The sequence below is a fragment of the Comamonas sp. HJ-2 genome (assembly GCF_053615495.1).
The window spans coordinates 55375-113045 of the sequence record NZ_JBSIFD010000019.1 but is presented as its reverse complement, the minus strand read 5'-3'; the positions used below and the strand labels follow the sequence as shown (position 1 = coordinate 113045).

49 protein-coding genes and 3 pseudogenes (2 of these 52 only partly in view) are annotated in these 57671 nt (G+C 58.6%); 19 read left to right on the top strand and 33 right to left on the bottom strand.

All coding sequences use genetic code 11. From position 1 onward, the window contains the following. On the top strand, positions 1-262 hold the end of the coding sequence (locus tag ACWGXF_RS16535) for a LysR family transcriptional regulator (RefSeq protein WP_039050992.1). It extends 629 nt beyond the left edge of the window; 262 of the gene's 891 nt are visible here — the last part of the coding sequence; its start codon lies off the left edge, out of view; its stop codon occupies positions 260-262. Positions 263-572: 310 nt separating this feature from the next. Here the strand turns inward: ACWGXF_RS16535 and ACWGXF_RS16530 are convergent, their stop codons facing one another. The 3 genes from ACWGXF_RS16530 to ACWGXF_RS16520 form a co-directional block, all read right to left on the bottom strand. Further along, the gene (locus tag ACWGXF_RS16530) at positions 573-2174 is read right to left on the bottom strand and encodes a bifunctional aspartate transaminase/aspartate 4-decarboxylase (RefSeq protein WP_012838371.1); all 1602 of its coding nucleotides are present in this window, start codon (positions 2172-2174) and stop codon (positions 573-575) included. A gap of 44 nt (positions 2175-2218) precedes the next feature. Further along, a complete protein-coding gene (gene aspT, locus ACWGXF_RS16525; protein ID WP_229227039.1) occupies positions 2219-3904 on the bottom strand; it encodes an aspartate-alanine antiporter in 1686 nt (561 codons plus the stop codon). 350 nt (positions 3905-4254) lie between these two features. Beyond that, positions 4255-5241: a DNA-binding protein gene (locus tag ACWGXF_RS16520; protein ID WP_452102131.1), complete on the bottom strand. Its 987-nt coding sequence runs from the start codon at positions 5239-5241 to the stop codon at positions 4255-4257. A 392-nt stretch (positions 5242-5633) separates the two neighbouring features. On the opposite strand from ACWGXF_RS16520, the gene ACWGXF_RS16515 reads away from it, so the two are divergent. Beyond that, positions 5634-6740, top strand: a complete 1107-nt coding sequence (locus ACWGXF_RS16515) for a site-specific integrase (protein ID WP_202789152.1) — start codon at positions 5634-5636, stop codon at positions 6738-6740. Here the strand turns inward: ACWGXF_RS16515 and ACWGXF_RS16510 are convergent. Next, positions 6710-7630: an alpha/beta hydrolase gene (locus tag ACWGXF_RS16510; RefSeq protein ID WP_202789153.1), complete on the bottom strand. Its 921-nt coding sequence runs from the start codon at positions 7628-7630 to the stop codon at positions 6710-6712. The two genes, ACWGXF_RS16515 and ACWGXF_RS16510, sit on opposite strands and share 31 nt — an antisense overlap. A gap of 187 nt (positions 7631-7817) precedes the next feature. Between ACWGXF_RS16510 and ACWGXF_RS16505 the strand changes: the two genes are divergently transcribed. Next, positions 7818-8918, top strand: coding sequence for an outer membrane protein transport protein (locus tag ACWGXF_RS16505; RefSeq protein ID WP_256630563.1), 1101 nt, complete (start codon positions 7818-7820; stop codon positions 8916-8918). Positions 8919-8971: 53 nt separating this feature from the next. Here ACWGXF_RS16505 and ACWGXF_RS16500 read toward each other — a convergent pair whose 3' ends face one another. From ACWGXF_RS16500 to scpA, 6 genes are all read right to left on the bottom strand, one after another. Beyond that, positions 8972-9436, bottom strand: coding sequence for a VOC family protein (locus ACWGXF_RS16500; RefSeq protein ID WP_012838377.1), 465 nt, complete (start codon positions 9434-9436; stop codon positions 8972-8974). A 69-nt stretch (positions 9437-9505) separates the two neighbouring features. Then, on the bottom strand, positions 9506-10318 hold the full coding sequence (locus ACWGXF_RS16495; protein WP_452102130.1) for a YdcF family protein: 813 nt from the start codon (positions 10316-10318) through the stop codon (positions 9506-9508). A 151-nt stretch (positions 10319-10469) separates the two neighbouring features. Then, complete coding sequence (locus ACWGXF_RS16490; RefSeq protein WP_256630564.1) at positions 10470-12518, bottom strand: acetyl-CoA carboxylase biotin carboxylase subunit; 2049 nt, start codon at positions 12516-12518, stop codon at positions 10470-10472. Between the two features lie 27 nt (positions 12519-12545). Next, on the bottom strand, positions 12546-14081 hold the full coding sequence (locus ACWGXF_RS16485; protein ID WP_003065036.1) for an acyl-CoA carboxylase subunit beta: 1536 nt from the start codon (positions 14079-14081) through the stop codon (positions 12546-12548). 80 nt (positions 14082-14161) lie between these two features. Continuing rightward, entirely contained in the window at positions 14162-15166 is a 1005-nt protein-coding gene (meaB, locus tag ACWGXF_RS16480) for a methylmalonyl Co-A mutase-associated GTPase MeaB (RefSeq protein WP_256630565.1), read from the bottom strand. A 37-nt stretch (positions 15167-15203) separates the two neighbouring features. Then, a complete protein-coding gene (gene scpA / locus ACWGXF_RS16475) occupies positions 15204-17378 on the bottom strand; it encodes a methylmalonyl-CoA mutase (protein WP_054075895.1) in 2175 nt (724 codons plus the stop codon). A gap of 122 nt (positions 17379-17500) precedes the next feature. On the opposite strand from scpA, the gene ACWGXF_RS16470 reads away from it, so the two are divergent. The 3 genes from ACWGXF_RS16470 to ACWGXF_RS16460 all read left to right on the top strand — a co-directional run bounded on the left by ACWGXF_RS16470 (position 17501) and on the right by ACWGXF_RS16460 (position 21816). Next, positions 17501-18136 (top strand): GntR family transcriptional regulator, encoded by a 636-nt coding sequence (locus ACWGXF_RS16470; RefSeq protein WP_003065031.1) that lies wholly within the window; start codon positions 17501-17503, stop codon positions 18134-18136. A 120-nt stretch (positions 18137-18256) separates the two neighbouring features. Then, positions 18257-19801: an MHYT domain-containing protein gene (locus ACWGXF_RS16465; protein ID WP_452102129.1), complete on the top strand. Its 1545-nt coding sequence runs from the start codon at positions 18257-18259 to the stop codon at positions 19799-19801. Positions 19802-19866: 65 nt separating this feature from the next. Beyond that, positions 19867-21816, top strand: coding sequence for an AMP-dependent synthetase/ligase (locus tag ACWGXF_RS16460; RefSeq protein WP_229227054.1), 1950 nt, complete (start codon positions 19867-19869; stop codon positions 21814-21816). A gap of 93 nt (positions 21817-21909) precedes the next feature. Here ACWGXF_RS16460 and ACWGXF_RS16455 read toward each other — a convergent pair whose 3' ends face one another. Beyond that, a complete protein-coding gene (locus ACWGXF_RS16455; RefSeq protein ID WP_452102128.1) occupies positions 21910-22584 on the bottom strand; it encodes an alpha/beta fold hydrolase in 675 nt (224 codons plus the stop codon). Positions 22585-22927: 343 nt separating this feature from the next. Continuing rightward, positions 22928-23465: pseudogene (locus ACWGXF_RS16450) on the bottom strand (integrase core domain-containing protein); the annotation flags it as partial. Positions 23466-23483: 18 nt separating this feature from the next. Here ACWGXF_RS16450 and ACWGXF_RS16445 point away from each other — a divergent pair. Both ACWGXF_RS16445 and ACWGXF_RS16440 read left to right on the top strand, forming a co-directional pair. Beyond that, positions 23484-23789 carry a hypothetical protein gene (locus ACWGXF_RS16445; protein WP_256630567.1) on the top strand — a complete coding sequence of 102 codons (306 nt, stop codon included), beginning with the start codon at positions 23484-23486 and terminating at the stop codon, positions 23787-23789. 281 nt (positions 23790-24070) lie between these two features. After that, a complete protein-coding gene (locus ACWGXF_RS16440; RefSeq protein WP_452102127.1) occupies positions 24071-25642 on the top strand; it encodes a sensor domain-containing diguanylate cyclase in 1572 nt (523 codons plus the stop codon). 74 nt (positions 25643-25716) lie between these two features. Here the strand turns inward: ACWGXF_RS16440 and ACWGXF_RS16435 are convergent, their stop codons facing one another. The 8 genes from ACWGXF_RS16435 to ACWGXF_RS16400 form a co-directional block, all read right to left on the bottom strand. Then, on the bottom strand, positions 25717-26115 hold the full coding sequence (locus ACWGXF_RS16435) for a hypothetical protein (protein ID WP_256630569.1): 399 nt from the start codon (positions 26113-26115) through the stop codon (positions 25717-25719). 506 nt (positions 26116-26621) lie between these two features. Further along, complete coding sequence (locus ACWGXF_RS16430; RefSeq protein WP_452102126.1) at positions 26622-26891, bottom strand: head-tail connector protein; 270 nt, start codon at positions 26889-26891, stop codon at positions 26622-26624. Between the two features lie 177 nt (positions 26892-27068). Further along, positions 27069-28568 carry a terminase large subunit gene (locus tag ACWGXF_RS16425; RefSeq protein WP_452102125.1) on the bottom strand — a complete coding sequence of 500 codons (1500 nt, stop codon included), beginning with the start codon at positions 28566-28568 and terminating at the stop codon, positions 27069-27071. Then, positions 28565-29038: a TerS protein gene (locus ACWGXF_RS16420; RefSeq protein ID WP_452102124.1), complete on the bottom strand. Its 474-nt coding sequence runs from the start codon at positions 29036-29038 to the stop codon at positions 28565-28567. Before ACWGXF_RS16420 ends, ACWGXF_RS16425 begins: the two co-directional genes overlap by 4 nt. 54 nt (positions 29039-29092) lie before the next feature. After that, positions 29093-29488: an HNH endonuclease gene (locus tag ACWGXF_RS16415; protein ID WP_452102123.1), complete on the bottom strand. Its 396-nt coding sequence runs from the start codon at positions 29486-29488 to the stop codon at positions 29093-29095. Further along, positions 29481-30656, bottom strand: coding sequence for a phage portal protein (locus tag ACWGXF_RS16410; RefSeq protein ID WP_452102122.1), 1176 nt, complete (start codon positions 30654-30656; stop codon positions 29481-29483). Before ACWGXF_RS16410 ends, ACWGXF_RS16415 begins: the two co-directional genes overlap by 8 nt. Further along, on the bottom strand, positions 30653-31180 hold the full coding sequence (locus ACWGXF_RS16405) for an HK97 family phage prohead protease (protein WP_059441040.1): 528 nt from the start codon (positions 31178-31180) through the stop codon (positions 30653-30655). The genes ACWGXF_RS16410 and ACWGXF_RS16405 overlap by 4 nt, the downstream gene beginning before the upstream one ends. 13 nt (positions 31181-31193) lie before the next feature. After that, the gene (locus ACWGXF_RS16400) at positions 31194-32417 is read right to left on the bottom strand and encodes a phage major capsid protein (protein WP_452102121.1); all 1224 of its coding nucleotides are present in this window, start codon (positions 32415-32417) and stop codon (positions 31194-31196) included. A gap of 173 nt (positions 32418-32590) precedes the next feature. Here ACWGXF_RS16400 and ACWGXF_RS16395 point away from each other — a divergent pair, with 173 nt between their 5' ends. Beyond that, positions 32591-32929: a hypothetical protein gene (locus ACWGXF_RS16395; protein ID WP_452102120.1), complete on the top strand. Its 339-nt coding sequence runs from the start codon at positions 32591-32593 to the stop codon at positions 32927-32929. A gap of 73 nt (positions 32930-33002) precedes the next feature. On the opposite strand, the gene ACWGXF_RS16390 is transcribed toward ACWGXF_RS16395, so the two are convergent. From ACWGXF_RS16390 to ACWGXF_RS16375, 4 genes are all read right to left on the bottom strand, one after another. Further along, complete coding sequence (locus ACWGXF_RS16390) at positions 33003-35075, bottom strand: phage NrS-1 polymerase family protein (RefSeq protein WP_452102119.1); 2073 nt, start codon at positions 35073-35075, stop codon at positions 33003-33005. Further along, the gene (locus tag ACWGXF_RS16385) at positions 35072-35317 is read right to left on the bottom strand and encodes a hypothetical protein (protein WP_452102118.1); all 246 of its coding nucleotides are present in this window, start codon (positions 35315-35317) and stop codon (positions 35072-35074) included. Before ACWGXF_RS16385 ends, ACWGXF_RS16390 begins: the two co-directional genes overlap by 4 nt. 93 nt (positions 35318-35410) lie before the next feature. Next, entirely contained in the window at positions 35411-36004 is a 594-nt protein-coding gene (locus ACWGXF_RS16380; protein WP_452102117.1) for a hypothetical protein, read from the bottom strand. Continuing rightward, positions 36004-36849 carry a site-specific integrase gene (locus ACWGXF_RS16375; RefSeq protein ID WP_452102116.1) on the bottom strand — a complete coding sequence of 282 codons (846 nt, stop codon included), beginning with the start codon at positions 36847-36849 and terminating at the stop codon, positions 36004-36006. The genes ACWGXF_RS16380 and ACWGXF_RS16375 overlap by 1 nt, the downstream gene beginning before the upstream one ends. A gap of 287 nt (positions 36850-37136) precedes the next feature. Here ACWGXF_RS16375 and dusA point away from each other — a divergent pair, with 287 nt between their 5' ends. From dusA to ACWGXF_RS16360, 3 genes are all read left to right on the top strand, one after another. Beyond that, the gene (dusA, locus tag ACWGXF_RS16370; protein ID WP_452102115.1) at positions 37137-38177 is read left to right on the top strand and encodes a tRNA dihydrouridine(20/20a) synthase DusA; all 1041 of its coding nucleotides are present in this window, start codon (positions 37137-37139) and stop codon (positions 38175-38177) included. Positions 38178-38347: 170 nt separating this feature from the next. Next, a complete protein-coding gene (locus tag ACWGXF_RS16365) occupies positions 38348-39781 on the top strand; it encodes a polyhydroxyalkanoate depolymerase (RefSeq protein ID WP_039050807.1) in 1434 nt (477 codons plus the stop codon). A 29-nt stretch (positions 39782-39810) separates the two neighbouring features. Continuing rightward, positions 39811-40473 carry an RnfABCDGE type electron transport complex subunit B gene (locus ACWGXF_RS16360; RefSeq protein WP_452102114.1) on the top strand — a complete coding sequence of 221 codons (663 nt, stop codon included), beginning with the start codon at positions 39811-39813 and terminating at the stop codon, positions 40471-40473. Between the two features lie 95 nt (positions 40474-40568). On the opposite strand, the pseudogene ACWGXF_RS16355 reads toward ACWGXF_RS16360, so the two are convergent. Further along, a pseudogene (locus ACWGXF_RS16355) lies at positions 40569-40964 on the bottom strand (cache domain-containing protein); the annotation flags it as partial. A 165-nt stretch (positions 40965-41129) separates the two neighbouring features. After that, positions 41130-41633, bottom strand: a pseudogene (locus ACWGXF_RS16350) (methyl-accepting chemotaxis protein); the annotation flags it as partial. A 618-nt stretch (positions 41634-42251) separates the two neighbouring features. Between ACWGXF_RS16350 and dapC the strand changes: the two are divergent. From dapC to prmB, 5 genes are all read left to right on the top strand, one after another. Next, positions 42252-43457, top strand: coding sequence for a succinyldiaminopimelate transaminase (dapC, locus tag ACWGXF_RS16345; protein WP_452102113.1), 1206 nt, complete (start codon positions 42252-42254; stop codon positions 43455-43457). Positions 43458-43538: 81 nt separating this feature from the next. Then, positions 43539-44372, top strand: coding sequence for a 2,3,4,5-tetrahydropyridine-2,6-dicarboxylate N-succinyltransferase (gene dapD, locus ACWGXF_RS16340; protein WP_003065004.1), 834 nt, complete (start codon positions 43539-43541; stop codon positions 44370-44372). A gap of 197 nt (positions 44373-44569) precedes the next feature. Continuing rightward, complete coding sequence (locus ACWGXF_RS16335; RefSeq protein ID WP_003065002.1) at positions 44570-45739, top strand: PilT/PilU family type 4a pilus ATPase; 1170 nt, start codon at positions 44570-44572, stop codon at positions 45737-45739. A 50-nt stretch (positions 45740-45789) separates the two neighbouring features. After that, complete coding sequence (gene dapE, locus ACWGXF_RS16330) at positions 45790-46989, top strand: succinyl-diaminopimelate desuccinylase (RefSeq protein ID WP_039050804.1); 1200 nt, start codon at positions 45790-45792, stop codon at positions 46987-46989. Beyond that, positions 46986-47933, top strand: coding sequence for a 50S ribosomal protein L3 N(5)-glutamine methyltransferase (gene prmB / locus ACWGXF_RS16325; RefSeq protein ID WP_054075647.1), 948 nt, complete (start codon positions 46986-46988; stop codon positions 47931-47933). Before dapE ends, prmB begins: the two co-directional genes overlap by 4 nt. A gap of 78 nt (positions 47934-48011) precedes the next feature. Here the strand turns inward: prmB and ACWGXF_RS16320 are convergent, their stop codons facing one another. Further along, entirely contained in the window at positions 48012-48161 is a 150-nt protein-coding gene (locus ACWGXF_RS16320) for a hypothetical protein (RefSeq protein ID WP_232096776.1), read from the bottom strand. A 30-nt stretch (positions 48162-48191) separates the two neighbouring features. Continuing rightward, positions 48192-49052 carry a ferritin-like domain-containing protein gene (locus ACWGXF_RS16315; protein ID WP_054075646.1) on the bottom strand — a complete coding sequence of 287 codons (861 nt, stop codon included), beginning with the start codon at positions 49050-49052 and terminating at the stop codon, positions 48192-48194. A gap of 407 nt (positions 49053-49459) precedes the next feature. Between ACWGXF_RS16315 and ACWGXF_RS16310 the strand changes: the two genes are divergently transcribed. Continuing rightward, positions 49460-51505: an ABC-F family ATP-binding cassette domain-containing protein gene (locus ACWGXF_RS16310; RefSeq protein ID WP_039050801.1), complete on the top strand. Its 2046-nt coding sequence runs from the start codon at positions 49460-49462 to the stop codon at positions 51503-51505. Positions 51506-51567: 62 nt separating this feature from the next. Here the strand turns inward: ACWGXF_RS16310 and ACWGXF_RS16305 are convergent, their stop codons facing one another. From ACWGXF_RS16305 to ACWGXF_RS16290, 4 genes are all read right to left on the bottom strand, one after another. Continuing rightward, positions 51568-51870 (bottom strand): hypothetical protein, encoded by a 303-nt coding sequence (locus tag ACWGXF_RS16305; RefSeq protein WP_452102112.1) that lies wholly within the window; start codon positions 51868-51870, stop codon positions 51568-51570. A gap of 376 nt (positions 51871-52246) precedes the next feature. Beyond that, entirely contained in the window at positions 52247-52984 is a 738-nt protein-coding gene (phbB, locus tag ACWGXF_RS16300) for an acetoacetyl-CoA reductase (RefSeq protein WP_003064980.1), read from the bottom strand. Between the two features lie 260 nt (positions 52985-53244). Further along, positions 53245-54426, bottom strand: a complete 1182-nt coding sequence (locus tag ACWGXF_RS16295) for an acetyl-CoA C-acetyltransferase (protein WP_054075644.1) — start codon at positions 54424-54426, stop codon at positions 53245-53247. A 145-nt stretch (positions 54427-54571) separates the two neighbouring features. Then, positions 54572-56464, bottom strand: a complete 1893-nt coding sequence (locus tag ACWGXF_RS16290) for a PHA/PHB synthase family protein (protein ID WP_256630575.1) — start codon at positions 56462-56464, stop codon at positions 54572-54574. Positions 56465-56668: 204 nt separating this feature from the next. On the opposite strand from ACWGXF_RS16290, the gene ACWGXF_RS16285 reads away from it, so the two are divergent. Then, positions 56669-56983 carry a hypothetical protein gene (locus tag ACWGXF_RS16285; protein WP_039050799.1) on the top strand — a complete coding sequence of 105 codons (315 nt, stop codon included), beginning with the start codon at positions 56669-56671 and terminating at the stop codon, positions 56981-56983. Here ACWGXF_RS16285 and ACWGXF_RS16280 read toward each other — a convergent pair. Beyond that, positions 56900-57671 carry the 3' portion of a polyphenol oxidase family protein gene (locus ACWGXF_RS16280; protein ID WP_054075642.1) on the bottom strand. The gene runs 146 nt beyond the window's last position, so 772 of the gene's 918 nt are visible here — the last part of the coding sequence; its start codon lies off the right edge, out of view; the stop codon is at positions 56900-56902. The two genes, ACWGXF_RS16285 and ACWGXF_RS16280, sit on opposite strands and share 84 nt — an antisense overlap.

The window sequence follows — 57671 nt, the reverse complement described above, 5'->3', positions numbered from 1 at the left end:
TTTTCCTCGAAAGATGCAGACTTTCGTTGAAGTCGAGCAATTGGCCACCGTGATGGGGCTGGTGCAAGCCGGACTAGGTATCACCGTAGCTCCCGCGCTGAGTCTATTTCACTTCGACAAGCCCGGATTGGTGGCGCGGCACCTGCTGCTGCCGGGTATGGACCGGCAGATCTACATGGTTCGAAAGCGAGAGCGCAGCCTTTCATTGGTGGCTGAAGCACTCTATCGATTGATGCAGGACATGCCTCCTTCAAACGCTTGACTTGGAGCCTTCCGTGAATCAGTCACTCAGCAGCTCTGTGCCTGTACACGTCGCCCTCTTTTGCGCCTCATAGCAAACCACTCTCGTTTTCGCGCCGCAGACATGCATCATCAGTCAATAGATCGCCCTCACCCATCTACCGTGACGGGTTATCGAGTCGTTAATACAGGGTAGCTAACCCGGATCGCCATACTCAGAGTCCGCGAAGCGCTCACGAAGTACAGAAACAGTCGCGAATGCACTTTCATATAAAAAGCCATGAGGATCTGCTCATGGCTTTTCTTTTCAAGCATTTGCCTGCTTGTGCCTGCTAACGATTCTTACCTTCTCCGGAATATTGTGCGTAAAGCTCGTCAGCCATTTTGCGCAACGCACGGCCTATGGCTGCATATTCATATTCGTTGAGGTTTGCCAAGGATGCTCGCCCCGATGGACGGTCCGAGCCGAAGCCGCGCCCCGGCAAAAGCACAATGCCGGTCTCGTCAGCGATCCGGAACAGCATGTCGCCAGTCGATGACTGCTTGACTGCCCATTCTGAAAATGCTTCGCCATAGAGCTTCGAGGTCACATCCTGCAAGTCAATCAAGGTGTAGTAGTCAACAGCGTTTTCGTCTCTTAGCGGTGGCATGCCGAGCTCGCGATACAGCGTGGTTTCGCGCCGTCGAATCAGTTGTTTGAGCGTGTGCTTGTACTCGTCTGCCTCATCCATCAGCGCAAACAGCGAGAACAAGGCCATTTGCACCTGCTGTGGCGTGGACAGCCCAGCGGTGTGATTCAAAGCAACAGCACGACTGTCAGCCACCAAGCGATCGATGAACTTCAAGGAGCGCACATCCGGCAGCAGCGAACGATAGCGGTGATCCAGGGCAATTTTTTCGGACTCTGGCAATTTGTCCAGCGCCAGGTCAAAGACATTTTGCCGATGAGCGGCCACTACTCCCAAACGCCAGCCAGTGGCGCCAAAGTATTTGGAGAATGAGTACACCAGCAGAGTATTTGTCGGGCAAATCGCAAAGAGAGACTGGAAGTCATCAGCAAAGGTGCCGTAGACATCGTCGGTCAGTATCATCAGATCCGGACGATGTTCTGCAACGATATTGCGCACGCGATCGAGACTTCGTTGATCCATCTTCACCGAAGGCGGATTGCTGGGGTTGACGCAGAAAAAGATCTTGATGGCCGGATCCTTGAGCTTGTCCAACTCTGAGTCCGGATACTGCCAATTGAGGTTCGGGTCCGCATTGATGGCGACTTCCTCCAGTGCATACTGGGCCAGTTCCGGAATTTCTATGTACGGCGTGAAAACCGGCATGCCGATGGCAACCTTGTCACCAGCCTTGAGCAAACCGTTGAGCTTCAAGCTCTCGAAGATATAGGCCATGGCGGCTGTTCCCCCCTCGACCGCAAACAGGTTCACGGACTCGCTGGGAATTGCATCGGCCCCCATTTCACGGATGATGTACTGGCGCACGATTTTTTCGCTGATGCTCAGCATCCGGGGGGGAACGGGGTAATTGCAGCCCAGAATGCCATCGACCATTTCGTGCAGGAAGGCGGCCGGATCCAAGCCCAGTTGGTCACGCACATAGCTCAGGGATTTACCGAGAAAGCGCACTCCTTCCTGATCCCGGTTTTCGGCAATATAACGTTCAAAGCGCCCCTCTATTCCGTCGATCTTCGCCAGTCCGCCCACGCCCACTGTCGTCATATAAGAGTAGGAAAGCTCGGATTCAGCTGCTGCGAACAAGCCCAGGCGGAAAAATGCTCTTCTCGGCGTTGTGGCCAGAAAGTTGGGGTTGCCCCGCCCTGCATTGAGCATGAGGCGGTTTCCATCGCCCGAGGCGATCTTGATCAACTCATCCTTGAGCTCGAACGGGCTCAAGTTCGCCAGACTCTGATAATCCTTGCTCATATCGCAACTCCTTCCATTCGTCCTAGTGAATCAGTTCAGGGGTTTCACGCAAAGGCAATGACCAGCGGACCCAGCAAAGTCAGGAACACATTGGCCAACGCATAAGTGATTGCAAACGGGGTGGTGGGGATTGAATTGCCTGCCTTGTCCAGAACCTCGCCAAATGCGGGGTTGGCACTGCGTGCGCCGGACAGCGAGCCCGCGAACACGGCCACGTTGTCGTAACGCAGCACATACTTGCCAAACAAAATGGCAATCAGCAGCGGAATGATGGTGACCAGAACGCCCAGCATGAATAGCGTCAAGCCCTGCTCCATGACCGTGCTGACCGCCTGCTGGCCGGACTGCAGGCCCACCATGGCCACAAAGCCGGCCAGCCCCAGATCGCGCAGCAATGTCGAGGCGCTTGTCGGCATATTGCCCATGGTGTGCTTGCGGCTGCGCCACCAGCCAAACAGCAGGCCCGAGAGCAAGGCACCGCCACCACTGCCCAAGGTGATGGGAATAGCGCCTATGCGCAGCACCAGCAGGCCGATCAGCAGACCGACGACAATGCCGAAGCCGTGGAACACCCAGTCGGTCTTGTCGCTGGGAACAATGATGGGACCGGCGGCCTGGGCAGCCTTCTGAACGTCCTGAGGCGTGCCGAACAAGGTGACCACATCGCCTGGCATCACCATGGTCTGCGCAGTGATGGGAACCGGCGATCCCGCTCGTATCAAGCCCTCGGCATAGACGCCGTGCTTGAGATCCTGAGACAGGCTGTCCAGAATGTCCTTGACGCTGCGGTTGAGATACTGGGAATTGGAAATGGCCACATCACGGCGCACCATCACCACATCCATGCCCTGGGCACCGGGCAGCTCATCGCCTACCGACTTGCCCAGAGACACAACGGCGGAGCGGCGCCCGACCAGCAAAATAATGTCGCCAGCCTCCAGTACCAGGCTGGGGTCCACGCCGACCAGGGCATTCCTGCGCTGAATGCGCTCCACTGTCACCCTGCCCTGAGTCCCCTCGGCTTCGAGATCGGCCACGGTTTTGCCTGATTGAGCGACGCGGAAAATACGCCCCACCAGATCGGGAGCTGCTGGCGATTCACCCACGCCATAGACCCGAATGCCCTTGAGCTGCTCTTGCTCGGCTTGAACCGCGTCATCCCGGATATTGCGTCCGGTAATCCATGGCAAGACATTGACGCACATGATGATGGCGCCGAAAGAGCCGAATATATAGGTGACCGCATAGCCGATGGCGACATTGGCCTGCATGCGCTGCACTTCTTCGCCCGAGATCCCGAGTTTCTCAATGGCAGAACCAGCCGTCCCAATGATTGCCGACTGCGTCAATCCGCCGGCTGCAAGGCCTGCAGCCAAGCCTTTGTCCAGCCCGAATACCCGGGCAATAACCACCACCGTGATCAAGCCGGACAAGGCCACCACGACGGCCATCATGATTTCCTTGACCGAATGACGCCCCAAAGAATTGAAGAACTGCGGGCCGCTTTCAAAGCCTACGGCGTATATGAACAAGGCGAAAAGCACAGCCTTGATGCCTGAATCGATCTGAATGCCGATCTGGCTGATCAAGACCGCTGCCAATAACGAACCAGCCACACCACCTAACTGGAATGACCCGAAGCGGAACTTGCCGACCCAGTACCCCAGAGCCAGAGACGCGAAAAGTGCGGCCTCTGGTGATTGGTGAAAGATGCTTTTGAGTAAGTCCACGGCCACCTCTACTTCCGGATAAAAGGATCAAGCAACGGAAAGCCCGTCCTAGCCCCCAAAAGCGGGAGGCTTGGAAATGCTTGAACTCAGGAGAAAGCGGTTTGCTACTAGGAAGCGTGGATCGAGATCGCCTATCTCAAAATTGATGCCACGTCCATTAGCTGGGTAGTTTCTTGTTTTCTTCTATTTCCACCCACTATTAAAGACAAATGCGTATCGAAATGTAGGACGTTACCGATTATTCTTATTCAAAATACCCATGGCTCTTCAGTTACGGTTTGGCATTGACCACCAATATCGACAAGCCACCGGCATAAGCCGGCGGTCAAGCCTGTGGCGCCGGCTACCGGTTAGCGCAAGGTTCGCCGGTTAATGGAGCGTCGGGTTGCCGCCAGATTGCTTCGACGCGCCAGGGGTTGAGCCACATTTGTATCAGCTGTATTGGCTGCAGCCGCCGCCAGTCTTTGCTGCGCCTCCAGCAGGCTTTTGAGATCGGCTGCACGCTCCTGTGCCAATGCTGCCGTGTTCTGGGCGGTCTGCAACTGGGCATGCAGATTCAGGATCTCCTGCTCGGATTGTTCAAAACGAGTCTGCAGCTCTTGATAGCGAGACTCCGCCTTGCGCTCCTGATCCTGCAGGTTTTTTCGCGCTGCGGTGAGTTCCTGCCGCGCACGATCGACCTCATTGAGCATATGGCGCTCGTTGCCCGCGTACTGTTCGGCCATGCGCTGGCGCTCGGCGGCGGCCGACTGAATTTCCTCGCTGTGCTTTTGCTGCTGCAATTCACGCTGGCGTACGGCATTGCTCAGCTCATCACGTAGTTCTTCCAGGCGCTGATCGCGCTCCTGTAGCGTCTGCTGCATTTCGTCAAGACGCCGGGCAAAGTCTTGGGCGTGATTTTGAGCTGCCTGCAGGGCTTGATTCAGTGCATCTTTTTGCGCTTCCATGGTGGCCTGGCGCTGCGCGAGTTGCTCCTGTTGCGCCACAAATGCCTGCTCTGCAGCTTTCAAAGCCTGTTCGCGAAGATCCAAAGCCTTGCTGGCTGCGGCTTTCGCCTCTTCCTGTGCCGCATTCCAGAGCTCCTCCGCTAGACGCTGCACAGGGTCCGGCACCGATTGCAACACGGAAGGATCCTGCTCTCCCGCCACGCCCAGACGACGGCCTAGCGTTGCAAACCAGGTCTCCAGCATGGGGCTGACCGTATTGGGAGAGCCTCGCCCAATCTGCTGACGCACCCGCTCTATGGTCGGACGCAGCCCCTGGGCTATCAAAGCATCCGCTGCAGCCCAGACATCGGACTCCTGAACACCTCTTGACGTAGTTTTGCTTGTATTCATATCTATTCTTCAAATAACTAACGATAAGTGATTGTTATCGTGATTTATATTTTATATGTGTAATACACAATACATTTTATGTATTAGATATTACGTATGAAATTTCCATACAGATGACAACATACATTACCGCGTTTTCAGCATCTGAATTTGTGGATAGGAGGGCGTTTTCCATTGAGGGAGAGAAATTTCTTTGATTCGTCTACACACTCGCCGCCGTGTCACTGGTGCAGCTGCTTGCGACGATCCCGCGTCTCACCTTCGGCATGCCGTGCCAGGTCTTGTAAGCCGCTCTCGGAACTTGCCGCTCAAAGCCGCCCGGCTTCTACAGACTTCTTGAATGGAGCCAATCGACAGTGGTTGGCAGATGAAGTCAGGGCGAAAATAGCGCCATGGATTCACGCAAGCCCTCGCCCTTCCCTGCTCCCGTGACTTTTGATGCCAACCGCCTGCAGATACAGGATGTCCCTGAGTCCGCTCTTGCCCCCAAAGCGCATGAAGCCATCAAGGAACTGATGCATGAAGGCGAATCCAGCAATACGCGCAGCAGCTATCAAAGCGCCATGCGTTACTGGGCAGCCTGGCATTTGCTGCGCCTTGGTAAGCCCATGCAACTGCCGCTGCATGCTTCCACGGTGCTGCAATTCATCATCGACCATGCCCAGAGGCAGACCGGAACGGGCTTGCTCCATGAAATGCCGCCCGAAATCGATGAAGCCCTGGTTGCAGCCGGTTACAAGGGTAAAAAAGGGGCGCCTTCACACAGCACGCTGGTGCATCGCATGGCCGTGATGTCCAAGGCGCATCAGGTGCATGCCATGCCCAATCCCTGTCAGGACGGGGCAGTCAAGGAGCTGATGTCGCGCACGCGCAAGGCCTATGCAAGGCGCGGCGAGTTGCCGCAGAAAAAAGAGGCGCTGACGCGTGATGTACTGGAGGCGCTGCTGGCCAGCTGTGACGATAGCTTGCGCGGCCTGCGCGACCGGGCGCTGCTGCTGTTTGCCTGGGCCAGTGGTGGGCGTCGCCGCTCCGAAGTGGCCGGCGCCGATATGCGTTTCCTGCGCACTGTGGCTAATGGGGAATTCATCTACACCCTGAGCCATAGCAAGACCAACCAGAGCGGCACCGATGCCCCCGAGAATCACAAGCCCGTTACCGGCCGTGCAGCCATTGCCTTGAGAGCATGGCTGGACGCGGCAAGCATCACCGAAGGTCCTATCTTCAGGCGTATCCGCAAAGGCGGCCATGTGGCAGAGCCGCTGACTCCCGCTGCTGTGCGCAATATCGTTAAAGAACGCTGTGCGCTCGCTGGTGTGGAAGGAGACTTTTCGGCACACTCGCTGCGCTCAGGATTTGTGACCGAGGCCGGCAGACGCAATCTGCCGCTGGCTGACACCATGGCATTGACCGGGCACCATAGCGTGAACACCGTACTCGGCTACTTCCGCGCCGACTCGGCACTCAACAATCAGGCGGCGCGTATGCTGGACGAGGACTGATCAAGCCCCATCAACTGCAGCGCAGTCTGATGAATGGCAGATTGCGGATCGGCCAGTTGCAGCGGCAAATCAAAGTGGTTGGTAGCCGGCGCCTCCACCCATTGCCCCGGCAGACAACGCGCCTGCCACGCAGCCAGGTATTCGCGCGACTGGCGCTTGAATTCATGGCTTTCAAACTCGCCACAGCTCACGCGCAGCTGGCACTGACCATGCGTACTCGCATCGGGCAGCAGAAAGCGGGGGCTGTTGCGTATCGCGGCAGCATCGTCCAGCTGCATCCAGCCGTTGATATGGGTTGTCAGCAGCGGCTGCAGGTCGAACAGACCGCTCAAGGTCAATACCGATCGAGGCACGGCCTGCGCTGGCAGGTCATAGTCTTGCTGCCACCTCCTGGCCAGCAGCATGGCTGCCAGATGTCCACCGGCCGAGCTTCCGCAGACACAGATATTGCGGGCATCACCGCCGTAGATGGCGATATTGCGCACCACCCAGGCATAGGCCTGGCGCATCTGCTCGACGATATGATCCAGCGTGGCGGCCGGAGCCAGATCGTAGTCAGGCACCACGACAATAGCGCCCTCCCGTGTCAGCGCAGGTGCCATGAATGCCGAATCATTCTTGCTCAAGGCCTTCCAGTAGCCGCCGTGAATGAAGATGAAAACAGGCGCAGCTTGTGCTTTCACTGCCTGAGTTGTGGGCAGATAGATATCCAGAACATCCATAGCCCTGGGGCTGTAGCGCTGGTTGCGAACTGCGCCAGGCAATGCAAACGCGGCCTGGCTTTCCTGCGTGTAGCGGGCCAGATACGCAAGCGGATCCTGCACGCTGGCGCGGGCGTTGTATTGGCGGTCGTAGTAAGCAGTCGTGAGGACGGTCGAGATGGGAGTCATTTTTCTGCGCGGCTTTGGGCGTCGGGCGGCGATCATTCGCAGCGCGCAGCATAAGCCACGCTGCTAGCTCTCTGGAGCCTCGAAAGTGTCAACTGCACGAGCCTGCATCCTCCAATTAGACCTATGCGCCTGTCACTTAGACACATTAAATTACATTCATGCAACTGGAATCAGAGCGTTGGAGCAGGTGTTGAGAAAAGCAAAAGCGGGGGCTGGCTGTGCAGCCATGATGTGGGGGCTCTGCGCCCAGGCCGGCGGCCTTGATAGAACAGGCCAGGATCTCGGACCTTTATTTGAGAACGGCCGCTATCTTTCCGTAGAGACCTATACGGTTAGGCCCCGGATCCAGGGCACGGATGCCCTGGGCAAGTCCACCGGACAGGTCGCCGACGATTACACCCAATGGGGCTTTGCATACAAGCAGGATATGAATCCACGCACCTCGGTGCTGCTGATGTTGAGCAAGCCTTTTGGCCTCGACATCGCTTACAGCCCGCTGCAATCGCCTCTTTTTGGCGGCACGCAGGCCCGCGTGAGCAGCCACGAGCTCATGGGGGCGCTGCGCTACCGCTGGGACGAGCACTGGGCCGTGCATGGCGGTCTGCGTCTGCAGCGCACCGAAGGACATGTCGCCCTGGGGGGCATGGTATTTGGAGGGCTCAATGGATACCGGGTGGATTTCAGGCCCAGTACCGAGCCAGGCTACTTGCTGGGCATGAGCTATGAGCGCCCGGATATGGCTTTGCGCGTTGCTGCGACCTATTACTCGGCCATCAAGCACAAGATCGCGACCCGTGAAAACCTATGGCCGGGCGAAACAAGGACGGCATCGACTGCTCCGCAGAGCTTCAACCTCGATGTTCAGACAGGCATCGCGCCAGGTACCCTGCTCTTTGGACAGATCCGCTGGACCAACTGGTCGCAATTCCGGCTACACCCGCAGACCTTGGCGGCGATACTCCCAGGGCGCAGCCTGGCGGACATGGAGGACACAACCACCTACACGCTGGGTCTTGGGCAGAGGCTGGCGGCGAACTGGTCCGGCTTTGTCGCCGTGGCTTATGACAAGCGCAGCGACAAGGCCGCGCTGTCGCCATTGCGCCCCACCGATGGCCGCCTTGGCTACACGGTGGGGGTGAGCTATCAGCAAGGACAGTTCAAGCTCACGCCCTGGCTGAGCTACCAGCGTCTGGGCTCAATTGATATCTCCAGCGGCGGCACGACTCTGGCAAATTTTGATGCCGAGTCCGCCACGGCGTTCGGGATCAAGCTCGGCTATCAGTTCTGAGAACAATCGCAGCTATCACGCTGCTGCAATCTGGCAGCCGGCGCCCGGAACACTCAGCCCAGCGCCGCGATCACCTCGGCCGGAGCCTGCACCAGCTCGATCAGCACGCCTTCGCCGGCAATCGGAAACTCGTCATTGCTCTTGGGGTGCAGAAAAGTGATGTCATAGCCTGCCGCTCCCTTGCGGATACCGCCAGGAGCAAATCGCACGCCATTGGCCGTCAGCCATTCCACGGCCTTGGGCAGGTCGTCGATCCACAGGCCGATATGGTTCAGCGGCGTGGCGTGCACGGCGGGCTTTTTCTCGATGTCCATGGGCTGCATGATGTCCACTTCCACCTTCATCGCGCCCCGCCCCATGGCCAGGATGTCCTCGTCCACGTTCTCGCGCTCGCTCTGGAAGGTGCCGGTCTGCTCCAGACCCAGCATGTCCACCCACAGCTTTTTCATGCGCTGTTTATCGGTGCCGCCGATGGCGACTTGCTGAATGCCCAGAACCTTGAAAGGACGATTGCTCATGAATGACTCCTTGATTGATAGCTTAAGACGCAATACTGATAAGCGCCAGAGCCGGTTTTTATTGAAATATCAGACCTCGCCCAGCAACCAGCTGCTGGCCATGGCAAAGTATTCGCGCAGCCAGGCATTGAAACGCGTGGCCAGAGGGGTTGGAGCCGCCACGGGATACACCTGAGGCAGGTCCTGCCGCTTTGCAATGTCCATGGCGCGCATCAGATGAAAGTCGCTGCTTACCATGGCCATGGGTGCATCCGCAGTCACGCCGCGCTCGGCCATCAAGGGCCGGCTGAGCTTGAGGTTCAGCTCGGTGCTGGTGCTGAGCTTTTCCAGCACCAGCCGCTGCGCAGCAATACCGTGATGCTGCTGCAGATAGCGGGCCATGACCTCGGCCTCCGACTCTTTTTCACCCCAATCGACACCGCCGCAAACGGCGACCAAGGCCTGGGGCTGCAGCTTGGCCAGTTGCGCCGCCTGATCCAGTCGCGCGGCCAGCACCGGCCTTGGGTGGCCGTCGAGCGTGCCGCTGCCCAGCACCACGATGGATTGCACGGGCGGCACCTGCTGCGGCGCAAGGCCAAGGCCGGACAGGCGGCTCCAGAACCAGAAAAGACTGATCAGCCACAGCGCCAGAACGACCCAGCCCAGTGACCACAGCCTTTGATTCAAGGGCCTGGACGCACGCCAATGCTGCACCGAGCGCCATTTCCAGCTCAGCCCAAAGGCCCCGGCACCCAGCATGGCGGGCAGCACCACGCCCACATTGAAATGCCCTATGCCCATCAGTACCAGTGCATCGGCCAATAGCAGCGCTCCCAGCAAAGCCAGCAGTCCGCGCGCGCATCTGGCTGGGCGGGATATCGGGGTATCTGCTTTCAATGTCATAGCGGCTGGCTCATATTGGATAAGGGGTAGAGCCTATATTATTGAAAACTACAAAGCCCGCAGAGCCCAAGCCCTGCAGGCTTTTGCTTCGGGGCCTGATCTGCAGCCCGGCCGCATGCCGGTGCCGGACCCAGGCCCCGAAAAGTGCTCATCACTCAAATTCCAGAATGATGTCGTCCACTGCCAGCGAGTCGCCCTTGGCGGCGCTGATCTTGCTGACCACACCGTCCTGGGCTGCGAACAAAATGTTCTCCATCTTCATGGCTTCGATGACGGCCAGCTTCTCGCCGGCCTGCACCTTCTGGCCGGGCTGCACGGCCACATCGACCAGCAGGCCTGGCATGGGCGAGAGCAGAAACTTGGACAGATCGGGCGGAGCCTTGTAAGGCATGAGCTTGTGCATCTCTGCGCCCTTGGGCGAGAGCACCAGCACATCGGCTTGCGTGCCGTTGTGGATGACGCGCAGGGCCAGCGGGTTCTTGCCGTTGCCGCGCTCGATCTGGCAGGTGAACGCCTTGCCGTTGCAGACGCCGCGCACCACCAGATCGCGAATGTCGGCATTGCTGCGGAACTCGTAGGCCTTGTCGCCGATCACGACCTTGCAAACGCGCGCCTGGGCATCGAAGTCGGTCACCTCGCCAGTCACATACTGGTTCTTGCCTTCAGCCCCCAGAACCACGGCGGTGTACTTCTCGCCCACCTGCACCTGGTGGCCTTGCATCTGGCCGGTGATGGTCGATGCACGCGCACGGTAGCGGCGATTGCGGAACAGGGCCAGAGCCACCAGGAAGTCGGGGTCATCGTGGGGCACGTCCTCGGCATGGAAGCCGTCGGCATAGTGCTGGGCGATGAAGCCGGTGTTGAACTTGCCCGAGACAAAGTCCGGGTGCGCCAGCAGGGCCGCCTGGAACGGGATGTTGGAGCTGATGCCGCGGATGGCAAAGCCGTTGAGCGCTTCACGGGCCTTGGCGATGGCGTCGTTGCGATCCTTGCCGTGCACGATGAGCTTGGCGATCATCGAGTCGTAGTACATGGGGATTTCACCGCCGTCGTAGACGCCGGTATCCACTCGCACGCCGTTCAGATGCTCGGTGTCGGACTGCCACATGGTCTGCTCGGGCGGCGCAAAGCGAACCAGGCGGCCGGTCGAAGGCAGGAAGTTGCGGAACGGATCCTCGGCGTTGATACGGCACTCGATGGCCCAGCCGTCGCGCTTCACATCGGCCTGGGCAAAGGACAGTTTTTCGCCGGCGGCCACACGAATCATCTGCTCGACCAGATCGAGGCCGGTGATGCATTCGGTCACCGGGTGCTCCACCTGCAGACGGGTATTCATCTCCAGGAAGTAGAAGTCCTGATCCTTGCCGACCACGAACTCCACGGTGCCGGCGCTCTGGTATTTGACGGCCTTGGCCAGGGCCACGGCCTGCTCGCCCATGGCCTTGCGGGTTTCGTCACTGATGAAAGGCGAAGGCGCTTCCTCGATCACCTTCTGGTGACGACGCTGGATCGAGCATTCGCGCTCGTTCAGGTAAACCACATTGCCGTGGCTGTCGCCCAGAATCTGGATTTCGATATGGCGGGGCTCCTGAACAAACTTCTCGATGAAGATACGGTCATCGCCAAAGCTGTTGCGCGCTTCGTTCTGGCAGGAGGCAAAACCTTCGAAGGCTTCCTTGTCGTTGAAGGCCACACGCAAACCTTTGCCGCCGCCACCAGCCGAAGCCTTGATCATCACCGGGTAGCCTATGCCCTTGGCGATTTCCACGGCCTGCTCGGGGCCGGCAATGGCGTCGTTGTAGCCAGGGATGGTGTTGACCTGGGCTTCGCCGGCCAGCTTCTTGGAGGCAATCTTGTCGCCCATGGCAGCAATGGAATGCGACTTGGGGCCGATGAAGGCAATGCCCTCTTCTTCGCAGCGCTTGGCAAAGCCCTCGTTTTCCGAGAGAAAACCGTAGCCGGGGTGCACTGCCTGTGCGCCGCTCTGCTTGCAGGCTTCAATGATTTTCTCGCCCAGCAGATAGGACTCGCGGCTGGGTGCGGGCCCCAGGCGAACGGCCTCGTCGGCCAGCTTGACATGGCGCGCGTCCTTGTCGGCGTCGGAATAGACCGCCACGGTCTGGATGCCCATCTTGCGCGCTGTGGCGATGACTCGGCACGCGATCTCGCCACGGTTGGCGATCAGAATCTTGGTAAACATGGATATATCTCCTGATTCTTCTTGTTCTTACAGAGGGATGTTCCCGTGCTTGCGCCAGGGGTTGTCAAGTTGCTTGTTCTTGAGCATCTCCAGCGAGCGGCAGATGCGCTTGCGCGTCTCGTGCGGCTGGATCACATCGTCGATAAAGCCACGGGCGCCGGCCACAAAGGGGTTGGCAAAGCGTTCCTTGTATTCCGCTTCGCGCGCGGCCAGCTTCACCGGATCGTTCTTGTCTTCGCGGAAGATGATCTCCACCGCGCCCTTGGCACCCATCACGGCGATTTCGGCATGGGGCCAGGCCAGGTTCACGTCACCGCGCAAATGCTTGGAAGCCATCACGTCGTACGCGCCGCCATAGGCCTTGCGGGTGATGACCGTGATCTTCGGCACCGTGGCTTCGGCATACGCATACAGAAGCTTGGCGCCGTGCTTGATGATGCCGCCGTATTCCTGAGAGGTGCCGGGCATGAAACCGGGCACGTCCACAAAGGTGACCACGGGGATGTTGAAGGCATCGCAAAAGCGCACGAAGCGCGCGGCCTTGATGGAGGATTTGATGTCCAGGCAGCCAGCCAGCACCAGGGGCTGATTGGCTACGACGCCCACGGTCTGGCCGGCCATGCGGGCAAAACCGATGATGATGTTCTTGGCGTACTCAGGCTGCAGCTCGAAGAAATCGCCATCGTCCACGGTCTTGAGAATCAGCTCCTTCATGTCGTAGGGCTTGTTGGCGTTTTCAGGCACCAGCGTATCCAGCGACATGTCGGCGCGGCCCACGGGGTCTGTGGTTTCGCGCACGGGAGCCTTTTCCTTGTTGTTCAAGGGCAGGTAGTTATAGAGGCGACGCAGCATCATCAGTGCTTCCACGTCGTTGTCGAAAGCCATGTCGGCCACGCCGCTCTTGGTGGTGTGGGTGATGGCTCCGCCCAGCTCTTCGGCCGTGACTTCCTCGTGGGTCACGGTCTTCACGACTTCGGGCCCAGTCACGAACATGTAGGAGCTGTCCTTGACCATGAAGATGAAGTCGGTCATGGCCGGCGAGTACACGGCGCCGCCGGCGCTGGGGCCCATGATCATGGAGATCTGGGGTACCACGCCCGAGGCCAGTACATTCTTCTGGAACACATCGGCATAGCCGCCCAGAGAGGCAACCCCTTCCTGGATACGCGCACCGCCCGAGTCGTTGAGGCCGATGACGGGCGCGCCGACCTTCATGGCCTGATCCATCACCTTGCAGATTTTCTCGGCATGGGTTTCGGACAGCGCACCGCCGAACACCGTGAAGTCCTGGCTGAACACAAAGACCAGACGGCCGTTGATCATGCCGTAGCCGGTGACCACGCCGTCGCCCGGGATCTTGGTGTTTTCCATGCCGAAGTCCGTGCAGCGGTGCTCCACGAACATATCCCACTCTTCAAAAGTACCGTCGTCCAGCAGCAGCTCGATACGCTCGCGCGCCGTAAGCTTGCCTTTCTTGTGCTGCGCATCGATGCGCTTTTGTCCCCCACCCAACCGAGCGAGTTCTCGCTTGGCTTCCAGCTGCTTCAGGATATCGTCTTGCATGCTTGTCCTCTAACGTGATTTGGGTTGCTTGTCTCGCAATGGTGATGCTGCGATGCTATGGTAATAAGAGCTGCTAGCGCCTACTGCATTTGGGCTAGAAGCAGATTTCTTGCTGCGGTACTGGCAGCGATACGACCCGTTGCCACATCGTCCTGAAGGACGGGGAGCATGGCCTTGACCTGCGGATGCTGGCGAAACGCCTGCTTGAGGCCGAAGTCGATGCGCTCCCACATCCAGGCCAGTGCCTGCTTCTCGCGGCGCAGGGCCAGGCGGCCGTTGGCGGTTTGCAGCTCCCTGAAGCTGCTGACTGCAGCCCAGAAACCCTCCACCCCCTGCCCCAGCAAGGCACTGATCTGCAGCACCCGCGGCTGCCACAGCGCGCCGGTGTTGGCGTGATCGGGGTTGCCGTGCATGCCCAGCAGGCGCAGGCTCGATGTGATCTGGGCCTGGGCACGTGTGGCGGCATGGGGGTCAATGTCGGCCTTGTTGATGACCACCAGGTCGGCCAGCTCCATCACGCCCTTTTTGATAGCCTGCAGATCGTCGCCCGCATTGGGCAGCTGCAGCACGCAGAACATGTCCGTCATGCCGTGCACGGCGATCTCGCTCTGGCCCACACCCACGGTTTCGACGATGACCACGTCATAACCAGCGGCTTCGCAGACCAGCATGGCCTCGCGCGTCTTTTCGGCCACGCCGCCCAGCGTACCGCTGCTGGGGCTGGGACGGATATAGGCCTCCAGCCGCATGGACAGTTGCTCCATGCGGGTCTTGTCGCCGAGGATGGAGCCGCCCGAGACGGTGCTGGACGGATCGATCGCCAGCACGGCCACACGCAGCCCCTTCTCTATCAGGAACAGGCCCAGGGCTTCGATGAAGGTGGATTTGCCGACGCCCGGCACGCCACTGATGCCAAGGCGAAATGCCTTGCCCGTGTGCGGCAACAGAGCGGTGAGCAGACCGTCAGCCTGTTCACGGTGGTCGGCCCGGGAGGATTCAAGCAAGGTAATGGCCTTGGCCATGGCCCGGCGCTGCACGGCGGGATTGCCGTGCAGGATGCCGTCTTGCATTTGCTCAGGGGTCACGTTGCGATCGCCTTTGCTATCGATGCTTGCCGGCCGATCAGAGACCGTTGGCCTTCTTGATCTGCTCCAGCACATCCTTGGCGCTGGCAGGAATGGGGGTGCCGGGGCCGTAAACGCCCTTGACGCCCGCGTTGTAGAGGAAATCATAGTCCTGAGCGGGAATAACGCCGCCCACGAAGACGATGATGTCGTCCGCACCCTGCTTCTTGAGCTCGGCAATGATGGCCGGCACCAAGGTCTTGTGCCCGGCGGCCAGCGTGGAGACACCCACGGCGTGCACATCGTTCTCGATGGCCTGGCGAGCGCATTCTTCGGGTGTCTGGAACAGCGGCCCCATGTCCACGTCGAAACCCAGGTCGGCAAAAGCGGTTGCGACCACCTTGGCGCCGCGGTCGTGACCGTCCTGACCCAGCTTGGCGATCATCACGCGGGGACGGCGCCCCATGGCCTGCGAAGCGGTGTTGATTTCTTCCTTGAGCTTGTCCCAGCCTTCGGCCGAGTCATAAGCGGCAGCATACACACCGGTCACCTTCTGGGTATCGGCGCGGTGGCGGCCAAACGCCTTTTCCATCGCGTCGGAAACTTCACCTACAGTGGCACGCAGGCGCACGGCCTTGATGGACAGATCCAGCAGATTGCCCTCGCCGGACTCTGCCGCTGCCGTGATGGCGGCCAGCGCAGCTTCCACTTGGGCAGCATCGCGCTTAGCCTTGATATTCTTGAGCCGCGCAATCTGGCTGTCACGCACCTTGACATTGTCCACTTCCAGAATGTCGACCGGGTCTTCCTTGGCCAGCTTGTACTTGTTGACGCCGACGATGACTTCCTTGCCCGAGTCGATACGCGCCTGCTTCTCGGCGGCGGCAGCCTCGATCTTGAGCTTGGCCCAGCCGCTATCCACCGCGGCAGTCATGCCGCCCATGGCATCGACCTCCTCGATGATGGCCCAGGCCTTGTCGGCCATTTCCTGGGTCAGTTTTTCCATCATGTAGGAGCCGGCCCAGGGGTCGATCACATTGGTGATATGGGTCTCTTCCTGAATGATCAGCTGCGTGTTGCGGGCAATACGGGCAGAGAACTCCGTGGGCAGGGCAATGGCCTCGTCCAGCGCATTGGTGTGCAGGGACTGGGTGCCGCCAAACACGGCCGCCATGGCTTCGATGGTGGTGCGAACCACGTTGTTGTAGGGGTCCTGCTCGGTCAGCGACCAACCCGAAGTCTGGCTATGGGTGCGCAGCATCAGGCTCTTGGGGTTCTTGGCGTCAAAGCCCTTCATGATGCGGCACCACAGCAGGCGCGCGGCACGCATCTTGGCCACTTCCAGGTAGAAATTCATGCCCACGGCCCAGAAGAAGGACAGACGGCCCGCAAAAGCGTCCACGTCCATGCCCTTGGCAATGGCTGTCTTCACATATTCCTTGCCGTCGGCCAGCGTGAAAGCCATCTCCAGCGCCTGGTTGGCACCGGCTTCCTGCATGTGGTAGCCCGAGATCGAGATCGAGTTGAACTTTGGCATGTTCTGGCTCGTGTACTCGATGATGTCGCCAATGATCTTCATCGACGGCTTGGGCGGATAGATATAGGTGTTGCGCACCATGAACTCTTTCAGAATATCGTTCTGAATCGTTCCGGCGAGCTGGTCCTGCGAGACACCCTGCTCTTCGGCTGCTACCACATAGCCGGCCAGCACGGGCAGCACGGCGCCGTTCATGGTCATGGAAACGGACACCTTGTCCAGGGGGATCTCGTTGAAGAGGATCTTCATGTCCTCGACGGAGTCAATCGCCACACCGGCCTTGCCCACATCCCCCGTCACGCGTGGATGGTCAGAGTCGTAGCCACGGTGCGTAGCCAGGTCAAAAGCGACGGAAACGCCTTGACCGCCGGCAGCCAGGGCCTTGCGATAGAAGGCGTTGGATTCTTCGGCGGTGGAGAATCCGGCGTACTGGCGAATGGTCCAGGGCCGGCCTGCATACATGGTGGCCTGGGGGCCGCGGATATAAGGTGCGAATCCCGGCAGCGTGTTGGTAAAGGGCAGATCGGCAGTGTCTTCGGCCGTATAAAGCGGCTTGACGGTGATGCCGTCCGGCGTGACCCAGTTCAGGTTGTTGATGTCGCCACCGGGGGCCGCCTTGTTGGCGGCCTTGTTCCAGGCTTGCAGATCAGCGGGTGCAAATTCTTGTGGGTCCTGTGCCGGATTCTCTTGGCTCATGTTGTCTCTCGTATGCGGTGCGCGCAGTGAAGTTTGGAATTGCGGTGAACTACCTAGATGCGCCTAGTGTACATGATTCATAATTATGAATTCAAAATACTTGCAGCATATAATCTCGCGTAATGACAAGCAAAACACTTACTCCTCTTGCGCTATATGAGCAGGTCGCCGAGCAGTTGCGTCAACGCATCTTCCGGCGAGAGCTTGAGCCAGGAGCCTGGATCGACGAACTCAAGATTGCCGAGGAATACGGCATCAGCCGCACCCCCCTGCGCGAGGCACTGAAAGTACTGGCCGCTGAAGGCCTGGTGACCATGAAGCTGCGTCGAGGCGCTTACGTGACCGAGGTATCGCGCAAGGACATCTCCGACGTCTATCGATTGCTGAGTCTGCTGGAGGCAGATGCTGCGGCCGAGGTTGCCGGCAAGGCCACGGACGAGCAATTGCAGCGTCTGCAGCAGACCCACGAGGAGTTGAAGCGGAACACAGCCGACGCCGAGCGGTTTTTTGCGCTCAACGAGAGCTTTCACATGCAGATTCTCGATATTGCCGATAACCGCTGGCGTAACCAACTGGTGGCCGATTTGCGCAAGGTCATGAAGCTGAACCGTCACAAATCGCTGTTCAAACAAGGCCGTATTGAAGATTCCTTGGCAGAGCACGAAGCCATCATGCAAGCACTGCTGAAGCGCGATCCGAAAATTGCCATGAGCGCAGTGCAGCAGCATTTCTCAAATGGACTCGACGCTGCGATCTAAAAGATCCATGTTCGATCCGTTCTAGTATTTATCCTACAAATTTGAAATATTGGATTACCCACTTCATGCAATGCTTGTCAGGTAACTGAATGTGCTTTCAGTGTTACAGGACCATGATTCATGCTGGCGCAATTTTTCTGGAGCCCGTCTGCCGACGCTCACGTGCTAAAGGGTGAATATGACCCCTTCCTTGTGACCTTATCGCTGGCAGTTTGCTGGATTGCCTCTGGTCAAGCTTTGCGCCATGCTGCTTTTGCCAGACTGGCCACATCAAGGCAGTTGCGCAACTGGTCCATTGTGAGCGGGTCGCTGGCACTGGGCATAGGCATCTGGGCCATGCATTTCATCGGCATGCTCGCTTATTCGATGCATGCTGCAGTTCAGTATGATTTGCCGGTCACCGTCTTCTCGATCATTCCAGGTATCGCGGCATCAGCAGTGGCCCTTGCCTTGCTGGCTCACAATGAACTCAATCTCAGGCAATTGGCATTAGGTGGCTTGACGGTTGGTATCGGCATTGCTGCAATTCATTACAGCGGCATGGCAGCAATGCGCATGCCTGCCACGCACCAGTATTCACCACTCTGGTTTGCCATTTCTCTCATTGTTGGCGTAGCGCTGGCCACCTTGGCGCTCTGGATTCGTTTCGGGCTGGCACGCTTCAACCTCAAACAAGACCACTGGCGCAAAACACTGGCGGCCATCATCATGGGCGCCGCGATCTCAGGCATGCATTACACAGCCATGCTGGCGCTGCGAGTCACGGCCGAGCATGAAACGCATGACGCGGCATCATCGAACGATCGTTTGATTCTGGCGCTGACCATTGCCGTGATTACTCTGCTATTTGGCGGACTGATTGCACAGGCCAATGCCTTGATTCAGTACCGCAGTCGCTGGCAAAAAGTGGATATGAATGAAGCCCGACTGCAAGCTTTGGTGAATATGGCAGCAGATGGAATTATCTGCATCGATAATCGGGGATGCGTAACGGATTACAACCCAGCAGCTGAGGTCATATTCGGCTGGAGTCCAGATGAAGTATTGGGCCAGAACGTGAAAATGCTCATGCCCGCAGCGCTGTTCAACCAGCATGATCATTATCTGGAGCAGCATGAAGCCGGCCAGCGAAACAACGCGCCACCTCTGAAGAACAAGATTTCAGAGGTGCTTGGCCAGCACAAGGACGGTACGCTGATTCCCATGCGCCTGGCCTTGAGCCAAGCCGAGGCCCGGGGTCAGCGCATGTATGTAGGCCTTCTGACCGATCTCTCAGACCGCAAGCGAACCGAACGACAACTACATATAGCTGCCACGGTATTCAATCATTCCTTCGAAGGCATGGTGGTCCTTGATGCGAACCGGAAAATTGTAGACATCAACCCGGCCTTTGCACGTATCAGTGGCTTGAACCGCCAGGCAGCGAAGAACAAGGAGTTCTCCAGTCTTTTCATTCACGACGATGACAACACGGCTGTCCAGTGGTCGCAGATCAGGACGGAAATCGGTAAAAAAGGGCACTGGCAAGGCCTTCGCGTCATGCACCATGACGGGAACCGCCATCAGATTTCCCTGACAGCAGTACGCGACGAGCAGCAACGACTGCACCATTACATCGCCGTCTGCTATCAAAGTATCGATATCCCGCTTGGAGCCACAATCTGAGTCCTATATCGGCTGACGCTATCATTCGCGTAGCGGGAAATTGCCCGCTTCCTGAAGGCAAGCGCATGAACCAAGCAAGTGAAACCGATGTACTGGGTCTCCAAGCAGAGAAACAGCATTTGACTATCGAGCAAGTGCAAACCTTGCCAGAGCTTCTGGCCATGCGGGTTCGCTGCACGCCACTAGGCGAGGCTTACCGAGAGTTCGATGAAAGCACAGATGCCTGGAAAAGCCTGAGCTGGGCCGAAACAGCCGAACGTGTCGCTCTGTGGAGCCGCGCCTTATGTGCCTCGAATCTTCCTGTCGGCGCAAGGGTGGCAATCTTGCTGCCCAATGGCTTTGATGCAATGACCATCGACCAGGCCTGTCTGCGCTGTGGTTACGTGCCAGTTCCTCTGCATGCCATCGACAATGCCGGCAGCATTGCCTACATCCTGGCCGACTCGGGTGCTTCCTTGCTGGTCGTGGCCGACGCCAAGGCCTGGCAGAGAATCTGTGCTACAGGTCAGGACCTGCCGGGACTCCAGGCCGTTATTCACGCACAGCAAGGCCGTCCGATCGATTCGTCGAACGCTTACGTCGTACCTGTCGAGCAAGCAGAGCAGGACTCAGTCAAGGCCTTGCAGCGTAAGCCGGTCATTGTTTTGTCTGCCTGGCTTCAGGCTGGTCAGCGGCATGCCTCTGCCCTTCCCCTGCCACCAAAGAAAACGGAGTTGGCTGGCATTGTCTACACCTCCGGTACGACGGGAAAGCCCAAGGGCGTCATGCTCACTCACGACAACGTGGTCAGTGATTTACACGCGGTGATGCAGCGTGTGAAGGCCTTTCCTGAGGACGTCTTTCTCTCGTTTCTGCCGCTCTCTCACACTTTCGAGCGAACTGCAGGCTACTACCTGGCCGTTGCTACCGGTTCCTGCGTCGCCTACGCACGCTCTGTTGCACAACTCGCGCAGGATATGAAGCAGGTCAAGCCGACCGTACTGATCTCGGTGCCTCGCATCTATGAACGTGTTTATGCCAAGGTTCAAGAGTCGCTTGCTTCCAGCCCTTTCAAGCACAAGCTGTTCGACGCGGCAGTCAACAAAGGCTGGAAGAGCTTCTGCGCTCATCAAGGCATGCCCTTGGGCGAGCAACCGGAAGCCAAGGCGAGCTGGGCTTCTGCCTTGCCCGGCTGGCTTTTGCGCAAACTTGTCGCCCAGCCTCTGCTTGCGCAGTTTGGAGGCCGGCTTCGCGTCGCTGTGAGTGGCGGAGCCCCGCTGTCTCCGACAATTGCGCGCACTTTTCTGGGCCTGGGCCTGCCCATGGTGCAAGGCTATGGCATGACCGAAACCGCTCCTGTAGTCAGCGCCAACGGACTCGACGATAACTGGCCGGATACCGTTGGCCGTGTACTGCCGGGAATTGAGGTCCGAATTGGTGATGATCAGGAGTTGCAGGTGTCTGGCCCGGTAGTGATGCGCGGTTACTGGAATCGTCCGGAAGACACCGCCAAAGCCTTTACCGCCGATGGCTGGCTGAGAACCGGTGACCAGGCTTCAATCGAAAATGGCCGTATCCGAATCAAAGGTCGCATCAAGGAAATCATTGTTACATCGACGGGTGAGAAAGTGCCTCCTAATGATGTGGAGCAGGCCATCCTCGTCGATCCCCTGTTTGAGCAAGTGTTTGTGGTTGGCGAGGATCGTCCGTTCATCGCCTGCATTGCGGTTGTTGGTCAAGTGGAATGGGAAATGCTTGCCAGGAGTGTTGGACTGAACCCGAATGACGGATCCAGTCTGCAGCATGCAGCGGCAGAGAGAGAAGCGCTGGCCCGAATAGAGAGGCAGACACGCAGCTTCGCCCGTTATGCGGTGCCCAGAGCCATCCACCTGGTCAGGGATAGTTGGAACATTGACAACGGCCTGATGACCCCTACCCTCAAGCTCAAGCGCAAGAACCTGATGGTCCACTATCAAGACGCGATCGAGCAGATGTACGTCAAGCCCATTGACAGCTGGAAGACAAAGACTCATTAATCGATCGAGAAGGGTTTAAGGAGCCCTTGAAAAATTCATGTAAGTTACATTAAAAACAGCTAATCAATTCAAATTCGGTTGCTAACTTCATATTCACCGACCTTCTCTCTTCTTCAGCCATTCGATAACGATGTCTGACACTTGCTTCTCATAGCCACGGTAATCATGCTTTGCTCCAGGAACCTCCACTTGCACAAAGTTCTCGGAAACGAGGGACTTGCGAAAAGATGCTGCTCTAGCATCCATTTCGTTGTCACCATACACATCGACAACTGGAAGCTTCACTTTTCTCAGATTTAGATTGGTGTTAACAGGCTCCTTGCCTCCCGCAGTCAATCCGACCCCGATGAAACCTACAACCGGCGCAGTGGGATTGTTTGCCAGAAAGCCAGTTGTCATGCGCCCTCCCATGCTGTGTCCCATCAAGTAGACGCGCTCCACTCCTTTCTGCATTTTCAGATATTCAATTGCAGATTGAATTCGCTGATAGGCCTCCGGAAACGAGGCGGCAAGCTCGGGCGAATCTGGCGAGTCTGCGCCAGGATCCGGCATCCGCAAAGAGAAGGTATGAAAGCCCAAGTCTTTGTGAATAGCACGCCTCAATGGCCCGACTACATTACCGTCTGGAGAGCTCCCTCTGCCGTGAGCCAGGACAACTCCCACCTTGGAGTCCTTTCCGTCAAGATACTCACCTTGAGGCACCTGCGCCGCAACCGGCGTCGCCAAGACGCAGCTGAAAACCCATATGAGTGATTTGAGCACTGACATCACAGGTGCTCCCTTGGTAAGAGCTAGCTCTGGAGTGACGGACTTGCGCTTCAATAGCGCTAACTTGAGAGAATTGAACCCGCTACGCATACTCTTGGAAGTCATCAATAGAGGTTCACTACTGTCCTCCAAAAGCCAGCTTACATGACCGCCAGGAGTCTTAGCAGCTCTAATTCGTCGTCTCACCTTGCAAGATCACCTCTCAAACGGCAAATGATCTACAGCCTCTGCAGCTCGTGCACCAGCTTGTGCATGCCATAGCGTGCCACGCCCCCAGGCAGGCCTGGTGCAACCAGACAATGTCATTGAGTACCTTGGACAAGCCTGTCCCCTCTTCGGTCCGCTAGCTGTGAACCGTCAAGAGGTTATTTGTAGATTTGAGCCTGGACATCGGAGCGATGTGGCCGATGCCGCTGTGCGGCCTGTGCCAGTTGTCGTAGTGCTGCCAGCTCGCCAGAGCATGGGGCCGCTCAGCTGAGTTCTGGTACGTCCAGTCATAGGTCCAGTCATAGGTCCACTCGCGTAGCGCTGACTGGATGAACCGCTCGGCCTTGCCGTTGGTCTGCGGCCGGTACGGTCTGGTGAATTTGTGCTGCACGCCCAAGGCTTTGCAGGCAGCAGCAAACTCCCTGGACCGGAAGGGTACACCGTTGTCAGTCAGCAGGCGTGATGCGTACGCCCAGCCCCGCGTAGTACGCCACCGCGTTGTGGACGGCTTCGTGCTTCTTCTCCTCGCTATGCATGGCGGTGAAGTCGATGCGCGCGTGGTCGTCGATGGCCACAAACAACCTCTCCCAGCCGGCACCCTCGACCGAGTCGCGCCGGTTGCCAGTCACTCGACGACTGGGTCTGACGATGCGCCCGAGCTTCTTGGTGTCGATGCCGCCTTCCTTATTGCCATGATGCAGATGGTCTGCACCCAAGATCTGGCGACAGGCTCACCCGAAGAGTTCTGCTACCTGCAAGAGCTGCAGAACCTGGCCGACCTGCACTTGGCAGGCATACAGAACCAGGTGCTGGTCGAAATGAAAGCTGAGGCCGCCCAGCACACCGGTCAGGCACTGGCCAAGCAGGCATTGCCTGTGTCTGCTTATCGGTTTGGGTCCAACAAGAGCCAATGGTTTATGGATGCGAGCAAGCTGGCGACCTACCTCGATCAAAAGAAGGTTCAGGCCGAACAGCAGTGGCGAGCTGTTCGGTGCTGACTTGGAAGCCTTGCATTCTTGAGCAGCTACAGACACCACAGATTGATCTATGCAATCACGCAAGCGGCAGCGAAGCCGTATAGCAACTTGCCAACGTTGCCTGCAGCTGCCGGGAAATGGACCTGTCAATAGTGCCTGCACTTTTTACACAGGTACTAACCCTAGGAAATTCTCATGCGAAAGTAAAATAAACAAATAGATAAATTTAAATCGATAGTTTTTATTAAAATTTGTTTTCTAGGATCTCTGTGAAATTCAATATAAGCAAGATTTTTTGCAAAATGGATATTAGACGTTTGATCCTATTGCTCACGGTTGCCAGCGCATTTATCTCCTTAGTTAATACATTCTACGCAGCCTATACAGTTCAACGCCAGCAACTCATAGATGAAAATCTGAACGGGAATTTCGTCTACGCAACAAAACTGGCAAAGAGCACCGATGACTTTCTTAGGGCAGCTCAACAACAGCTAGCGGCAAGCTCAGTCTATTTATCAAAAAACTTCAATGACATCGACGTATTAAAATCAGAGTCAGAAAGACTGAAAACTCAGACAGAAAGCTTCAACTCTATTCTTATAGTTGATGCTCGCTCTAGTGTGCTAGCTTCTTCACCTGAAACGCTGAAACTCACGGGAAGAACTCTCGCAACACCAGGCATCGTTGAATCGATAAAAACGCAGAAACCGCTGATTAGTGACTCATATATCTCCACCATTGGAAATTTGCTGGTATTCATCTCTCATCCTATCCACGACCCATCTGGCAACTATTTAGGCATGGTTGGAGGAACGATCTACCTCAACCAACAGAGCATCCTCAACCATCTGCTTGGCACGCACTATCACAAAGATGGCTCATACCTGTATGTTGTCGATCAGAACAAAAAGCTTGTCTATCATCCTGACCAAAATCGAGTAGGGACACTCGTGAACGGCAATGAAGTCACCGAGAAAATTCATAATGGTGAGTCTGGCAGCCAGATCGTTAAGAATACTCGTGGGGTTGAGATGATTTCAGGCTATGCAGTCATTCCCACTACGAACTGGGGAGTCGTTGCACAGAGACCCCTGTCGGCAACCCTTGCTCCATTGGACTCGCTGATGAAGCAAGTAATTCTTAAGACGCTACCTATAGCGGTAATTTCTGTATTTCTGATCTGTTGGTGCGCTAACAGAATTGCAAAACCGCTGCAATTACTGTCTGAAGGTGCAAAAAACATAGGCCACCCAGAAACAGAGAAGAACATACAGAAAATAAAATCGTGGTATATAGAGTCCTATGAGTTGAAAAAAGCCATGTTAATTGGCATTTCCTTGCTCAATAGAAACATACAAAAACTTCAGGATGATGTTAAGACTGATCCTTTGACCAAGCTTGGCAATCGTCGAAGCCTGGAAGCTGCATTGCAAAAGCTCGAAGCTTCCAGCCAGATTTTCTCAGTGGTATCTATCGACATCGACCACTTCAAGAAGGTCAACGACACCTTTGGGCATGATGCAGGTGACATCGTCTTGCGTGACCTGGCCAAGCAGATGAAATCTGTCTCACGCGCAGATGACTTACCTTGCCGTGTTGGCGGTGAAGAATTCTTAATCGTCTTGCCTCGAACCAGCGAAACGACCGCAGTTCAAGTCGCAGAGCGCTTGCGCAAGCAAGTGGAAGCAGCAGTGTTTGAAGGCGTTGGCCACATCACCATTTCCCTGGGGGTGGCAAGCTGGCCGAACAGCTCTTCCGACATCCCAACGGTTATCAAATACGCCGACGAGATGCTCTACAAGGCCAAGCGTGAAGGAAGAAACCGTGTGGCTGTCTATAGTCAATCAGAGACTGGAGAAATGCAGCCGGCTTAGTGGGAGTGCAGGTCTTTCTTGAACTGCACTCCGCTATGAGATTGCCGGCGCGGTCAAGCCCCCTTAAACAACAACTAGATCTTGTTACCCATCAAGCAGACCTGTAGGCACTGCACCCTGCTGACGCAGTGGTCAGTCAACTGCCTGCAGCTTCCTTCTTTTCTTCCAAGTCCAGCAAAAATAGCTCGCGTACCGTGCTTGGAGATGATCTTGAGCCGCAGCAGCTCCTGCTTGGCAGCGTCCAGCTCCTGCACCAGCTTGTTCATGCCGTAGCGCGCCACGGCGCCCAGGCAGGCCTGGCGCAACCAGACGATATCGTTGAGCACTGTGGCCGGGCCCGCCTCCTCTTCGGTGCGCCGCCACCTAGCGTACTCGATGAAGTCGACGGCTCGCAGGTGCCGGGCATCCCGGTGCGCCAACTTGGCCTTCTGCAGCCGGGTGATGTCGGCCGTCTTGGACCGGACCGCCCCCATGCCACGATGCCTTTTGCATCGCTGACATAATCCTGCAGTATCTGCTTGAGGGTGACGAGACCTTGAACAGGCAGGCCTGTCGCTTGGGCCTCCTCGATTTCTGCTTCACGTCTCCGCAACCATTTCTGGGCAAGAGCACGCCGGGTGAACGCCTTGGACTCGGAAAGAGTCAGCTATCCGCCTTCCTTCAGACGGATATGAGCTGGAACGATATGACACCCTTGGCACTCTTTCGTTGGGTGATGGTTCCCATCAATGCTCCATGAAATTCGTGGTGCATCAATGTAGCATTCAGCATCAAAAAACCCGGAAAAACGGGGTAAGACAGGGTCAATTTTCAGTGCACCACAAGGCACTTTTCATAGTATGAGCACCGAACAAACCGTTAAAAAACAACTAGATAGCAGCATGTGGCGCATGTCGGTGGCGCCAATGATGGATGGTTGCGATTAACCAACATTCATGCGGGTTTCTGGGCAGTAGTGTGCAATCTGTGTGCAGTCTTTTCACACGCTCATAAGACGATACGGGGCAAGCAGCCGCTCAAATAGCTTGCCCTCAACCATGGCGGCGCTGTCCACCGTCTCCCGGCAGACATAGAGCGTGCCCACTAGCAGCAGGCAAGCGGCGCGCACGGGCGGCTCATCTGGCAAGCTCTCCCGATTCAGGTACTCACGCACAGAAGCCTCAGCGGCTGCAATCATTGCCGTGATGGCTGCGTCCTCTGCATCGTGATCTACGCGTAAGTGCAATTTGGTTTCTTCCAGTGTCAGCATTTGAGGCTTTCCGTTTCAAGGTGTAGGTGCCCCGGCCCTGCATCGCGCAGGCCGGGGCTTGTTTGCTTGCGCGCACCTTGGGAGCTGGTGCCGCACGCTGTCGGGGTTTTTCATGAAGCGGCACTCACCGACTGATCCGCCCCCGGCTTTCCACTTGCGTGGCCCCTCCGGGCAGGGTTAAACAAACATGAAACCGGCCCCTTCATAGGGCTGTGCATAGTCGGAACGGCTGGCCGCTCCCATCGCCATGGCAAGGGCTTGCAGGCCGTCAATGCGGCCTGTGGCCTTCGCTTTCGTCAGCTTGCGTGCGCCAGTCGGGTCTTTCACCACCGTGGCATTGGCGGCGCACATGGTCAGCACGGGATGGCCGCCATGTGCAATGCGCCCATTCAGCAGCTCGGCCTCTAGGGCATCCAGCGCCGGGGCCATATCGCGGAACCCTTGGCCCCATTCGACTAGCGGCAGCTCCACGCCCAGCATGTCCAGCTCACGGCGCAAGATAGTGATGCGCCAGCGGTCGTATGCGATGGCCTGCACGTCTAGGCCGTCCAGAATTTCCAGCATGTCATTGGCGACGTGCGAGTAATCCACCGTTGCGCCTGGCGTAGTGCGTAAGAAGCCCTGCTGTGCCCACATCGCATAGGGTGCTCGGTCACGGTTGCCACGGTCATGAATGCCCTGCTCTGGCGTCCAGAAGAATGGCTGCACCTGCCATACGCCCTCCACCTGCCCCACCAGCACCAAGGCTGTGAGGTCGGTGCGGGCAGACAAGTCCAGACCGGCATACACCGGGCCGTCAAAGGGCAGCGGCTCGGCGGCGCACTCCTTCCACACGTCAGGCGACACAAACGGGCTGTCTGTGCTGACACGCTGATTCAGCAGCAGATTGCGGGCCATGTTCGCCATGCTGGGCATTCGGACGGCTTGGGCCATCTGCTCTCGCAGGTCGTCACGGCTACGGAATAGGTCTAGCGCCGGGTTTGCGGCCTGCCATGCTGCCTCATCGGTCAGGTCTGCACCTTCAGACGCTGCATACAGGCGGCACACAATGCGCGGGTCTTCACTGCGCTGGGCGTCGTCAATCCATTGGCTCAATAGGTCGGCATCGCTGGCCGCCTGTGTGGATATGGCGATCAGCAGCGGGGCCTCATGCGCGCCCTGCGATGTGGTCACAGCATCCACAAAGTCAGACTGCGGGCCTCGAATCTGGCCGATCTCATCCAAGATAGCCAGCACGGGGCTAAGGCCGTGGGCTGTCTTGCCGTCTGCGGCAAGTGCCTTGTATTCCACATTCAGCGGCAGGCCGATCAGGCGCTTTCCACTGGGCACAATGCGCACGATCTTGGACAGCCTGGGCGATAGCTGCACCATCTTGCAGGCCAGCGAAAACACTAGCGATGCTTGGTCACGGCTCATAGCACCGCTGACAATCTGGCTGTTTTGCTTGGCCTCTGGGCCTACCAAGTGCGCCAGCAGCAAGGCCCCGATCAATCCGCTCTTACCGTTTTTGCGGGCAATGCTCAGGATGGCGCGGCGCGTGCCTGCCGGGTTGTCGTACACATCGCGGATAAATTGCTTCTGAAACTCAGCCAAGCGCATGGGCTGGCCTACCTGCGAGCCTTCCGGGGTCAGGCAGAACTGCTCCACAAAGGCAATGATCTTTTCAGCGCGGGTCATTGCAGTGTGCCCAGCGTTGGAATGAGGTCGTCATGCTCACCACGGGCTTGGCGCTCATTAGCCAGTGCCTTGGCGGCGTCCTCAGACTTGCCCACAGTGGCTTCAGCGTGCACATGCAGGACGCGGGACAGTGCCACAGCACGGCGGCTCAATGTCTCCAGCAGCTTGTGCTTGGGGTTCACCTGCGGCACGCCATTAGCGCCGGGGATCGTGAAGCCCTCCGCGTCTGCCTCGGCCTGTAGCCGCTCAATGTCGGCCTGAGTGCGCGCCAGATTGGCGGCGGTCGTCAGGTCTGTGGCTGTCCACGTATCACGGGCGCGGGCTTCCATGATGGCAACCCAGAACGGGCCGTCACATGGGCGCAGCGTCACATGGGCAGGCGGCTTCAATGGCCCCAGCGCCACCGCCTGAGCGGCGGCCACGGCTGCGGCGGCACTGTCGGAGCGTTTGCGCTTGGGTGTCACTTTCATTGCGTTTCTTTTCGGTTTGCGTTAAAGCGTGTGGAGGGGCGCGGTCATCGTCGATCAGTTGCCCGTGATTTCCTGATTCCACGGGTGCCGGGGGTCTGTAGGCATCCCATGCACATCGCAGCCCATACGCACGGTTTTGCCGTGGTCTGCGGCTGTTTTGCGGCTGTGGCAGGGGTGACATAGCCCTTGCAGGTTCTCGCGCTCGTTGTTGCCCGGATTTCCGTCCTTGTGGTCAACATCTTCAGCAATGCTTGTCCGTCCAATCACTGCACAGTCCACGCACAGGGGCTGCTCTGCGAGTACAGAGGCCCGCAGCTTTCGCCATGCAGCGCTAGTCAGCGGCAGCGTGCGGCGCGGGTCAGCATCGCGGCCCGTGCGACTGGCTCGGGGCTTGCGTGCAACCTTCAGCGCATGGGGATTGACCGCCACTTGCAGGCGCGGTTTAAGCATCGTGAGTCGTTTGCTTTTGGGCATCATCAATCCCTTCAATGACTGGCAGGTTTTCAAGGCGGCGGGCTTCGGACTTCAGCAGCCAGCCAGCCCCAATGCCTTTTTCGTAGAAGTCGGCACGGTTGACAGCATCACCACGCAGCAGGCCCTCAAGGCTGTGCTCGGCAAAGTAGGTGCGGCGGCCTGCATCGGTCAGGCACTTGGCGGCAATGCACTGCTCCCACATCACCAGCCAGCGGCGCAGTGACTGGGTGACAAACTGGCGGGCCAGCTCCACCGAGTTGGAATAGTTGGCCGACTCCATGGACTGCACGATCACGGGAGGCACACGGAACAGGCGGCAAATTTCAATCACGGACAGCTTGCGGGCCTCGATCCATTCGGCGTCCTCAAGGCTCATGCTGACTGTTTGAAAATCTACGCCCTCTTCCAATATCGCTGTGCGCCCAGCGTTTGCGCCACCGGCGTGCTGGCTGCTCCACGATGAGGCAATGGCGGTGCGCTGCTCGGGCTTCAATTTGCCGGGGAACTTCAGCACGCCCAGCAGCTTGGCCCCGTTGTTGAAGGTGCTCACACCATGCTCACGCTCGGCAATTGCCAGCTCCACCACGCCACGGGCGGCAGCGATGGGCGACACACCAAGAATCCCGTCTTCACCAATGCGGTGGCGAAGGTGCAGGACTTCATGGGCCAGCAGGCGCACGACTTTGCCGCTTGTCTCGGTCACGTCATACACAATGCGGTCATTGGCACGCAGCGGGTTGACGCGATTGGGATTCAAGGGCCAAAGCGCCCTCACCTGTCCATCACTGCCCAGCTCAATGCGTGCATAGGCATTGCCACACAGCAGCACATTGGCCGTCATCAGCTCGCGGAACTCCAATGCGGTTTGCTCTGGGTTCGGCTGGTCATGCAACACGCGGTAAAGCGGGTGCTGCGATGCTCGCTCGCGGTTGTCGTTTTCGCGTTTGTAGAGAATCAGCGGCAGGCTTGCCACAGTCTCAGAGACGGCCTGCACACAGGCATAGACGGCGCTGACACTCTGGGCCGTCGTTGGATTGACAGCGCCACCAGAGCGCAGGGCCTGATACGGCCCCCAAGGGTCGTTGGGGTTGGTGCTGCGGCGCTCAAGGCCCACAGCATTCAAGGCGCGGGTGATGAGGTTCATGTGCATGTCTCCAGCCACAGCTTGCGGCGGTCTTGGAAGCGTTCGCAAAATCCCATGGAGCGCAGTGCAACCTCTGTATCTGCATAAGCAGGATCTGCGGTCAGCGTGATTTCAGCCAACGTCACATCAACCAGAGTGCGCACAGCAACATCGGCGCGGCGCTCCCACTTCTCACCGTGAGGGTTCACGCGGAAACCAAAAGAGCACCCGCTAACATCGCCGCGCTTAACCAGCTCGGCCACATCACGCCCAACACTGGTATCAGGCAGCTCCAATGTGAAATGAAGGCCGTGGGCATCCTCTCGCAGCTCTAGGGTGTGGGCTTGGGTCGTGCCTAGCACTGCCCCCGTTTGATGGTCGTAGAGCGCACGGATATTGCGGCGGCTCTCCAGACTGCGGCGGAATGCTCCAGGTGCGATCTGCTCCCGGAATTCGCCTAAGTCCGTTTCTCGATTGAATACGGCTGCATAGCCCGTAACCTTGCGGCCTTGGGCTTGCACACCGCCTATAGAGCGAATCTCCATGGCGGCGCTCGCTTTACAGCGCCATGTCGTCAGCAACCACAAACGCCTTGGGATGGCGTACAGCCATATCCATGGTGTGCAGGATGCGGATTTGCACGTCGCCCTTTTCGTAGTAGCCGGGTGCGTAGGGGTTGGCCAGCACTTCGGTGCTGCCCCATTCGCCAATCACCAACTGGCTGAAGTCGCCAGCGATCAGGCGGCCCGTCTTGGTCGTCGTGCCCTTGGCGTCCAGTTGGTTGGTCACGTAGGCGGGCAGGTCAGCCACGCGACCCGCTTGCATCAGGTAGGCAGCGCCAGCCACTGTGTCCTTGAGCGTGGTTTGCAGCTTGGTCGCGGCCTTGGCGTGAGTCACGATGGCATTGGGTGTCACGTTCTCCAGACCCAGCTTTTCCAGCAGCGCCACGATGCTGGCCCAATTAAGCGTAGCCAGCGATGCGGTCTGAATGCCCACAGTGTTCAGGATGCCCACGGGTTGCTTGGCTGCTGCATCGCCATGGAATGCGGCCTTGTCCACTGCCAAGCTCACCACCTGCGAGAAGTCATCGCGGGTCAGTTGCTCAATGGCGGGGTTTGCCTGCTGGATCAGTTGGCGGGACAGGCTAGACAGCGCGCCCACATGCTTGGGTTCCAGTTTGATAGAGCCATAGGCGGCGCTGGATTCGGTCAGGCTGTCACCTTCTGATAGCCAGTAGGCAGTTGCGGCCCCCGTCTGTTTAGGGATCACGGTATCACCACGCAAACCGGGCAGCACTCGGGCACCCAGCGAACGCACCAGCAGCGAATTGCGCAGCAGGCCAATGAACTGGTCTGCACGGTAGTCGTCAGGCACCACGGCGGCATTGGTCGTGGTGGTCTGGGTCGAACGCTTTTCAAAGATGCTCGATGGCACCAGCACGCCACCCTTGCGGGCTTCTAAGCCTTGGCGCTTGGCTTCCTGCTGGTACTCAGCCAGGGCACCAGTCACGGCGCGCTGCTCAACCTGGGCGGCGATGGCGTCCAGCACATTAATGCGGCTTTCCATCTGGCGGGCTGCTTTGTCCACGGGTGCACCAGCGGCGCGGCGCTCCATGTCGTCAATGAACTGAGCGCGGGCTTCGTCGGCCTCCAGCGCAGTGATTTCAGCCTTGAGCTTGTCAAAGGCTGCGGCCTTGTCGGCGGTCATTTCGCCATCAGTCAGGGCACGGGCTTGGGCCACCTTGGCGGTGCGGGCTTCGCGGATTGCTGCAATTGCGGTCATTTGTGCGTCTTTCAGTGTTTGCCCCAAGATTTACAGGGCTGAATTGATTACTGACTTCTCATCGAAGACAATGCATGAATTCTTGATTTGAATAATGAAAAATGCAATTGACGAAATATTTACCGCTCATTACCTAAAATGAACCACCAATTATTTTCAAGGAGGAGAATTAAATGACCATGATTAGTTGCCCAGAGTGCAATCGAGAAATAAGCAGCACAGCCAAAAATTGCATTAATTGCGGGGCTCCAATTGCAAAAGGAAAATTTTGGAAAATCATTAAGTGGTTCCTAGCTATTGCTTTTCTACTATTCGTAGCAGTTATGATTTTTGGCACCATTGTTGGCAATACGCCTGATGCCAAAAGCCGTGCAGAATCACGAGCAACAATTGATTACTGCTGGAGCGAGCAACGCAGAAAGAGCCTATCCCCAGATGCGTCTCGCTTTGCTGCAAGTGCTTGTGAACGAATGGAAAGAGACTTTGAAAACAAATGGGGATTTAAGCCCTGATTCCCTAGTAGCTGGCTAAACACCTTCAACACGTTCACATCTTCAACTTCTTCGACACCTTCACAATTAGGATTCAATTTTTAAGATGTGAACTTGTTGAACAAGTTGAAGATGGTGAAGGGGTTGAATCTGTTGAAGTTGTAATAAGACGATATTGCCAAGGCCCGTTTTTCACAGGTTCTTTGCGCTGCCCAACGTGCTTATTTTTCAGTGCGAACCTGAACACACTGCGCAGCCTGTTTGTCGTGCCGACTATTGGCCGAAGCACCGATTCAATCTCCGCCTTATTGACCCAATCCTTGCCGCGCAGAACGTCTTGCAGCAAAACACAATCCGCTTCAGCCTGCGACTCTTCTTTATCGCTTGGCCCGTTAATCAAGTCGTTGGCCGTACCCATCTGCGCATCTCCCCAAGCAACATAGGAAGCGTGAATTTCTGGGAATGGTTCAGCCTGTTCTAAGCGGTACTCAAACCCACCTGTATCTGGGCCAATATTCGATTTACTTCGGGCCAGTATGCGCACATCGCCATCATCCCTGTCTGTCTTAGCTGCGATCATCACGATGCGCGCCAATGCCGTGAAGGCGATACTGCCCACAACACGTGAAGCCAGATCCCCCCCTTGCCCGCCTTTTGACAAGTGCGTAATTCCTAGCACCGCACAGCCAATCCTCTCCCCCAGCTCTTGCAAAGGCTGCAAGGCGCGGCGCACCTCTGTGTTTTTGTGACTGTCACCCGTCACTGCATTTACAACGGGGTCAACGATAAGTAGCGAAGGATTGCCGGTCTTGGCAAGCGCAGCACTCAACGCGCTGATGTGCTTCGCCGGGTCAAAAGGCACGACTTGCCCGTCCTCCGTCATCCCTTTAATAAAGTAACAGCGTTCGAGGTTTGCACCAGAGGCTTTGAGGCGGGGCTGCAATGTATCGGCTGGGTCATCCTCACCACTCCAGATAATCACATCGCCCGCCACGCAGCTAGTGCCGTCAGGCCACTTGCCACCACTGCTAATAGTCGCGGCCATGGATAGCGCAATGGTCGTTTTGCCTTGACCTGGAGCACCTGCAAGGATGTGAAATTTTCCCTTGGCAAGCCAATCTTTCCAGAGCCAATGCACCGGCTTAGGCCGTAGTTCACTGCCTTTGACCATGACAATCTCTCCTGACATTAGTTTTTTTGAGTCATAGGCTGAAGGGCTTGCCGATTCCTTATCGGTCTTGGTTTTATCCCTCAGCACATCCGTCACCAGCCCACAGGCCCGCAACACTGTGCGCTGCACGTAGTCCTCGCGGTCGTGCTTATCGCGTGCCAGCCCAGAAGCACGCAACAGGCGGGCCATACGCTCGCAGTCCTTGCCTGTCCACCACGCGAGGTGTGCACACAGCGCGGCATCGGCGCTGCTGCCGTCATAGGCGCTCGTGCTGCTGGGGTACGACTCGGCCAGCGCCTCGGCATTGCCCGCCCACAGGTCGGCAAACGTAGCGCGGCCCGCAAAGGCTGACGCGGCGGATATGTGGCGACTCGCACGGCGCACGAGCTCGTCGTCGTCCGTGGGGCCACCCCACCCGTCACACGGGCCGTCCGTCCAGTCTGTAGCGGCTTGGTGCTGGCTGGGCGGGAAGTATTCCGCCACCAGCGCTGCCAGCTCGGGCGGCGCGTGGAACACAGAGCCGCCAGGCGTGAGCATGTTGCCGGTCAGAGCTACGAATCGGCCACGCGTGTAGAACTCTAGGCCGAGGTCATCGCGACGCTTGATGTGGTCAGCCACAGAACCAACACCGAAAATGTGCAGGCCCTTGCCGCTGCTGGATACTTCCACAGCGCAGCCTTTGAGCTTGTCGCACATGCCTTGGGCAAGTGCAGACCAAGAGCCGTCCGGCTGTAGTGCGTTATCAATGTCGAGGAAGAAAAAAGGGTCTGCATCAGTGAACACGAAGCCCAGCGGGCGGCCAGTCGCAGCGGCTTCCCCGTAGGACATCCAATGCGCAGGGTCAGTCAGGTCTATCTTTATCCCACTGCGTCCTATTGGCTCTTTCTTCAACTTGCCCCCCGGCATGGGGGTCAGGCGGCAGTTCACCCACTGATCGAAAGCCGTGAAGCCATGGAGCGCGGGCGGCAGGTCGGTAACGGGCAAGCGTGCATTCACAGAATCGCCTCCTTACCCAAGCTGCTGCGGGTACGTGTGAGCGTAGCCAAGTGGTCTGCTACTGCTTGGCGGCTGTAGAGATAGCGATTGCCCAGCAGGATGTAGGCAGGCCCCTGTCCGCGTTTACGCCAAGCCTCCACGGTGTTGCGTGTGGCTCCGGCCAGCATCTGAAAATCTTCTTCAATGAAGCAGTCCAAGCGCGCTGCCATTGCGCGCAACCATTCCAAGTCTTGTTGGCTCATGTGCCCATCCTTTCCGGCTTATTTACCGTTTGTGTTAGCGATGGGCCAAAGGTAATTTTTTTGGTTGGCGGGACAAATTGAGCCGCCAACTTTTTAAAGTTTCTCCCGAATTGTGCGGACGCCCCACTTGTTCCGCTCTCTCCTTTTAATCAGTTCGGCTGCCCGTGTCTTGCTTTTCCCGGCGAAGTCTGTAGCAAATAAATGCCGCCAATGTGCGACAACATCAGCCGGTACGGCTCGGCTTTTTGCGGAAGGTTCAACTCGCTTCGCTGTGACTTCCTCATCAATCTGATACACCCGTGCAATCATGCTCATACGACCGAGTTCAAAGATGTCTTGGAACCCCTCACCCGGTCTAAACAACTCGGGGGACTTCATAAACACATCAATCCGGCTGCAAAGCTGGAAAACTCTTGCCGCCATCCATACCCCGCTATCTATCTCCACACCTTTAAGGCATTGGACATGCTCACGCAATGCCGCCCCCTCATCCAGATGGCCAGCCATGCGTGCAGCAGATGCAAAAGCCTCAGCGTCAATATCATGTTTCTTCAAATACCGGATTGCCCACTCTCTATACCTCGCAGTGGAGCCCCTGAACTGGTGAAAAACGTCTGGATCTATCGGCGTGGAACCGTTGGCGTTCTCAATTCGTTTCGTATATCGCTTGCCCTTTTCCAAAGACATCACACTTCCCCCTTCTTGATAGCGTTGTGCACATCCTCTGGCTTGATAGCCGTATAGCGGCGCAACATCTGCCATGTCTTATGGCCCGTCAGCAGCGCCACCTGTGGGATGCCCAGCCCCATGCGGAAGAACTCAGCAGCGGCGCGGTGGCGCAGGTCGTGAAAATGCAAGTCCTCAATGTCTAGGGCTTGGCAGGCCCTCGTAAATGACGCCGAGACGCTGCGCTCGTCATACGGAAACAGGAAACCCGTGCCTTTTTCCTGAATGAGCGGCTCAACGATGGCCCACGCAGCGGGCAGCAGCGGCACGGTCTGATTGTTGCCGTACTTGTTCTTTGGGTCTTTGCGGTCACGTATCACCACGGTCTTGGCGGCGGTGTCCACATCCTCAACCTCTAGCCGTGTGATTTCGCCCTGTCGCATACCTGTTGCTAGGGCAAAGCGGCAGATAGTCTCCATGGGGATTTTCTGGCGGGTCATACCGGCCCACAGCGCATAGATAGCGTCTAGCTCTTGGTCTGTCGGCTCCCGGTCACGCTCTTGGCCGCGTGTCTTTAGCCCACGATGCACCAGACTGGCGCGGGCTTCCAGCGCCAGCCGCTCAGGAATGTCTAGCTGACGGGCATGGCGTCCCCATTTAAGAACGGCTGACAGGAAAGACAGATCAGCGGCGATCGTCACGCCACCGGCCCCGGCTTTCTGGCGGCGGTCGATAAAGTCACGCAGCACCACCGCATTGAGGTTCGCCAGTTTGCCCTTGCCCAGCTCACGCTTGAGCATTTCCAGCGTGGCGGTCTTTGTCTTGCCCACCTTGTCAGTGGTCGATTCCCTATACTTGTCGATCAAGTCCCCTACAGTCACAGTCTTGGGGACAGGGGCAAAGCCTCCTGCTGCAATGTGGTTCGCTTGAGCCTCGATGGCCGTAGCCCATTCGCGTGCCTCGCGCTTAGTTGCGAAGGTAGCACCCCTAGAGATTCCGGCCCTTCGGACTTGAGCCCGCCACTTGCCGGACGGTAAGAGAGAAAATGTTGCCATGCGTGTGCAATCGTGTGCAGTGAGATATGCCGCGATTTTGCACTTTTAAAGCCCCCCGTGTGCATTCCGTGTGCACCTTTTCGTGCACATGAGCAAAAATGACAGCTCAAGACTCTAAAAATATTCAACAAAATCAATCACATAGCATGTGGCGCATGAGCGTGGCGCCGATGATGGACTGGACAGACAAGCATTGCCGCTACTTCCACCGCCTGCTCAGCCAGCACACCCTGCTCTACACCGAAATGGTGACGACCGGAGCTCTGGTGCATGGCGACGTGGCTCGTCATCTACGGTTTGAGGCCGAAGAGCACCCCGTGGCATTGCAATTGGGTGGCTCGGAGCCAGCAGATCTGGCGCACAGTGCACGCCTGGGCGAGCAATGGGGCTATGACGAGATCAATCTCAACTGCGGCTGCCCCAGCGAGCGCGTTCAGCGTGGGGCTTTCGGCGCCTGCCTGATGAACGAGGCCGCACTGGTAGCCGATTGCGTCAAGGCCATGGCCGATGTGGTGTCCGTGCCCGTCACTGTCAAGCACCGAATCGGCATCGACAAGATCGAAAGCTACGATTTTGTGCGCGACTTCGTCGGCACCGTTGCCGATGCAGGCTGCCAGGTGTTTGTGGTTCATGCCCGCAACGCCTGGCTCAAAGGCCTCTCCCCCAAGGAAAACCGTGAAATCCCGCCGCTGCGCTACGAAGTCGTCGCACAACTCAAGCGTGACTTTCCGGGCCTGACCATCGCTGTCAACGGCGGCATCAAGACCGATGACGTGGTACAGCAGCAATTGCAGCAGGTCGATGGCGTCATGGTGGGCCGCGAGGCCTACCACAACCCCTGGTGGATGGCGTCCTGGGATGTTCTTTACTATCAGGATGAGAGCAGAGAGCGTACGCGCGAGCAGATCGAAGAGCAGATGGTGCTGTATATGGAACGCGAAGCGCGCGAGCATGGAACGCACTGGTATTCGATTGCCCGGCATATGCTGGGGCTGCGCAACGGCCTCGCCGGTGCGCGCCGCTGGCGCCAGGTCTGGAGCGATCACCGTCTCAAGACCCTGCCTGCGCACGAGGTCATGAAGCTGGCCCGCACCAAGCCGAACGAGATCCTGCCGGAACCCGCAGAGCAGATGCTTTGACGCTGCATGAAAAAGCTGGCTTCGGTCAGCTTTTTTACTTTCAAGCGCGGTCAAGTCCGGCATGCGTTGCGCAATCCCCGCAGTTGCGCGGTTTGAAGGGAATTCACTACTTCGCATGTCAAACTCTGCTGTTATATTGCACTGCAACATAACCCGCAGAAGTGCGTCCCATGCTCTATCAGATCTACGAAATGCAGCGCGCAATGGTTGAGCCCTTTGCAGACTTTGCCCAAGCCGCCTCCAAGTTCTACAACAACCCCCACTCGGTCTTCAGCCAGGTGCCACTGGCCCAGCGCATGGCAGCGGGCTTCAACCTCATGTACCGTTTGGGCAAGGACTACGAAAAGCCCGAATTCGATCTGCATAACGTCGAAGTCAACGGCGTGGATGTCACCATCCGCGAGCGGGTGGAGGTCGACAAGCCGTTTTGTGAGCTGCGCCGCTTCAAGCGCTTTTCCGACGATCCAGAAACACTGGATCTCATGCTCAGCCAGCCCGTGGTGCTGATCGTTGCCCCCCTCTCGGGCCACTATGCCACCTTGCTGCGCGACACCGTGCAAAGCATGCTCGGAGGCCACAAGGTCTATATCACCGACTGGAAAAATGCCCGCACCGTGCCGCTGTCCGAAGGCGAGTTCCATCTGGACGACTATGTGAACTATGTGCAGGAATTCATTCGCTATCTGCAAGGGCGCTATGGTCAGTGTCATGTGGTCAGCGTCTGCCAGCCCACGGTGCCCGTGCTGGCGGCCGTCTCGCTGATGGCCAGCCGTGGCGAGGTGACGCCGCTGTCCATGACCATGATGGGCGGCCCTATTGATGCGCGCCGCTCACCGACGGCCGTCAACAACCTGGCCGAAACCCGCAGCTACGAATGGTTCGAGAACAACGTCATCTACGAGGTACCGAACAATTACCCCGGTGCCGGCCGCCGCGTCTACCCTGGCTTTTTGCAGTACTCGGGCTTTGTGGCCATGAATCCCGACCGCCATGCCAACAGCCATTACGACTATTTCAAGGATCTGATCAAGGGTGACGAGGCCAGCGCCGAGCACCACCGCAAGTTCTATGACGAGTACAACGCCGTGCTGGACATGGATGCCGACTACTATCTGGAGACCATCGCCACCGTGTTTCAGGAGTACAAGCTGGTCAAGGGCACCTGGGAAGTCAAAAACGAGCAGGGCCAGCCCGAGCTGGTGCGTCCTCAGGATATCCGCCACACAGCCTTGCTGACCGTGGAAGGCGAGCTCGACGATATCTCGGGCGCAGGCCAGACCCGCGCCGCCCATGATCTGTGTGCCGGCATCGCTGCCGAGGCGCGCCAGCATATCGAAGTCCAAGGTGCAGGCCATTACGGCATCTTCAGCGGCAGCCGCTGGCGCAAGACCGTCTACCCGCAGGTGCGCGACTTCATCCTGTCCCACCAGCCCGCAAGCGCGACAGCCGCCAGCGCCGCAGGCCATCTGAGCAGCGTCAGTGACGACGGTGCCGAGCTGGAAAGCAACGAGGCCCATGCCGACAAGTCTGCCAAGACCCTGAAAACAGTTCAAAATAGCGCCCCTGCCCAGAAAGGACGCGGCCCCCACCGCGCCAGGGCGTAAAGGCTCGCCAGACCAGAATGAACTCATCCATGTCCGCAGCCTCTTCGCTTCAAGCACTGGCTGCGAACATCGATGCAGCCCTGCCCCAGACACAGTGCACGCGCTGCGGTTATCCCGATTGCGCGTCCTATGCCAAGGCCATTGCTAGCGGAGAAGCCGCCATCAATCAATGCCCACCCGGTGGCCAGGAAGGCGTGCGCCGCCTGGCGTCCATCACCGGCAGGCCGGAGTTGCCGCTCAACGCCGCAAATGGCATCGAAACCCCGCGCACCCTGGCCCTGATCGACGAAGCCTGGTGCATAGGCTGCACGTTGTGCATCAAGGCCTGTCCCACCGACGCGATTCTGGGTGCCAACAAGCGCATGCACTCCGTGAGTGCCGAGCATTGCACGGGCTGCGAGCTGTGCATTCCCGTCTGTCCGGTCGATTGCATAGAGCTGGTCAATGCCAGTGCCGAGGCCACGGGCTGGTCAGCCTGGAGCGCCGCCCAGGCCGAGCATGCCCGCCACCGCTATGGAGTGCATCTGCAGCGCACGGGTCGCAAGGCCAATGCGCCGGTGCGCACCACGGCACAGCCTCCTGCGGCAGAAGCCGGTGCTCAGGCCGTCACGACGGCAGCGCCAGCACCCGACAAAAAGGCTGCGATTGCCGCCATTCTGGCCAAGGCCAAGGCTCAGCGCGCCCAGAATTGATACTGAATAAGCCGCTATCGCTTATGCAAAAAAGCGCCAGCAGCTCTTGATTCAATAGCATCTCCTGGGGCTGCAAAGCTCTCCCCCGGGTCTCACTAGACGCTGACCAGGCTTTTGTAGACGCCGCAGCCCCAGTACAGGCCTGCATGCTTGCAGACATAGGACATCTTGGTCTGCACCTGCTGGTTGCTGGGGTTGATGTAGTCATACTCGACCCAGCCCGGGCGCAACTCGGCCTGAGCCATGATGTCGGCCATCAGGCTGTCGCCGTCGATGCCGGGCACATCCTGCACGCGCAGCCCCACCTTGGCGGGATTGCCGCCGAAGGCACGGTACTCCCCTTCCGAGGACAGAGCGAACACATACATGTCGCGGTCGTGGAATGGCTGCTCAGGATCGGTCACGGTCTGCAGCAGGCTGGCGACACTGGACGAGCTTTTGGCTTGCCGCATGGTTGCCTGCACCAGGGCCACGGCCTCCTCGGCCGTGCCCTGCTGCAATCTGAAGCGCGACACGGCGTCCGACAGGTGCTGGGCACGCAGCTGCAGCTCGCGGGCCTGCTGCAGCGCCTGACCGACCATCTGGGCATTGTGCTGGGTGATTTCATCGATCTGGTGCACGGCATTGCTGATTTCCTGAAGCCCCGTGCTCTGGCTGCTGGCCGAGTCCGAGAGCGTCCCCATATGACTGACCACATCATGGATGGCCCTCGTCACCCCTTGAGTCTGCTCGACGGCGTTGCGCAGCAGCTGCGTGCTCTGGCTCACCTGCTGCACTGTCTCGCCGATCAGCTGGCGTATCTCCTTGGCAGCTTCGGCGCTGCGCTGCGCCAGCGTACGCACCTCGCTGGCCACGACGGCAAAGCCGCGCCCCTGCTCACCGGCCCTGGCGGCCTCCACGGCCGCATTGAGGGCCAGAATATTGGTCTGAAAGGCAATGCCGTCTATCACCCCAATGATTTCCCGCATGCGCCCGGCATTGCGCTCGATCAGCTCCACCGACTGCACGGCATGCTGCATGGCTTGGGCGCCCTGATCGGCGGCCGAGCGCACGCCGTCGGCACGACCATGGGCCGCCTTGCTCACCTCGGCGCTGTGCTGAACCGCTGCGCTGAGCTGCTCGACACTGACCACCGTCTGCGCGAGATTGCTCGCCTGCATCTCGGTTCGTTCAGACAGGGCCTGGTGGTCCTTGACCATGCCCTGTCCAGCCTGGGCCACCAGGGCCGCGTTGCTGCGCACATCGGCCACCATGGCCGACAACGCATGCACCATGGACTCGGTCAGGCCCGATGTCGCCGCAGCCGCTTGCGCCCCTTTGGCAGCGCTCATACTCAGGTCGCCATGGGCGACTTTTTCCAGCGCCAGCTGCATGTCCTGCCACTGCTGCTGCCAGCTCTTGTGAAGAGCACCGACCCACAACAGCACTCCCATGATCCACAGCAGCAACCAGCCCAGCTGCCATGTTCCGCTCAGGCCCAGCACGGGCAAAACAGGCCCGGCCAGCAGCCATGGCAACCCCAAGCACAGCCATCCGGAATTCCTCATTCGTACGCGGTTTTTTTTGTCGGGCAAGATGCGCTTTTGCATTGCCTGTCTCCATTCGTTTTTTGTGGTCGACTTCGTTTGCTGAGCTTGCAGCCTGCTCACGGTAGCCCTTTGCTCTGTCATCCAGCTTACGTAACAAATTGCAATTTACGGTGCCTGCAAACCCGCAAAATCGAAACCATGAGCACTGTTTTCTCATGCGAAAATGGCATCAGCCCATAATGTGTCACTATGAATCCCCTGCTCTCGCGCTTACAGCCTTATCCGTTTGAACGCCTTCGCCAACTGTTTGCCTCTGCCCAGCCGCCCGAGGGCCTGCGCCCCATCAGCCTGGGCATCGGAGAGCCGCGCCACGCCACGCCGGCGTTCATTGAAAAAGCACTGAGCAGCGAACTCCAGGGCCTGTCCGTTTACCCCGCCACCGCCGGTCTGCCAGCGCTGCGCCAGGCCTGTGCGCAATGGGCCAACCGGCGCTATGGCGTAGAACTCGATGCAGCGACCCAGGTTCTGCCCGTCAATGGCTCGCGTGAAGCCCTGTTTGCCTTTACCCAGGTGGTGGTGGACAGCACCCGAGCCGGTGCGCGCGTCATCTGCCCCAATCCCTTCTATCAAATCTACGAAGGTGCAACGCTGCTGGCCGGGGCCACACCCTATTACGCCGCCAGTGATGCCGCGCGCAACTTCGCCGTGAACTGGGATGCCGTGCCCGAGGATGTATGGCAGAACACGCAGATGATTTTTGTCTGCTCTCCCGGCAACCCCACGGGCGCCGTGATGCCACTGGGCGAATGGGAGAAGCTGTTCGCCCTGTCCGACAAGCATGGCTTTGTGATTGCCAGCGACGAGTGCTACAGCGAGATCTACTTCCAGGAGGAAGCTCCGCTGGGCGGCCTGGAAGCGGCACAAAAGCTCGGTCGCCATGATTTCAAGAATCTGGTGATGTTCACCAGCCTGTCCAAGCGCAGCAATGTGCCCGGACTGCGCAGCGGCTTTGTGGCAGGCGATGCGGCCCTGCTCAAGTCCTTCCTGCTCTACCGCACCTATCACGGCGGTGCCATGAGCCCCGTGGTCCAGACGGCATCGATTGCCGCCTGGGGTGACGAGGCCCATGTGCAGGAAAATCGCCGTCTCTACCGCGAGAAGTTTGCCCAGGTCACGCCCGTGCTGTCCAGGGTCATGGATGTGAAGCTGCCCGATGCCAGCTTCTACCTCTGGGCCGGCATTCCGCCGCAATTGGGTATGGATGATGCACAATTCGCCAAGGAGCTGTATATTCATACAGGCGTGACGGTTTTGCCGGGAAGCTATCTGGCACGTGAGGCCCATGGCTTCAACCCCGGAGCCAACCGCATTCGCATGGCTCTGGTGGCCGAGACGGCAGAATGCCTTGAAGCAGCTCAGCGCATTGCCCGGTTCATCGAGTCGCGCATACGCTGATTTCCACCCCAGGGCCTGCCCGGTGCAGGCCTTTATGACTCAACGATTCACCTCAACTTTCGATCTTTGACCGAAAACATCATGACGCAACAACTGCAATCCATCATCGACAACGCCTGGGACAACCGTGCCACTATTTCGCCTTCCGCCGCCCCCAAGGAAGTGGTGGATGCCGTGGAGCACGTGATTGCCGAACTCAATGACGGCAAGCTGCGCGTGGCCAGCCGCGAAGGCGTGGGCCAGTGGACCGTGCACCAGTGGATCAAGAAGGCCGTGCTGCTGTCCTTCCGTCTCAAGGACAATGCGCTGATCAACGGCGGCGCCCTGAACTTCTTCGACAAGGTACCCACCAAGTTCGAAGGCATGAGCGAGGCTGAGATCGCCGCCACCGGCGTGCGCGTGGTGCCTCCTGCCGTGGCTCGTCGCGGCTCCTTCATCGCCAAGGGCGCCATCCTGATGCCTTCCTATGTGAACATCGGCGCCTATGTGGACGAAGGCACCATGGTCGACACCTGGGCCACCGTGGGCTCCTGCGCTCAAGTCGGCAAGAACGTGCACCTGTCCGGCGGCGTGGGCCTGGGCGGCGTGCTCGAGCCCCTGCAAGCCAACCCCACCATCATCGAAGACAACTGCTTCATCGGCGCCCGCTCCGAAGTCGTCGAAGGCGTGATCGTGGAAGAAAACTCCGTTCTCGGCATGGGCGTGTACATCGGCCAGTCCACCCCTCTGTTCAACCGCGAAACCGGCGAAATCACCTACGGCCGCGTGCCCAGCGGATCGGTGGTGGTCAGCGGCAACATCCCCAAGCAGACCAAGGATGGCAAGGACTACTCCATGTATGCCGCCATCATCGTCAAGCGCGTGGATGCACAGACCCGCTCCAAGACCAGCATCAACGACCTGCTGCGCGACTGATGGGAGCCTGGCCACGCCTGCTCTGCCTTGATGCAGACACCGCCATGGCCACCCCGCTCACAAGCCTGCCCGCTCCCAAGCGTGCAGGCTTTTTTCATGCTGGAAATCAGCTTTGCGCATCACGCGCGACCTGCACCGAGTTGACACACGCTAACATGCGTGCATAGAGAGGCTGAGCGAAAAAGGATGAAGAAAAAATGAGCACCATGGAAAAAATTCTGCGTCTGATGTCCGAGAAAAAGGCCTCGGACGTCTATCTCTCCGCCCGTGCGCCGGCGCTGATCAAGATCAACGGTATCTGCATCCCCATCAACAATCAGGAGTTGCCGGTCGAAGCTCCGCTGGCCTTGCTCTCCGAAGTCGTCAAGCCGGAAGCCATAGAGGAGCTCAAGCAGACGGGCGAGCTGAACATGGCCATTCCCATGAGCGGCATAGGACGTTTTCGTATCAGCGCCATGCGCCAGCGTGGCTCCTACGCAGTTGTCGTGCGCTTCATCTCGCAGCAGGTGCCCTCGCGCGACAGCCTGAACCTGCCGTCCATTGTCAGCGAACTGGTCATGGAAAAGCGCGGCCTGGTGCTTGTCGTTGGCGCCACGGGCTCAGGCAAGAGCACGACACTGGCGACCATGATCGACGAGCGCAACGAAACGCTCACTGGCCATATCCTCACGGTGGAAGACCCCGTCGAATACCAGTTTCGCAACAAGAAATCCATCGTCAACCAGCGTGAGGTCGGCACCGATACCAGTACCCTTGCAACCGCACTCAAGAATGCGCTACGTCAGGCACCCGATGTGATTCTGATCGGCGAAATCCGCGACCGCGAGACCATGTCGGCCGCACTGGCCTATGCCCAGTCCGGCCATCTGTGCCTGGCAACCCTTCATGCCAACAACAGCTATCACACGCTCAACCGCATCCTGTCCTTCTTCCCCGAGGAGGTACGCCCCAGCATGTTGGGCGAGCTGGCCGCCTCGCTCAAGGCCGTGATCTCTCAGCGCCTGGTCCGTACCGTTACCGGCACGCGCGTGCCGGCCGTGGAAGTCATGCTCAACACCAAACTCATCAGCGACATGATCGTCAAGGGCGACTTCGGTGGCGTGAAGGAGGCCATGGAAAAATCCATGGCCGAAGGCTCGCAGACCTTCGAGGACGCACTGGCGGCCCTGGTGCGCAGTGGCACAATTGAGCGCAGTGAAGCGCTGGCCTATGCCGACTCGCCCACCAATCTGATGTGGCGCATGGATAATGACGTCAGCCACGCGGCCACTGCTGCCAACGCCCCGGCCGTCACCGATGTGATTCTGCCCGGCGATGACGATATGCCGTCTTTTACGGAAATCACCCTGGATGTCAGAACCGCCTGAAGCCGCCAGCCAAGGCGGCATAGGCATTGTTTTAGTTTGAAGCCCCCTCCATGTCCCGGACACTGCAATTGACCGAGCAGCTCATCAGCCTGCCCTCCGTCACCCCCGAAGATGCTGGCTGCCTTGAGCTGCTCGCCGATGCCCTGACACCCATGGGTTTTACCTGCGAACGTCTGGATAGCGGCCCCGCAGACTTTCGCGTACAAAACCTGTGGGCAAAGCGCGCTCCTGCGATTGCTCAGTCTACGCAAGGCGCTATCAATTCAGATAGGCCTGTGCTGGTCTTTGCCGGCCATACCGATGTGGTGCCACCGGGCCCGCTCAAGGAATGGACCAGCCCGCCTTTCGTACCCATGCACCGCGACGGCAAGCTCTACGGCCGTGGTGCCAGCGATATGAAGACCTCCATCGCCGCCTTTGTCGTGGCGCTGGAGGAGTTTCTGCAGACCATGCCCGAGCCCGCCTTCGACATCGCCCTGCTGCTGACCAGCGACGAGGAAGGCCCCTCGGTCGACGGCACCAAGGTCGTGGTTGAAGAGCTGCGCCAGCGCGGCGAGCGCCTGGACTGGTGCATCGTGGGCGAGCCCACCTCGGTCAAGCAGACCGGCGACATGATCAAGAACGGCCGCCGCGGCACCATGAGCGGCAAGCTCACCGTCAACGGTGTGCAAGGCCATATCGCCTACCCACAACTGGCACGCAACCCCATTCACGAGGCCTTGCCCGCACTCGCAGAACTCGCGGCCACGGTCTGGGACCGCGGCAATGCATTCTTCCCGCCCACCAGCTGGCAGATCAGCAATATTCATGGCGGAACGGGCGCCAGCAACGTCATTCCCGGCCATGTGGTGATCGACTTCAATTTCCGCTTCTGTACCGAGTCCAGCTCCGACTCCCTGCAAAAGCGCGTGCATGAAATCCTGGACCGCCATGGCGTCGAATACTCGCTGGTCTGGACCGTGGGCGGACAGCCTTTTCTGACCACACCGGGCACGCTGGTGCAGGCCGTGCAGGCCGCCATCAAGGATGAAACCGGACTCGATACCGAGCTGTCCACCACAGGCGGCACCAGCGATGGCCGCTTCATCGCCCAGATATGCCCTCAGGTCATAGAGATGGGCCCGCCCAATGCCAGCATCCACAAGATCGACGAACACATCGCCGTGGCCGATATCGAGCCACTGAAAAACATCTACCGCAAGACTCTGGAACAACTCCAGCGCCAGCAGACCGCACCCCAGACCGCATGAGCAACACCAGCATCCTCCTGATCTCGGGCAACACCGTTGCCGAACTGATTGCCAACGGCGCTCGGGCTCTCACAGCTGCCGGCGTGGCTTTTGGCCATGGCACGGCCACGGCCGAGGACGAAGCGGCCTGGCTGGTGCTCTGGAAGCTGGGCCTGCCACTGGACAGTGAACTCACACCCGGCGCTCCTGAATCTGCAGCAAATCAGCCTGTATCTCTTGATGCACAAGCTCAGATAGCTACTCTTTTTGAAGAGCGCATACGCAGCCGCAAGCCCGCAGCCTATCTGACGAACGAGGCCTGGCTTGTAGGAGTGCCCTTCTACATCGACGAGCGCTCCATCGTGCCGCGCAGCTTTATCGCCGAGCTGCTGGCCGATGGCAGCATCGACGGCTGGCTGTCCGACAAGACCGTGCAGGTGCTCGACCTATGCACCGGCAACGGCTCTCTGGCCTGCCTGGCCGCCATGGCCTATCCCGAAGTCCGGGTGACGGGTGCTGATATCTCGACCGATGCCCTGGCCGTCGCCCGCATCAATGTGGACAAGCACGGGCTACAGGATCGCGTGACGCTGCTGGAAAGCAACGGCATGAGCCAGGTGCCCGGCCCCTGGGATCTGGTGCTGTGCAACCCGCCCTACGTGAACTCCGACAGCATGGGCAAGCTGCCTGCCGAGTACCAGGCCGAGCCCGAGCTGGCCCTGGCCGGCGGCGCCGACGGCATGGACTTCATCCGCCGACTGCTCGAGGACCTGCCCGCGCGCCTGAACAAGGACGCCGTGGTGGTGCTGGAGATAGGCAATGAAAAGCCGTACTTCGAGGCAGCCTTCCCCGACCTGCCCGTGTTCTGGCTCGACACCAGCTCGGGTGACGAGCAGGTGCTGCTGATTACCGAAGAGGCGCTGCGCCACTGGTCCGAGGGCAATACCGCCGCCTTGCAGCTGTAAGTTCTTCGTCCCGCATCCAAGGCACAGGCTTCTCAAAGCCTTGTGCCTTTTTCTCTATTCAGGTCTTTGAACAAGCGCTCAAGCACGCTTTACCGCACTCGGATAGCGAGAACCGCCACCCGCAATCTGCAGGCCATCGCGCCTGCCTGCAAAGAAGCGGGCATTGAGCTGCGCAGGCCCCAGATCGTCTTCCATCTCGAAGCCCGCCGTGCCCAGTAGTTCCGCCATGCGCTGCGGCGTGCTGGATGCATGCAAGACTCAGTACGACATCATGCGTGTTGCCAGCTTGGAGATGGGTGTGCGCACCATGCCCTCCACGCGTGCTGGCAGCAGCATGGGCTTGAGCAGCATGCGCACAGCCAGATCGGCAGGCAGGCGACGGCTGACCAGCTCGTAAATGCGCTGGGCCATGTCTTCGAAGCGAGTGCTGCTATCGGAGAAATAAGGACCCTTGTGCGCCCAGACATGACGCAGCGCGATATCCGAATCGCTCTCTCGCAACTCCTTGAGGCGGCCATACAGTGCCTTGGCAATGCGCGTGCGGCCCACAGGCGACTGCTGCTGCAGCTCCTTGAAGTACTTGAGGAAGTGCTTGAAGTGGTTGACCTCGTCGTTGCGGATATTGCCCAGCAACTCGCTCAGAACCGGCTCGTCGCTGAGTTCGCGCAAGGTGTGATAGTAGGCCGTGGTGCCGGTCTCCACCACGCAGCGCGCCACCATTTCCAGGCGCGGGTCGGGGTAGAGCTCCTCCATGGTGCACAGCTGCGAATATTCGGCGAAAAAGCTGTCGTAGGCTTGCTGCCAGGGAAACTCCGGCCACACGGCTTCCACATAGGCCCGTAGTGCGCGTCCGTGCTGCAGTTCTTCGGACTCCCATTGATCCTTGAGCCAGACCGCGATCTCGGGCCAGGCAGCGTAATGCTCGGCCAAGTTGGCCGCATAGGTATCCGAGCCGGTTTCGATGAACGAGGCGCTCATCAGCAAGAAGAACAGATCCTGGTTGTGCTCTATGGCACTGCGATCGATGGCAGAGAAGTCAATGTCTTCAATGCGCCAGTGGGCAGAGCCGTTTCTGCTCGGGGTGGTTGAATGTGAAGAGAGGGACAGGTTTTGCTGCATCAGTTGTAGGACCGACATACTTAATCTGTCGGACTTCAGACTTAGAGATATGCCATCTTGTCGACATTTGGCCCTTACGCCATGTCAGATTACACCGACATTACAGGAGACTAACAATTCTTCAAATAGCCTTCTACAGGCTTTCATACCGACCTTCAAGCTGATTTTTTGAGTTGCGACCATGGATCTTCGCAGACTTCGCTATTTCAGCACCGTGCTGGAGTGTGCACCCAGGCCCCAAGCGTGTGAGCATGAGCTGAAATTCACCGAAACGATGATGGAGAACATAGGTCTTCAGGCCATATGAAAGCTCGGACAGACCTGCCACAACCGGGGCATCGCTACCGCCCTGCTCATTCCCTCAAGCTCCTGAGCCTGAGGGCATTCGCGGATAATCGACCCCAGTCATGATCAGTCTCAAGAACATCACGCTGCGCCGCGGCACCAAAGTCCTGCTCGACCAAGTCAGCACCACCATCAACCCGGGAGAGTCCGTCGGCCTTGTCGGCCGTAACGGTGCAGGCAAGTCCAGCCTGTTCGCCCTGCTCAATGGCAGCATCAGCGAAGACGGCGGTGATTTTTTCATCCCTCCTCAGTGGCGCATGGCACAGGTAGCCCAGCACATGCCGGAAACCGACGAATCAGCCACCCGGTTTGTTCTGGATGGCGACACGCGCCTGGCCGAGCTGAACGCCCAGTTGGCTGCCGCCGAAGCCTCTGGCGATGGTATGGAGATCGCCCAGGCCTATGTGGATCTGGCCGATGCCGGTGCACATGATGCTGAATCGCGCGCGCAAGCCCTGATTCTGGGTCTTGGCTTCAAGGTCTCCGAGCTGGATCACCCGGTCAACAGCTTCTCGGGCGGCTGGCGCATGCGTCTGCAGCTGGCCCGTGCACTGATGGCCCCCAGCGACCTGCTGCTGCTGGACGAACCCACCAACCACCTGGACCTGGATGCCCTGGTCTGGCTGGAAGCCTGGCTAAAGCGCTACAGCGGCACGATGATCGTCATCAGCCATGATCGCGAATTCCTGGACGCCATCACCAACGTCACACTGCAGATTCAGGGCGGGCAGATCAACCGCTACGGCGGCAATTACTCGCGCTTTGAAGAACTGCGTGCCCAGCAACTGGAGCTGCAGGCGGCCAGCTTTGCCAAGCAGCAGGAAAAAATGGCCCATCTGCAGAAGTTCATTGACCGCTTCAAGGCCAAGGCCAGCAAGGCCAAGCAGGCACAAAGCCGGGTCAAGCAGCTCGAGCGCATGGAAAAGGTCGGGCCGGTGCTGGCCGAAGCCGAGTTCACCTTTGAATTCAAGGAACCCGCCAATCTGCCCAACCCCATGCTGGCGATTACCGATGCCAGCTTCGGCTATGAGGACGAAGACGGCAGGCAGACCACCATCCTGCGGGGCGTCAACCGCTCCGTGCTGGCAGGCCAGCGCATCGGTATTCTCGGGGCCAACGGCCAGGGCAAGTCGACCCTGGTCAAGACCATCGCCCGCGAGATGAAGGCGCTGGCCGGCACCGTCACCGAAGGCAAGGGCCTCAATATCGGCTACTTTGCCCAACAGGAACTCGACGTGCTGCGTCCCGGCGAGAACCCGCTGGAGCATATGACCCGTCTGGCCAGGGAACTCGGCGCTGCCGCACCCGCCGCCAGCCGCGAACAGGACTTGCGCAACTGGCTGGGCACCTTCAACTTCAGCGGCGACATGGTCAAGCAGTCTGTGGGCAGCATGAGCGGTGGCGAAAAAGCCCGTCTGGTACTGGCCATGATCGTCTGGCAACGCCCCAATCTGCTGCTGCTGGACGAGCCTACCAACCACCTGGACCTGGCCACGCGCGAAGCGCTGGCCATGGCGCTCAACGACTTCGACGGCACCGTGATGCTGGTCTCCCACGACCGTCACCTGCTTCGCGCCGTATGTGAAGACTTCTGGATGGTGGGCCGCGGCGTTGTCGGCCCGTTCGACGGCGACCTGGACGACTACCAGCGTTATCTGCTCGAAGAGTCCAAGCGCTTGCGCGAAGAAGCACGCAATGCCGAACAGCAGGCCAACAGCGCGCCAGCGGTGCAAACTCCGGTAGAGCTCAAGCCAAATACGCCTGAAGCGCCTTCTACAAAAGCGCTGGACGCTCTGAAAACAGAATCATTCACTGACGTGGGTGACCCCAAGGAAGCCCGTCGCCTGGCTGCTGCAGCTCGCCAGCAACTGGCCGAAAAGACCAAGCCCTTCAAGAAAGAGCTGGAACAGATCGACAAGACTCTGCCCAAGCTCAATGCCCAGCGCAGCGCACTGGAAGAAAAGCTGGCCACGCCCGGACTATCCGGTGGAGATATCGTGGAAGCGGGCAAGCAGCTGAGTGCCGTCAACGCTGAAATCGATCAACTGGAAGAGCGCTGGCTGGAGCTTTCGGAGCAGATTGAAGCCCTGGCCACCGAAACCTGCTAAGCCCAGGAAAAGCCCTGCCCCAGGAAAAGCCCTGCCACTGACCAGCTTTGGCAGGGCGCTCTTCATTTTGCACATGCATACCGGCTGCTGAAAACATCAGCAAACGCGAGTTGCATTTTCTTGCGCTGTTGATTCAGCTTCTTGTCAACCTGCAGTTCAGGCCAGGCGTTGAACCACTCAAAGGAGTGAACTGCAATGACCACCACTGTTACCGACACCGCCAAAGCCCAGCCCGCACAGGCCGCAGCAGCTATGTCTCTGATGGCTTGGCCCTGGGACGAACGTGATCGCAAGCGTGCCCCCGCATTTGCAGCCTGATTATCACTGGATAAAAGAACAGGTAAAAATTTCCAAAAAGCTGTCAACGAGCTGAATCCGTCAGACGTTAAACAGACATACAGGAGAGATTCCCATGCAAACCACGAACATCATGTCCATCTGGCCCGAAGACGAACGCGATCGCAAGCGCTAAGCGCTCGCCGCGCAACACTGTGCAGACCAAAGCACAGTGTGTTGCAGCCAGGTGCCCGGGCAGTCGGCACTGCTAGGCCAAAGAACCCACAAGCCTTACTGCCCCGTGCCACTCTCTGAAGTGGCCCCCATTCCTCAAAACCCGCATGAATGATCTCTGCGGGTTTTGTCATTTGCTTAACCGAGTTTTCCGGTCGCAGCGCACAGTGCAAAACGAAGGGCATGAAAAAAAGGAGCCTGAGCTCCTTTTTGCTGAATGCCTGAAAAGGCTTAGTGCATATGCAGGCCGCCGTTGACCGCAAAGTCCGCACCTGTGGAATAGCTGCCCTCTTCCGAAGCCAGCCAGGAGATGATGGAGGCGATCTCCGCAGGCTCGCCCAGACGCTTGACGGGCACGCCCGCCACGATCTTTTCGAGCACATCGGGACGAATGGCCTTGACCATATCGGTGCCTATGTAACCAGGGCTGACTGTATTCACGGTCACTCCCTTGGCAGCCAGCTCTTGAGCCAGCGCCATGGTGAAACCATGCATGCCCGCCTTGGCGGCCGAGTAGTTGGTCTGGCCGGCCTGGCCCTTGGCGCCGTTGACCGAGCTGATGTTGATGATTCGGCCCCAGCCTTTTTCCACCATGTCTGCCACCACCTGCTTGGTGACGTTGAACATGGAGTTGAGGTTGGTTTCGATGACCGACTTCCAGTCGTCCGGCGTCATCTTGACGAACATGCGGTCGCGGGTGATACCCGCATTGTTCACCAGCACATCGATGTTGCCGTGCTCTGCCTTGGTCTGGTTGAAGGCTTCGACGGTGGATTCCCAATCCCCCACATTGCCAACCGAGGCATAAAACGTGTAACCCAATTGCGCCTGCTCGTCCAGCCACTTGCGGTAGTCGCGCGATGGTCCGCAACCCGCGATCACCTTGAAGCCATCCTTATGCAAACGCTGGCAGATTGCGGTACCGATACCGCCCATGCCCCCCGTGACGTACGCTACTTTCTGACCCATTCATCTCTCCTGTCAATCAATGGTTATTTCACGATCACACTATCAACGATAAGATTTCTTAGAAATTGCTTATCGTTTTGAACGCCACACACCCTGCACGCTGGCCATGCCAGTATGCAATCGAGTAGGTCCGAATGAACCCGCTTTCGCCGTGGTTTACCTCGTGATCTTCCCTAGGGTCGATGGGAGGCTGGCATCAGCGGGCTTCCCAGACTGCGCCGGTCTTCAGGAGCACCGGAGCAGTCTGCAATCCTGAAGCCTCAGCAGGCTTCCACAGCCATAGCAACACCCATGCCACCGCCGATGCACAGACCGGCCAGGCCCTTCTTGGCACCGCTGCGCTGCATTTCATGCAGCAGCGTCACCAGAATGCGGCAGCCCGATGCACCAATGGGGTGACCGATGGCAATGGCACCGCCGTTGACGTTGACCTTGGCGGTGTCAATGCCCAGATCCTGATTCACCGCGCAGGCCTGTGCGGCAAAGGCTTCGTTGAGTTCGAACAGGTCCACATCGGCAGCCTTCCAGCCGGCGCGATCCAGCGCCTTGCGCGTGGCATAGACAGGACCCAGACCCATGACCTCTGGGGCCAGGCCGCTGGTGGCATAAGACACGATCTTGGCCAGAGGCTTGAGGCCCAGTGCCTTGGCCTTGGCCGCCGTCATCACCACCACGGCGGCGGCGCCGTCGTTCAGACCCGAGGCATTGCCGGCCGTCACCGAACCTGCCTTGTCGAAAGCGGGCTTGAGGGTGGCCAGCACATCGGCATTGGTCTTGCGGTTGACGTATTCGTCACTGTCGAACACGATGGGGTCACCCTTGCGCTGGGGAATGCTCACGGGAACGATTTCGTCCTTGAACTTGCCAGCATCCTGCGCGGCCACAGCCTTTTGCTGGCTGGCCAGCGCCAGCGCATCCTGCTGCGCGCGGCTGACGTTCTTTTCCTTGGCCACGTTCTCGGCAGTGATGCCCATGTGGTATTGGTTGTAGACATCCCACAGACCGTCCACGATCATGGTGTCCACCATCTTCCAGTCACCCATGCGCTGGCCGTCACGCGAATTGGGCACGGCATGGGGCGACAGGCTCATGTTTTCCTGGCCTCCGGCAACCACGATTTCGCTGTCTCCCGTTGCCACGGCCTGAGCTGCCAGCATCACGGCCTTAAGGCCGGAGCCGCAGACGGCATTGATCGTCAGCGCAGGGGTCTCCTTGGCAATGCCGGCCGCCATCATGGCCTGACGCGCAGGATTCTGCCCGGCCGCCGCCGTCAACACCTGACCCATGATGACTTCACCGACCTGGTCCTTGCCCACCTTGGCACGAGCCAGAGCCTCGGAAATCACGGTCGCACCCAGCTGAGTTGCAGGAATCTTGGCCAGAGAGCCGCCGAACTTGCCAACCGCCGTACGCACGGCGGAAACGATAACGATGTCTTCCATTGCTGACGAACCTTTCTAGGTTTCTTACAAGTGATGCATGCGTGCGGGTTGCATCCTGTTCATCGTGCCACCCGCCGCTTCCTATCACGATGCGAGCCTTGTTTGCTGCACCGCAATATGGAACTGATTGTGCCTCAGGCCTCACTCAGGCTTTTGACAGAACGTAGCGACCCGGAGCATCTTCGATGGCTTCATAGGCACGTGCCCGGCCATAGCTCTTGGGAGCCGCGAGCTGCTTGCCTGCATGGCTGCCCAGCCAGGCACTCCAGTCCGTCCACCAACTGCCCGGATACTCCGTGGCCTCGGCCAGCCAATCGTTGAACGCCTCGGGAAACTCGCCATCCTCACGCAGCCAGTGGCTGCGCTTGTTCTTGGCCGGCGGGTTGATGACGCCGGCGATATGGCCGGAGGCACCCATCACGAAACGACGCTCACCGCCCAGTACCTGCGACGAGGCATAGGCCGCAGCGACAGGAACGATGTGGTCCTCGCGCGAGCCGTAGATATAGACCGGCATCTTGAGCTGGCTCATGTCGATCTTCTCGCCGCACACGGTCAGCACGCCGGGCTTGATCAGATTGTTCTCGAGGTAGAGATTGCGCAGATACCAGGCGTAGAACGGGCCGGGAAGATTGGTGGAGTCGCTGTTCCAGTAAAGCAGATCGAATGGCGGCGGTGTCTCGCCCTTGAGGTAGTTGCCCACCACATAGTTCCAGACCAGATCGTTCGGGCGCAGAAAACTGAAGGTGGATGCCATGTCCTGGCCCTTCATCAGCCCGCCTTTGCCCATTTGCATCTCACGCAGGCGCACCATGTTTTCATCGATGAAGATGTCCAGAATGCCTGTGTCGCGGAAGTCGATCAGCGTGGTCAGCAGCGTCATGCTGGCTACGGGAAAAGCGTGGGCCTCCACCTTGGCCGCAGCAGTTTTGCTGCCTGTCTTTGCAGCCGCAGCGCGGCTGCGGGGCTTGGCAGCTTGCGGCTGTCCATGCTCGCGGGCATGGCGTGCAGCCAGCACTGCCATCGCAGTGGAGAGCATGGTGCCGCCCACGCAGAAACCCAGCACATTGATCTGCGGCGCCTCGCAGATATCCTGAACCGTGCTCACAGCCTTGAGCACGCCATCTTCGATGTAGTCATCCCAGCTCTTGTGCGCCTGGCTTTCATCGGGATTGCGCCAACTGACCACGAAGGTGCGGTGCCCCTGGCTGACGGCATAGCGAATCACGGAATTGTCCGGCTGCAAGTCCAGAATGTAGAACTTGTTGATGCAGGGCGGCACCATCAGAAAAGGTTTCTCGAATACCTTGGCAGTCAGCGGCTTGTATTCGATGAGCTGGAACAGCTCGTTCTCGAAAACCACCGCGCCTTCGGTGGTCGCCACGTTCTTGCCCACGGTGAACAGGCTTTCGTCGGTCATGGAGACATGACCCTGGCGCATGTCGGCCAGCAGATTGGCAATGCCCTGAGCCAGGCTCTCGCCCTTGGTTTCAACAACCTTGTTGAGCGCATCGGCGTTCAGCGCCAGAAAATTGCTGGGCGCCATGGCTGCCACCCATTGCTCAACCGCAAAGCGCACGCGATTGCGTGTTTTTTTATCGCCCTGCACCGCCTCGGCCATACCGGTCAGCATGCGACTGCCCAGCAGGTAGTTGGCTGCGGCCATCGATGCAACGGGATTGGCACTCCACTCTGGCTTGGCAAAGCGCTTGTCCCTGGACAGCAGGGCCTGAATCTGTTTTCCATCTGCCAAAGACTGCACCGACTGCAGGTATTCCTGCTGCAGCCCCTGCAGTTTGGCTGCATCGAACTGCACCGCTTGAGCCGAACCCGTAGCCATCTGGGGCATTGCCGATTGCATGGCATCCATGATTCCAGCCCAAGGGTTGGGTGCGGCCCCCAGACCTGGCATGGCGCTGAGCCCCATGGGAGCACCGGACTGCATCTGCTGAAGCGTCTGGAGGCTCTTGCTCCACTGCTCCTGCCAGAATTGTTGAATGGATTGGCCAGCCTGGCCCCAGCTCGGGTCAAAATTCATGCTTACATCCTAGTCAAGGCAAGCGACCGGCGATCTCAGGGTCTGGGGACGCTTGCGGAATCTGCAATACGGCTCACACGGCGGCATTGTCACCTATGTGCCAGGCAGTTCCGACAAGAAGCGGCCTCATTTTGCCGTTATGAAGCTGTTTTGACACAAAACAACCCGGAGCCAGCATGCTTTCTGGCTCATTACAGAAACACCATGTACCTCATTGCCATCGCCTGGATGTACGTTGTCGTGATGATGACGATCGCCGAGGCCGCCAGCCCCGGCGGCACCCTGCTGGGTGCATTTTTCACCTTTGTGCTCTATGGTCTGCTGCCGCTTTCCATCGTGCTCTACATACTGGGCACGCCAGCCAGAAAGCGCCGCCTCAAAGCCCGGCAGGAACAGGAAGCGCTAGCTGCAGAACACGCGCTCCCCAGCCCCGGCTCAGGCGTCGCGCCAGATGCTGGCAGCCAGCCGCCCGCTGCCGCCCAGACGGGCGGCGTCGCGCCGGTGCGAGAAGAAACGTGATGCATTGCTGACCGTGCACCAGGGCAGACTGCCATCGTTGCCGAAGATTGCAGCAATGCCCAATGCAGCAAGCCTCTGGCGTGCCAGCTGAGCCAGATCGGCCAGATATTTGCCCTCACTGCCCGCTACCGGCACAAAATGCCGCGCAGCATCAGGGTCATGGGCCACAAAGATATCGCGTACCTCGGCCCCCACCTCGAAGGAATCGGGGCCTATACATGGGCCCAGCCAGGCCTGGGTGTGCGCGGCAATCCGGGAGCGCAATGTTTCGCCCCCTGAAAGCGATGGCTGCATCTGCACCTTGCGACAAAAAGCCTCGAAAAGTGTCTCCAGCACACCGCCGGGCAAGGGCCCGTCAGACAGCTTTCTACCGGGCGGCATGCCGGCCAGACCGCGCCAGCCTGCATGGGCCGCGCCCACCACCAGCCCCGAATCATGGGCCAGCAACACGGGCAGACAGTCTGCCACCATGACGGTACAGACCACGCCTGCATCGGCGGTCACGCAGGCATCGAAGGCCGCACCATTGGACTCGGCCACATTGCCTGCGTCCAGCGTCAGCACCTCCACACCATGCACCTGCTGTAAGAACGCTGTGCAGGCACCAGGGGTGCGGGCCTGCAGCGCCACATTGAACAGTTCACGGTTGTGGCGCACGTGGGCGGGGTTGTCGCTCACGTGGTCGCCC

Bases quoted from the DNA above. Each gene is read 5' to 3' on its own strand.
- ACWGXF_RS16380 (WP_452102117.1), bottom strand. From the start codon at position 36,004: ATGTCTTTGGAAAAGGGCAAGCGATATACGAAACGAATTGAGAACGCC.
- ACWGXF_RS16490 (WP_256630564.1), bottom strand. From the start codon at position 12,518: ATGTTTACCAAGATTCTGATCGCCAACCGTGGCGAGATCGCGTGCCGA.
- ACWGXF_RS16365 (WP_039050807.1), top strand. From the start codon at position 38,348: ATGCTCTATCAGATCTACGAAATGCAGCGCGCAATGGTTGAGCCCTTT.
- ACWGXF_RS16435 (WP_256630569.1), bottom strand. From the start codon at position 26,115: ATGGGGGCGGTCCGGTCCAAGACGGCCGACATCACCCGGCTGCAGAAG.
- ACWGXF_RS16360 (WP_452102114.1), top strand. From the start codon at position 39,811: ATGTCCGCAGCCTCTTCGCTTCAAGCACTGGCTGCGAACATCGATGCA.
- ACWGXF_RS16310 (WP_039050801.1), top strand. From the start codon at position 49,460: ATGATCAGTCTCAAGAACATCACGCTGCGCCGCGGCACCAAAGTCCTG.
- ACWGXF_RS16315 (WP_054075646.1), bottom strand. From the start codon at position 49,052: ATGCAGCAAAACCTGTCCCTCTCTTCACATTCAACCACCCCGAGCAGA.
- ACWGXF_RS16470 (WP_003065031.1), top strand. From the start codon at position 17,501: ATGACAAGCAAAACACTTACTCCTCTTGCGCTATATGAGCAGGTCGCC.
- ACWGXF_RS16460 (WP_229227054.1), top strand. From the start codon at position 19,867: ATGAACCAAGCAAGTGAAACCGATGTACTGGGTCTCCAAGCAGAGAAA.
- ACWGXF_RS16500 (WP_012838377.1), bottom strand. From the start codon at position 9,436: ATGAGCAATCGTCCTTTCAAGGTTCTGGGCATTCAGCAAGTCGCCATC.
- ACWGXF_RS16420 (WP_452102124.1), bottom strand. From the start codon at position 29,038: ATGAAAGTGACACCCAAGCGCAAACGCTCCGACAGTGCCGCCGCAGCC.
- ACWGXF_RS16290 (WP_256630575.1), bottom strand. From the start codon at position 56,464: ATGAATTTTGACCCGAGCTGGGGCCAGGCTGGCCAATCCATTCAACAA.
- ACWGXF_RS16410 (WP_452102122.1), bottom strand. From the start codon at position 30,656: ATGAACCTCATCACCCGCGCCTTGAATGCTGTGGGCCTTGAGCGCCGC.
- ACWGXF_RS16415 (WP_452102123.1), bottom strand. From the start codon at position 29,488: ATGCTTAAACCGCGCCTGCAAGTGGCGGTCAATCCCCATGCGCTGAAG.
- ACWGXF_RS16405 (WP_059441040.1), bottom strand. From the start codon at position 31,180: ATGGAGATTCGCTCTATAGGCGGTGTGCAAGCCCAAGGCCGCAAGGTT.
- ACWGXF_RS16295 (WP_054075644.1), bottom strand. From the start codon at position 54,426: ATGGAAGACATCGTTATCGTTTCCGCCGTGCGTACGGCGGTTGGCAAG.
- scpA (WP_054075895.1), bottom strand. From the start codon at position 17,378: ATGAGCCAAGAGAATCCGGCACAGGACCCACAAGAATTTGCACCCGCT.
- ACWGXF_RS16320 (WP_232096776.1), bottom strand. From the start codon at position 48,161: ATGGCGGAACTACTGGGCACGGCGGGCTTCGAGATGGAAGACGATCTG.
- ACWGXF_RS16445 (WP_256630567.1), top strand. From the start codon at position 23,484: ATGATGCAGATGGTCTGCACCCAAGATCTGGCGACAGGCTCACCCGAA.
- ACWGXF_RS16335 (WP_003065002.1), top strand. From the start codon at position 44,570: ATGAGCACCATGGAAAAAATTCTGCGTCTGATGTCCGAGAAAAAGGCC.
- ACWGXF_RS16465 (WP_452102129.1), top strand. From the start codon at position 18,257: ATGCTGGCGCAATTTTTCTGGAGCCCGTCTGCCGACGCTCACGTGCTA.
- prmB (WP_054075647.1), top strand. From the start codon at position 46,986: ATGAGCAACACCAGCATCCTCCTGATCTCGGGCAACACCGTTGCCGAA.
- ACWGXF_RS16495 (WP_452102130.1), bottom strand. From the start codon at position 10,318: ATGACATTGAAAGCAGATACCCCGATATCCCGCCCAGCCAGATGCGCG.
- ACWGXF_RS16515 (WP_202789152.1), top strand. From the start codon at position 5,634: ATGGATTCACGCAAGCCCTCGCCCTTCCCTGCTCCCGTGACTTTTGAT.
- ACWGXF_RS16455 (WP_452102128.1), bottom strand. From the start codon at position 22,584: ATGTCAGTGCTCAAATCACTCATATGGGTTTTCAGCTGCGTCTTGGCG.
- ACWGXF_RS16485 (WP_003065036.1), bottom strand. From the start codon at position 14,081: ATGCAAGACGATATCCTGAAGCAGCTGGAAGCCAAGCGAGAACTCGCT.
- ACWGXF_RS16285 (WP_039050799.1), top strand. From the start codon at position 56,669: ATGTACCTCATTGCCATCGCCTGGATGTACGTTGTCGTGATGATGACG.
- dapC (WP_452102113.1), top strand. From the start codon at position 42,252: ATGAATCCCCTGCTCTCGCGCTTACAGCCTTATCCGTTTGAACGCCTT.
- dusA (WP_452102115.1), top strand. From the start codon at position 37,137: ATGACAGCTCAAGACTCTAAAAATATTCAACAAAATCAATCACATAGC.
- ACWGXF_RS16530 (WP_012838371.1), bottom strand. From the start codon at position 2,174: ATGAGCAAGGATTATCAGAGTCTGGCGAACTTGAGCCCGTTCGAGCTC.
- ACWGXF_RS16425 (WP_452102125.1), bottom strand. From the start codon at position 28,568: ATGACCCGCGCTGAAAAGATCATTGCCTTTGTGGAGCAGTTCTGCCTG.
- ACWGXF_RS16520 (WP_452102131.1), bottom strand. From the start codon at position 5,241: ATGAATACAAGCAAAACTACGTCAAGAGGTGTTCAGGAGTCCGATGTC.
- dapE (WP_039050804.1), top strand. From the start codon at position 45,790: ATGTCCCGGACACTGCAATTGACCGAGCAGCTCATCAGCCTGCCCTCC.
- ACWGXF_RS16440 (WP_452102127.1), top strand. From the start codon at position 24,071: ATGGATATTAGACGTTTGATCCTATTGCTCACGGTTGCCAGCGCATTT.
- ACWGXF_RS16385 (WP_452102118.1), bottom strand. From the start codon at position 35,317: ATGAGCCAACAAGACTTGGAATGGTTGCGCGCAATGGCAGCGCGCTTG.
- ACWGXF_RS16395 (WP_452102120.1), top strand. From the start codon at position 32,591: ATGACCATGATTAGTTGCCCAGAGTGCAATCGAGAAATAAGCAGCACA.
- ACWGXF_RS16510 (WP_202789153.1), bottom strand. From the start codon at position 7,630: ATGACTCCCATCTCGACCGTCCTCACGACTGCTTACTACGACCGCCAA.
- phbB (WP_003064980.1), bottom strand. From the start codon at position 52,984: ATGGGTCAGAAAGTAGCGTACGTCACGGGGGGCATGGGCGGTATCGGT.
- ACWGXF_RS16400 (WP_452102121.1), bottom strand. From the start codon at position 32,417: ATGACCGCAATTGCAGCAATCCGCGAAGCCCGCACCGCCAAGGTGGCC.
- dapD (WP_003065004.1), top strand. From the start codon at position 43,539: ATGACGCAACAACTGCAATCCATCATCGACAACGCCTGGGACAACCGT.
- ACWGXF_RS16430 (WP_452102126.1), bottom strand. From the start codon at position 26,891: ATGCTGACACTGGAAGAAACCAAATTGCACTTACGCGTAGATCACGAT.